We start from the raw sequence: 55,464 nt of genomic DNA, 5'->3' as shown, positions 1-55,464 counted from the left end.
ACGTCAGGACAACCACCAGCGATCCCGCCCCCCAAACCGGCGCGGGCACATATACCCCCCGGTTGGTAAAGGCGAACGCATCCAGCAACATCGACGCGTCGGCATTATCCCCGCGGAATTGATTGGGGGACGGCATCGACGCCGTCATAATCGTCGCAATGATCAGGATCCAGATCAGCACCGGCACATTGCGGAAGGCCTCGACGTAAACGGCCATCAGCTTGCGCACCAGCCAATTGGGCGAGAGCCGCAGAATACCCGCTGTCACGCCAAACAGTGTCGCCGTAGCACAGCCCAGAACCGCAACGATCAACGTATTGATCACGCCCACGACGGAGGCGCGCATATGGCTCGACTGGCTGTCATACTCGATGGGTCGCTGGTTGATGTCATACCCAGCCGGATCACTCAGAAAGCCGAACGAGATGTTCTGCCCCTGTGCGGCAAGGTTGCTCACCAAATTGGCCCCGAGATAGCCAAGCAGCAACAGCAAGAGCATGAGCGCAATGAATTGGAACGTATAAGAGCGATACCGTGTGTCATAAATCAGCATAGAAAGCTGAAACGACGCCTTGGGAGGGTCGGTCATCGTTGTCATCTGGGAGTTTCCCTGTGTTTCGACCCGGATTTTTATCGGCATTTCTGCCGTGGGCCGATTTTTAAGTGGTCTAGAGGTGAAAAGGGCGCGGGAGAGACCCGCGCCCTTCGTCAGAAGATTTTACCGGAACGGCGGAGCGTACATGATGCCGCCCTGCGTCCACTGAGCGTTCAGACCACGGGCCAGACCGATCGGGGTCTTTTCGCCGATGTTCTTCTCAAAGATCTCGCCATAGTTGCCGCTGGCGGCAATCGCCCGCTTGGCCCACTCGTTGTCGAGACCGATCATCGCACCCAGATCACCCTCGGTGCCGAGGATACGGTTGATCTCCGGGTTGTCGCCCGCTGCAGCAGACAGCTCGCCGATATTGGCCGAGGTGATGCCCATTTCTTCAGCAGCAACCAGCGCGTAGAACGTCCAGCGCACGATGTCAGCCCAGTCGTTGTCGCCATGGCGAACCAACGGGCCGAGCGGCTCTTTCGAGATGATTTCCGGCAGGATCACGTGATCCGTGGGGCTCTCAAAGGCTGCGCGAGTCGACGCCAGACCCGACGCATCGGTGGTGTAGGTGTCGCACGCGCCAGCCAGATACTGCTGCTGACCTTCGGCATTCGTCTCGATCGGCACCGGCTCATAGCTGATGTTATTGGCACGGAAGAAATCCGCGAGGTTCAGCTCAGTGGTGGTGCCGGTCTGAATGCAGACCGTCGCGCCATCCAGCTCTTTGGCAGAGCTGACACCCAGCGACTTGGGCACAAGGAAGCCCTGACCGTCGTAGTAGTTCACGCCGACGAAATCGAACTTGAGATCGGTATCGCGCGAGAAGGTCCAGGTGGTGTTGCGCGCCAGCATGTCAATCTCGCCCGAGGCAAGCGCAGTAAAGCGGGTCTTGCCGGTGGTCGGCACGAATTCAACAGCATTCGCATCGCTCAGCACAGCGGCGGCGACGGCACGGCACACAGCCACGTCAAAACCTTCCCAAACACCGTTCGCATCGGGGGCAGCAAAGCCCACGAGGCCGGTGGTCACACCACAGTTCAGCTTGCCGCGTGCCTTCACGTCATCCAACGTGGCAGCCGCAGAAGCACCAGCCGCAAGGCCGGCCACCGTCAGCGCGCCCAAAAATACGGTTTTTTTCATGTTTACCTCTTCCTGATTATCCGCCCTTCAAGAGCGGTTTGTCGGATCTTACGACCCATTTGACACTGTTGGCAGGGTTTTCACCCCTCTCAGTGAGGCCAAGTTTGTGTGGATTCATCACGAAACGTCAAGTCTTTGTTCACGAAACCCAATTGCAAACCGGTGCCAAACCAGCACTTGCCCTTGCGTCAGTCACGCAGGGATCAGATTGCCCGGTCCTTGCGCGAAAGATCATAGAACCTTTTGGCATGCAAGAAGTCAGATTGTTTCCGCGCCGCCATCTCTTCGGCCTCTTCGTCCTTACCCCATTGCTCCGCCTGCCAGGTTTCATCGACCCGAGACAGGTCCCAGAGCGCATCGGCCGGATATAAATCGTCCAGCGCGGCAAATCCGATCACAAGAGACCCGCTCATACTCACAAGATCGTGAAATGCCGTCAGGGCCCATGTATCAAGGGCCTCCACATGCGCTTTCAGGAGTGAAATCGCCTGAGCGTCCTGCGGCACATGCACCACGCCCACAACCGGAAGCAGCTTTACAGACAGGACCGATTCGGTCCAATCCAACAGCGGATCCCAGGCCTCTGCCTGTTTTTTGATCAGTTCCTCGGGACTCGCAGCGCGGTAACAGATCAGATCGCTGTCGCCATAGGCCGCCAGCATCTCGACCACCTCATCCCGTTGCGGCGCGACCTTGTCGAGCGCGGCATTGGCGGACCGGGTACAGGGCATCGTGTTGGGGTCGATCTTGCCGTCCTGCGCATCCCATTCCGCGGCAATCGCCTCTGCCAGTGCGCGCGTCGGCACGATCAGGGTGGCCTTGGCCGGGGTGCGCACCACGCGCCCATCCAATCGCACGCCAAACCCCGCGTCGTCCTCGACAACGCCCGCTTCTTTCCAGAACCGCTTGGCTTTCCATTCGCTCATCGTCTTACCCCCAGAGTCGATCCAACGCAGCGGGCAGCGCCCGGAAATCCGGCACAATCTCGCGCGCAGAGCGCAGCGCCTCGGGCCGGTGATAGCCCCAGGCCACCCCGATCCCGGCAATGCCCGCCGCCTGCGCCATATCCATGTCAAAGCTCGTATCGCCAATCATCACCGCGTTTTCCGGCGCAACCCCGGTTTCCGCCAGCGCCGCACGCAGCATCGAAGGATGCGGCTTGGACGGATGATGATCCGCCACCTGCCGCGTCACGAAATAGGACCGCAGATCATGCCCCTCCAAGAGCTTGTCCAATCCTCGCGCCGATTTGCCCGTCGCCACGCCAAGCAATGTCTCCGGCACGGCATGCAGCGCCTTCAGGGTCTCCAGCGCATGGGGATAGAGCGGCGAGGACTGTTCGACGCCGGTCTCCGCCCGCAGCCCCATGTAGGCTTCCTTGTACCAGCCCACGATGCGCCCCTGAACGTCGCCCGGCAGGGTCGGCGCCAGACGTGGAATCGCCACATCGAGCGACAGACCGACAATACCCAGAATCAAGTCCCGCTCCGGCGCAGGCTCTCCGGCGCGATCAAACGCCGCCCGCATCGCCGCCAGAATATCGCCTTGGCTATCGACCAGCGTGCCATCGACGTCAAAGATCACCAGACGCAAGGGTCGGCTCATGCCATATCCTCGAGCGGGTCCTCCGGTGCCTCGGACGGCACCCACTGAAACAGATCCCATGTCCGCTGCATATGCTCGGGCAACGGCGCGGTAATGTGCAAAATGGCCCGCGACACCGGATGCTCGATCTTGAGCGAGCGCGCGTGCAGATGCAGCTTGCGGCTCACATCACCGCCCAGTTGCGCGCCCCAGCCATCGCCAAGGTTCTCCTGCCCCGAACCGCCATATTTGCCATCGCCGACAACCGGATGCCCGATCTCGGCCATATGCGCCCTGAGCTGATGCGTTCGCCCGGTCACCGGGATTAGCGCCATCCAGGACGTGCGCGCCCCGGCCGCCTCGATTACCGCATAATCGGTGGTCGCGGGCTTGGCCCCCGGTGTGCTCTCCACTTCGCGCGGATGCACGCAGATCATCTTTTCGCCCTCGCCCTTGGCCCCATGCCCCGGCGCCTTGACCAGACCATAGCGCACCGTGCCCATGCGCGGCGTCGGCACACCCGCGACAGCCGCCCAATAGATCTTGCGCGTGTTGCGATGCCGGAACGCCGCCGTCAGCCCTTTGGCCGCCTCCCGCGTCCGCGCCAGCAACAACACCCCCGAGGTGTCCTTGTCCAACCGATGCACCAACCGTGGCTTTTCCTCCGCGCCAAAGCGCAGCGCCTCCGCCAGCCCATCGACATGCCGCGTCTGCTTGCTGCCGCCCTGAACAGGCAGGCCCGGCGGCTTGTTCAACGCAATCACATGATCGTCGCGGTAGATCACGCAGGATTGGATCATCTTGGCATCCGCCGGGCTGATCCGCGCCAGCGCCCCCGTTGGCCGCTCATCCGTATCCGGCAAGGGCGGTATTCGCACACTCTGCCCAACCTCAAGCCGCGTCGCGGGCTTCACCCGCCCGCCATCGACCCGCACTTCACCCTTGCGGCACATCTTCTCGATCTGCACTTGACCAACATGCGGAAACAGCCGCCGGATCCACCGATCCAGCCGTTGATCCCCGTCATCCGGCCCAACAACCCGTGTCTGAACACCGCTCATGCGAAAAACCCCCGCGTCAGCCAGACGCCCAAAATCAATGCCCCGATGGACAATACCACCGACAGCCCGACATAGCCCAGCGCCGCCATCGCCTGTCCCCGCTCCCAGAGCGTAAAGGCCTCGAGCGAGAACGCCGAGAACGTGGTGAACCCACCCAAAAGGCCGCTCATCACCAAGGGGCTCAGATGCCCCAGCCCACGCTGCGTCAAGACCACAACAGCCACTCCCATCAGGAACGAGCCAAGGATATTGACGCCCAGCACCGCCACCGGAAACCCAGGACCGACAAAGCGCAGCGCCGCAAGGCCCACGCCATAACGCAGACAAGAGCCGATCGCGCCCCCTACGGCCACTTGAATGAAACCTGTCATCATGCCCGCGTCTGTCGCGTGCGGCCATGCAATTGTCAAGCGCAGCGCAGTTAACCGCGCGGCAAGGCCTGCCGGTCGAACGCCGCCGCCTTGATCATCGCCACCAGCTTTTGCCCCGGCACGACCTCCAGATCGCGCAGCGCCGCCCGCGTCACCCTTGCGCGCAAATGTTGACCCCCGAGCGCGAGCAGAACCTCGGCATAGGCGGTTTCGGCCTCCACCTCGACCCGCAACACCTCGGCCTCTAGCATGTTGCGGATGCTGACCCCGGCGGGCCGCGCCAGCGCCAGCGCCACATCGCGCGCCCGCACCCGCAACCGCACGGCCTCTCCGACAGGCAAGCGGATTTCGGGCACCTCAAGCGCAAGACCACCGCCCAGATCAACCCGCGTCAGATGCATGTCGCTGTCCTGCGCCACCACATGTCCGGCCAGAACAGCACCCGCCTCGAACCGGCCCTGTACCCCAGCCAGATCGAGCCGCTCCAGCGTCTCGGCCACACCGCCCGCCGCCACCACACGCCCCGCCTCCAGCGCAACAATCCGATCCGCAAGTTGCGTGACTTCCTCAATCGCATGCGTCACATAGATCACCGGCACGCCGAACACCCCCGGCAGCCGCGCGATATAAGGCAGGATTTCCCCCTTGCGCCGCGTATCCAGCGCCGCCAGCGGTTCATCCATCAACAACAGCCGTGGTCGAGACAAGAGCGCCCGCCCCATCGCCACCCGCTGCCGCTCGCCCCCCGACAGCGTCGTCGCCCCGCGCCCGAACAACGGCCCAAGATCGAGCGCGTCAACCACATCGTCAAACCCATAACGCGCCGGCAAATCCGCCGCCCGCTTATCGGCATAGTCCAGATTGCCCCGCACCGAGAGATGCGGAAAGAGCCGCGTATCCTGAAACACATAGCCCACGCCGCGCCGATGCGGGGCCAACCCCCTCCGCCCGTTCAGCCAGACCTCATCGCCATAGGCCAGCCGCCCCCGCGCGCTGGTCTCGAACCCGGCAATCACCCGCAACAACGTGGACTTGCCACATCCCGACGGACCGAACAGCGCAGTTAGCCCCTGCCCCTCGAACCCATGCACCACCTCCAGCGCAAAGCCGGGGAAATCGACCCGGATATCGACACTGAGCGCCGTCATCGCACGCCCGCATGGATGGGAAAGCGTCGATTGAGCACATAAACCGCCAGCAGCACCACAAAGGAAAACACCAGCAAGATCGCCGCCAGCGTATGCGCGGCGGCATAATCAATCGTTTCGACATGCTCATAGATCTGGATCGAGACCACCCGCGTCTGCCCCGGAATATTGCCCCCCACCATCAGCACCACGCCGAACTCGCCCACCGTATGAGCAAAGGTCAGCACCACCGCTGTCAGATATCCGCGCAACGCCAGCGGCGACGCCACGCTGAAGAACGCATCGAGCGGCCCCGCCCGCAGGCTCGCCGCCGCCTCCAGCGGGCCGCGCCCCACCGCCTCAAAGGCCGATTGCAACGGCTGCACCATGAAAGGCAGCGAATAGAGCACCGAAGCGACCACCAATCCGACAAAGGAAAACGTCAGTGTCGTTCCCGTCACCTTCAGCCACAGACCGCCCAACGCCGCAGTCGGGCTGAACAGGACCAGCATGTAAAACCCCAAAACCGTCGGCGGCAGCACCAGAGGCAAGGCCGTCACCGCCTCGACCACCGGCTTGATCCGCGCCCGCGTCTGCGCCAGCCACCACGCCAGCGGCGTGCCCAGCAGCAGCAGCAGCAGCGTCGTCATCCCCGCCAGTTGCGCCGTAAGCCAGAGCGGCCCCAGATCAGGAGCCACCATCGCCGACCCCATATCCGTAGGCGGCGATGATCTGCGCCGCCGCATCGCTGCGCAAATAGTCCAGAAAGGCCCGCGCCGCCGCATTGTCACGCCCCGCAGCCAGCAGCACAGCATCCTGCCGGATCGGCGCATAGAACTGCTGCGGCACCTCCCAATAGCTGCCCTCCGCCGGCACTCCCGGCTGTTGCACCGCCGAAAAGGCGATAAGACCAAGCTCTGCCGCGCCACTCGCCACCATCGCATGAGTCTGCCCGATATTCTGCCCCATGACGATCTTGGGCTGCACCGCCTCCCAAAGCCCCATGCCGTCGAGCGCGTCTCGCGCGGCCTTGCCATAGGGGGCAAGCTCCGGATTGGCGATCGCCAGATGCCGCAGCCCGGACGCACGCAGCGCCTCTTGCCCGTCATCCCCGATCCGCCCCGGATCGGCACTCCACAACGCCAGCCGCCCCGACGCATAGGCAAAACTGCTGCCCTCGACCCCGAGCCCCTCGTCGATCAACCGCGCCGGAGTGCCCGCATCCGCTGATAACATCATGTCAAACGGCGCACCCGCAGCAATCTGCGCATAGAGCTTGCCGGTCGATCCCGTGGTCAGCACCACCTCATGCCCGGTTTCCAGTGTGAACTGCGCCGCCAAGCTCTCCGCCGCCCCGGCAAAATTCGCAGCAATCGCGGCCAACGCCTCCTCCGCAGAGACGCGCAGCGGCGCGAGGGCCAGAGTGGCGGCAAAAAACGCACGGCCCAGCGCACGGCCCAGCGCACGGCCTGACAATAGTCCGAACATGGCGGTCCCTTCCACTGACGATATGTTCACTGAAACATATCGCAGGCAAGCTGCGTTCTGACAAGCGTTATGTTCACTCAGATACATCCCTCAGCAGCGCCGCCAACCCCGCGACCTCCGCCGCCCCTGCCTCGTCGGCAACCGCCTCCAGCGCCCGATACCGCCGCAGGATCTCTTCGCCCATCTCGGTCAGCACCGCGCCACCGCCCCCCGGCCCGCCGCGCGTGCTCTCGACCACGGGGGCCGCGAACATCGCGTTCATCGTCTCGATCAGCATCCAGGCGCGCTTATAGCTCATTCCCATCTCGCGCCCCGCCGCCGCAATCGACCCGCAACGCCCGATCCGCTCCAACAGCTCCGCCTTGCCGGGGCCCACCATCCGCCCCTCGCCAAAGACAACACGCAGACGCAACTGAGGGGGATCGTTGGGATGGGTCATGCGGTGAGTGTCGCCTGTTCAAGTCCGGCCATATGTATCAAACGCACCAAGAGCCTAGCGGCCTTTCCCCCCTTTGTGAATCACAATGCGGACATGATCGGCAAAACCATGCACACTGCATCGCCGGACCTTCGCCGCACAGTCCACAAAGGACCGCAGAGCGGGACGGAGTTTCCTGTATCTCAGGTCGTATGGATGTCCGATTTCAATACATCTGGCTAACTTTTCCAAGCACTGCGTCGACCCGATCTGCGCGCAGCTTGTAGAATACCCAATTCTTGATCTTCTTGCTTTCGACCATGCCGGCCTCTTGCAGGATCTGCATGTGATTGGTCACGGTCGGTTGCTTCAAGCCGATTTTCTCGGTGATGAAGCCGACGCAAACCCCGTCTTTGACCAGATCACCATCGACTTGCGGCGGGAAGTGAGCCTTAGGGTCAGAGAGCCAATGCACGATGCGCAACCGGTTCTCGTGGGCCAAGGCGCGCAGTGTTTGGGCGGTTGACATGTACACATCTTCTGAATAGACAATCATCTATATAGCCTTTCCACTATTCAGGTGCCATATGCCACTTTCCAGAACACCCTTCAACTTCATCCACTGCGATGTTTTCGCCGACAGGCCCTATTCCGGCAATAGTCTGGCGGTTTTCACAGATTGTGCGGGGCTGAGCGGGCCACAAATGCTGACCATAGCCCAGGAAATGCGGCACTTTGAGTCGATCTTCCTGAGCGAGGACAACGGTCACATCTGCGCGCGGGTTTTCGACCTCTTCGAGGAGTTGCCCTTTGCGGGTCATCCGATCATCGGCGCGGCTTGTAGCTTGCACAAAGAATCGGGCACCGGGGACAGCCGAGAATGGAGCATCGGCCTGCAAGGCGGGAGGGAGGTCACTGTCTCGACGCAGCATCGGGATGGACGCTACTTCGGCACGCTGGATCAAGGCAGGCCGGAGATGATCGGCACGGTTGACACGCAGGAACGGCAGGGCATTGCCAGGGCCTTTAATCTGGACCAACTGGCGGACTTTCCGCTGGAGGTCATCTCCACCGGCCTGGAATACCTCGTCGTCCCCGTCGCCGGTGGGTTGAAGGACGCGCGGATCACTGTTCCAGATCTGGAGCGGACTCTGCATCGTCTCGGCGCGGAGTTTGCCTATCTGGTCGACGTAAACACCCTTGAAGGACGGCATTGGAACAACGACGGGATCATGGAGGATGTCGCGACCGGCAGCGCCGCAGGCGTTGTCGGGGCCTATGCATTGAAGCATGGTCTGGCGGAACCGGGCCGCAGCTTTTCCCTGAAACAGGGCCACTTCATGGGCCGGCCGAGCGAGATTATCGTAACGTCTTTCGGCACGCCAGACGATATCGCAAGGGTCACCGTCGCAGGGGAAGTCGCCCATGTCGGCCGAGGCGAAGTGATTGCGCCATGATCCCGGTTATCGGCCCGGATGCCATTCGCCCGCATTTGAGCATCACGCGGTTGATCCCTGCTGCGGAGCAGGCGTTCCGAGCGATCTCGGACGGTAGCGCGCAGGCGCTGGCCCATGTTCTGCATCCCAACGCGCTGGCCGATATTCATGTGAAATCGGCGACACTCCACGGTTGTCCAATCTTTACGGTCAAGATGGCGGGGTGGTCGCAAGTGCTGGCGGATCGGGGCGAACCGGCATCCAGCGGCATGATTGCGGTCTTTGACAGCGAAACCTGCAAGCCGCTGGCCATCCTGCAAGACGATCATCTGATCTCGGACTACCGGACCGCAGCGGCGGGGGCGCTGGTGGCCAGGCTGTTGGTGCCGCAGGAAGCCCGTTCTGCCTTGATCGTCGGGACCGGGACACAGGCTCGGTTGCAGGCTGAGGCCTTGCTTGCGGTGCGCGCCATCGAGACCCTGTACATCTGGGGGCGGGACCCGACCAAAGCCGGTGAGCTGTGCCGCGCGTTGGGCGCAGGCCTCACCGGGGTGGCCGTGCGAATCGCCGACGACCTGCCAGCGGCTGTTGCCCAGGCCGATGTGATCGTGACCGCGACCGGCGCAAAAGACCCCTTGATACAGGCCGGGTGGCTCAGGGCGGGTCAGCACCTCACCTCGGTCGGATCAGATGACATGACCAAATGCGAGATTGATCCGGCACTCCTCCAAGACGCGGAGGTTTTTGTCGATGCCAAGGTTTCGGCACTCAAATACGGGGCGCCAGCCCGTGCCATCGCGGCAAATTTGTTGCCCGAAGAAGCGCTGACGGAAATCGGATCTGTCCTGACCCGGGAAAGCGGGAACAGGCAGGCGACAACAGTGGCCTGCCTCTCGGGACTGGGCGTGCAGGATCTGACTACCGTGAATGCTTTTTGGGAAGAGCTTGCGTCAGCCGCAATCGGATAACTGCCGTTCAGTTGGCGTGCAGAATTTTGCGAAATGGTCTCGTTCCCGGCTTTCGCCGCATCCTGCGCGAAGGTCGGATCTACCAATTTAGGTCAGGTGATGACGTGAAGCTCAAAGTTATCTGACGTTCGACATCAACCCTATTGGTCGGCTTGCCGTGATGGCCATCGCACGCGCTGTGATTTCAATTCGCGGGCACTTGCTCCGGCGTGTAGGTTTTGGACCTTACAAAATCACCTTACAAACCTTACGGATCTTACAGACCCAAATCAGGCCCGTCCCCGCCGCGCCCAATTGAGCTGCGCATCGGTCTCAATCGCGCAGGGTCGAATATTTCTCAACCGCTCCAGTGCCTTATCAGCCCCCTCCCCGCTCTCGATCATCAACCGCAACGCCACCATACCCGACCGACCACAGCCGCCCCGGCAATGAACCAACACCCTTCCCCCCCCCGAAAGCGCCCCCCTGACGGCCTCACTGGCCTTATTCCATGCTTCAATTTGGTCATAGCTTGGGGTCCCGAAATCGGGAATTGGATAAGAGATCCAGCGCGTCCCAGACTCCTGAACATCTGCGGCTAGCCCCCCGGCCCCAACGGCCACCATCTCGGCCTCGGTGGTCAAGGAAATCACCAGCGCGGGCTTCCAGTCGCAGATATGCGCCAGATCGCCCGGATAGTCTCCACTCGCCCCCGGAAGGGGCGAAAGGGCCAATGTCCCCCCCCCGACACGCAGGGCGTATATGATAAAATCACTCATTATTTCAATACCTTGAGCGCCATTCAAACTGGCGGGACCATCAGGCGCTCGACGCTCTCACCTCGACAATCCACGTCATGTCCTCCCTCATCCTTCCCTCAGCTTTGGCATATCCTATCAAAAAAGCAAGGTGGACGCCCTCCCTCCCCCGCCTTACGTTGTGTAATCATCCGAATCCCGCAAAGGCTCTTTCATGTCCGACACCCCCACCCCCGGCTATCAGGTTCTCGCCCGCAAATATCGGCCCGAGACCTTTGCCGATTTGGTGGGTCAGGACGCCATGGTCCGCACCCTCAAGAACGCCTTTCAGGCCGACCGCATCGCGCAAGCCTTTATCATGACCGGCATTCGCGGCACCGGAAAAACCACAACCGCACGCATTATTGCCAAGGGCATGAACTGCATCGGGCCTGACGGAATGGGCACCCCCACGACCGAGCCCTGTGGCGTCTGTGAACATTGCCGCGCCATTATGGAGGGTCGCCACGTCGATGTGATGGAGATGGACGCCGCCTCGCGCACCGGCGTAGGCGATATCCGCGAAATCATCGAAAGCGTGAATTATCGCGCAGCATCAGCACGTTACAAGATCTATATCATCGACGAGGTGCATATGCTCTCGGTCAATGCGTTCAACGCATTGCTCAAGACGCTGGAAGAGCCGCCCGCGCATGTGAAATTCATCTTCGCCACAACCGAGATCCGCAAGGTGCCGGTGACGGTACTGTCGCGCTGCCAACGCTTCGATCTGCGCCGCATCGAGCCTGAGGTGATGATCGCCCTCCTGCGCCGCATCGCAGACAAAGAGAGCGCACAGATTTCAGACGACGCGCTCGCGCTCATCACCCGCGCGGCGGAAGGCTCAGCGCGGGATGCAACGTCGCTGCTGGATCAGGCGATTTCGCATGGCGCAGGCGAGACGACGGCGGATCAGGTCCGGGCAATGTTAGGGCTGGCGGACCGTGGCCGGGTGCTCGATCTTTTTGACATGATCCTGCGGGGCGATGCAGCAGGCGCGCTCTCGGAACTCAGCGCGCAATATGCCGAAGGCGCTGATCCCCTCGCCGTGCTGCGCGATCTGGCCGAGATAACCCATTGGATTTCTGTTGTAAAAATCACGCCTGACGCGGCCGATGATCCCACCATCGGCCCAGACGAGCGCGCGCGTGGGCTGGAAATGGCCACGGCCTTGCCGATGCGTGTGCTCACCCGCATGTGGCAAATGCTGCTCAAGGCGCTGGATGAAGTGGCACAATCACCCAATGCTATGATGGCCGCCGAAATGGCGGTGATCCGCCTCACGCATGTGGCCGACCTGCCCACGCCCGAGGATCTGGTGCGGCGTCTGCAAGACGCGCCACCAACCGGTCCGGGCGGCGGAGGCATGCGCACGCAACCGTCACCAAACCAGACCACAGCTGCGCAAAGCGTGACTTACACCCAGACCCATTCCGGCCCCTCCGGTCCCGTCGCCCATGGCAGTGCGTCCCCGATGCTGGCGCAAGACCCGGAAGAGGCACTTGCCCGCTATCCGACGTTTGAGCATATGCTGGAGCTCATTCGCACCAACCGCGACGTGAAACTCTTACTCGAAGTCGAGGGGAGTTTGCGCCTCGCCAATTACCGCCCCGGTCGGATCGAATTCACGCCTACGCCGGACGCGCCCGGCGATCTTGCTCAACGGCTGGGCAGCGCTCTGCAACGCTGGACCGGTAATCGCTGGGCGGTAACCGTTGTCAATTCCGCCACCGCCCCCACAATCCTCGAGGCGCGCAATGCCGCTGAGGATGCACTTGAGGCCGAAGCCCAACAGCACCCACTTGTGCAAGCCGTCTTTGCCGCCTTCCCCAAGGCCAAAATCGCCCGCGTCAAGACCGTGCAGGACATCGCAAACCATGCCGAAGCCGAGGCGCTCCCTGAGGTTGAGGATGAATGGGATCCGTTTGAAGAGGACTGAAAGCACCGCCTCTTGCCAGTCGCCTTTTGACAACAGATATGCTTAAAGGCGGAAAATCCATTCGATGGCTCTAGATCAATGGGCCAGAACCAAAGGAGATCACAGCATGTTCAAGGGTTTGGGCCAAATGGGCGATATGGCCAAGATGATGAAGGCCGCGCAGGAAATGCAAAAGAAGATGGCCGCGCTGCAAGACGAAATGCACACGATCATGGTGACGGGCGAATCCGGCGCAGGTCTGGTCAAGGCGACCTGCACGGCCAAGGGCGAGCTCAAGGCGCTCGACATCGACCCGTCGATCTTCAACTCCGATGACAAAGAGGTTGTCGAGGATCTGATCCTTGCCGCGATCAAGGATGCGCAAGCCAAGGCATCGGCCCGCGCCCAAGAGGAAATGGGCAAGATCACCGAAGGCATGGGCCTGCCCAAGGACATGAAACTGCCCTTCTAGGCTACACCGTCCATCTTGCTGAAAATACGCACGAAATCAGCACCAACGCATGTTCCCTGATCGGACCCCGAGATTGAGCAGCACCCGCGAAATCGACGCTCTCATTGACATGATGGCCCGCCTGCCCGGACTCGGTCCGCGCTCGGCCCGGCGGGCAGTGCTGCATATGATCCGCAAACGCGCGCTGCTGCTCGCTCCTCTCGCGCGCCTGATGCAGATCGTAGCGGATACGGCCCGCGAATGTGCCACCTGCGGAAATATCGGCACCACCGAGATCTGCGACATCTGCGCCAGTGCAAAACGTGCCAATGGCCAAATCTGCGTCGTCGAAGATGTGGCCGATCTCTGGGCGATGGAACGCGGCCAGGCTTTCAAGGGGCGGTATCACGTGCTGGGCGGCACACTCTCGGCGCTGGATCAGGTCGGACCCGAGGTATTGCGCATTCCTGACCTGGTTGCGCGTGTCGAGTCAGAGGCGATCACCGAGGTTATTCTTGCGCTCAACGCCACTGTCGATGGTCAAACCACCGCGCATTACATCGCCGATCAACTGGATGGCAAAGTTACGCTCACGTCGCTTGCGCAGGGTGTTCCCATTGGCGGCGAGTTAGACTATCTGGACGACGGCACAATCAGCGCGGCCCTCTCGGCACGCAAGCGTCTGTGACACGCGTCCTTTTTTTCCAGCTCTACGTTCAATGGATACACAGTTCTTCTCATGGCCCCGCTTACCCTCGCTCTTATCTACCTCGCGGCGCTGAATCTGCTGACCTTGGGGCTGTTCTGGTGGGACAAACTCTGCGCCATCGAGCGACGTTGGCGCGTGCCTGAAAGCACGCTCTTGACGCTCAGTCTGATCGGAGGCTCACTCGGGGCCAAGACAGGTCAGGGCATATTCCGTCACAAGACGCGAAAAGAACCATTTCGCACCTCGCTCAACGCCATTGCGGTCCTACATATCGGCTTTCTCGCGGCCCTCGTATTGCCGGAATTTCGCGCCTCTGTCATGGAGCTGTTGACGCAAACCGCCGGATATGTGCTCGGCCTCGCCTACACTTGGGTCGTTTCGGCCTGAAACTTTGCCACGCAGGTCTCGACGGCAGTGCAGGCGCATCCCAACCCGTAACACGACATGAAAAAGGCCCAAGAGTACATCCTGGGCCTTTTCGAACAGGGCGCGTCTGAGACGATTACCGGCGGCGTGAGCCGGTATCCTCATCCTCATCCTCGTCGTCATCATCATCCGAGGCTGGAAGATTAAAGAAGCTCTCAGCGTCGTATTTCTTTTCACGTTCTTCCGGGTGGTAGTCCTGCCCCAGAGTAAAGCTCTCCAACCCTTCGAGGGCTGTGGGGATACGCGGCTCGGCATCGCCACCAAGGCTCTGCTCGGTGCTCAGCAACTTGCGACGTTCATCATCGGTCAGCGCTGCACCTTCCTTGGCCTTTTTGGCGGCGGCTTTTTGCACGGCAGCATCCAGTTCGGATTGCTTGCACAGGCCAAGCGCCACCGGGTCGATGGGTTGGATATTGCCGATATTCCAATGGGTGCGCTCGCGAATCGCCTGAATGGTCGGTTTCGTTGTGCCCACAAGGCGCGAAATCTGACTATCGGCCAATTCTGGATGGAACTTGACCAGCCAAAGGATCGAGGCCGGGCGATCTTGACGCTTGCTGAGCGGCGTATAGCGCGGACCACGCCGGGTCTCTTCCCCCTGAGCAGCGGCGTTGAACTTCAGCTTGAGCTTGTGCAACGGATTGGACTGCGCGCAGTCAATCTCGTCCTGCGTCAGCTGGTTATTCGCAATTGGATCAAACCCCTTGACGCCTGTGGCCACATCGCCATCGGCAATCCCCTGCACTTCCAATTCATGCATGCCACAAAAATCGGCAATCTGCTTGAAACTGATCGTCGTATTGTCCACCAGCCAGACGGCAGTGGCCTTGGCCATGATCGGCATAGACATCTCTCAGGTCTCCTTTACCCAAAACTTCCCCGTCGCCTGAAAGGGCGGTTCCGGCGGGCCGGAACGGGTTTCCATTGTAGGGGAACTTGGCGGCCTTATACTTGCCCTGCAAATAAAATGAAAGACCAAAGAATGCGCGCCCTTTTGCCTCTGTTTCTCTACTTGTGTCTTCTCCCTGCCTCTGCCGCCGCGCAATCAAACAGCTCAGGCGTTTTCGACTATTACGTCCTCAGCCTGAGCTGGTCGCCCACTTGGTGCGCGCTCGAAGGCGACGCACGCGGCGCCGCTCAATGCGCGGACGCGGCCGATACCGGCTGGGTATTGCACGGCCTCTGGCCGCAATATCATCGGGGTTGGCCAGAACATTGCCAGAGCCCACATGCCCCACCCACCCGCACGATGACCCGCGCAATGGAGGATGTGATGGGAAATGCGGGCCTCGCTTGGTATCAGTGGAAAAAACACGGCTCTTGCTCCGGGCTGGCCCCCGCTGACTACTTCGCCCTATCGCGCGAGGCCTATAGTCGGCTCTCGCGGCCAGAGGTGTTTCGCAATCTCTCCAAACCGGTGAAACTACCCGCCAAAGTGGTCGAAGAGGCGTTTCTCAAGGCCAATCCCGGCCTTGAGCCTGACATGCTGACAATCACCTGTCGCGCAGGACGCATCCAAGAGGCGCGCCTCTGCCTCTCGCGGGATTTGACCCCGGTGCCCTGCGGCGTCGATGTGGTGCGCGATTGCGCGCTGCAGGATGCGCTCTTTGATCCGATCCGCTGATCTCTCCGCATGCCCCCTTGAACCCCACTGGTAATTCCTGAATGGTCGCGCCAAACGCGCGCAGAAATCAGGGCAGGCAAACACATGGATATCCGGGCAATCCTCATGGGGCTGGGCTTTGCGCTCATGTGGTCCTCGGCTTTCACCTCGGCGCGGATCATTGTCTCTGCCGCGCCGCCGCTCACCGCGCTTGGCCTTCGGTTCCTGATCTCGGGCCTGATCGGCATAGCCATTGCCCTGTTACTGGGGCAAACGTGGCGTCTGACACGGGCGCAATGGCGCGCCACGATCATTTTCGGAATCTGTCAGAATGCGCTCTATCTCGGCCTGAATTTTGTCGCCATGCAGACGATCGAGGCCTCGCTTGCCGCGATCATAGCCTCGACCGTGCCGCTTTTGGTCGGGCTGATCAGCTGGGCATTCCTTGGTGAGCGGCTTGGCAAGATCGGGATCTTCGGGCTTGTTGCCGGACTTGCCGGGGTGGTGATCATCATGGGCGCACGGCTTCAGGGGGGGATGGACTTTTACGGTGTCGGCCTCTGCGTGATTGCGGTTTTTGCACTGGCCTTTGCCACCCTATCCGTGCGCGGTGCGGCCTCGGGTGGGAATTTCCTGATGGTTGTCGGGCTTCAGATGATCGTCGGGGCGGTTCTGGTGGGCACGGTTGGCCTTGCGACCGAGCCTTTCGTGGTCGAGTGGAGTGCGCGGCTTATTCTGGCCTTCCTCTACACCACGCTGATCCCCGGCCTCGCCGCCACGCTGGTCTGGTTTCTCTTGGTCGAGCGGATCGGCGCCACCCGCGCCGCAACCTTTCACTTTCTCAACCCATTCTTTGGCGTCGCCATCGCCGCGATGCTGCTCAATGAGGCGCTGCGACTTGGCGATCTGATCGGCGTCTTGGTGATCATGGGCGGTATTCTGGCGGTGCAACTGTCACGGCAAAAGCGCCTGCCATAGACTGAGATCAATTTATCCAATCTTGCCGCGCGGCCCATCCCCCACTTGCCCACGATGCAAAAGCAGGTGATCGAGGATCACGCAGGCCATCATCGCCTCGCCCACCGGCACCGCGCGGATACCGACGCAAGGATCATGTCGCCCCTTGGTCACAACCTCGATGGGCTGGCCATCCACAGTGATCGACTGGCGCGGGGTCAGGATTGATGATGTCGGTTTGACTGCAAACCGCACAATGATTTCCTGACCTGTCGAAATCCCGCCAAGGATACCGCCCGCATGGTTCGAGGCGAATTCCGGGCCGTTCTCGCCCATGAAAATCTCATCGGCATTGGCACTACCCGTGAGGCGCGCGGCGGCCATGCCTTCACCAATCTCGACGCCTTTGACGGCATTGATTGACATCATCGCGGCGGCCAAATCCGTATCCAGCTTGCCATAGATCGGCGCGCCAAGCCCCGCAGGCACGCCGCGCGCGACAACTTCGATCACCGCGCCAACCGAATCGTGTTTCTTGCGCAGCGCTTGCAGATAGTCTTCCCACGCAGGCGCCGCCGCCGCATCGGGCAGCCAGAAATCATTGCCGTCAATCGCGTCCCAATCGAACCGCGCGCGGTCCAACTCCATCTCGCCCATGGCGACCATATAGCCCTTGATCTCGATCCCCGGCACCAAGGCCGCAAGCGCAGCCCGCGCCACACCGCCCGCTGCCACCCGCGCCGCTGTTTCGCGCGCCGAAGACCGCCCGCCACCGCGCGGATCACGCAGACCATATTTGAGGTGATAGGTGATATCGGCATGACCGGGGCGGAACGTCTTGGCAATCTCGCCATAATCACGCGAGCGTTGATCAGTGTTCTCGATCATCAACTGGATCGGCGTGCCCGTGCTCTGGCCCTCGTAGACGCCTGAGAGGATGCGCACCGCATCGGGCTCGTTGCGCTGCGTCATGTTCTTGTTCTGGCCCGGACGGCGCTTGTCCAGCCAGAGCTGCAACATTGCCTCATCCAGCGCCACGCCCGGCGGGCAACCATCGACCGTAGCACCCAAGGCAGGGCCGTGACTTTCGCCCCAAGTGGTGAAACGAAACAGATGACCAAATGTGTTGAGGCTCATGCGCAAGGCTCCTTTGTCGTTCATCTAGCCTCGGCTTGTCCGCGCCTCAAGCCATTTTGGCGGGCATTTGTCGCAAACAGGCGATCCATGGGATCGAATCGCGATAGTCTCTTGCTCGGGATGGGCTGGCGGAGCGGTATAAACCGAATGACAGCGGCACGTTCAAAAAACACTGGCGCAGGGCACGGACCCTGCTAACACTACCGGCAAGACTGTTCAAAAACGACAGCACACCGACAACAAATTCAACAGGGAGAAGATAATGACCAATGACACCTCGCACGACAACGTGCGCCCGGTCGTCCGCAAGATGGCCGAGGACACCCGCGCCGGCAAGATGAGCCGCCGCGAATTCGTGGCGCTTGCTTCGACCTTCGGCGCATCCTCTGCGGCAGCCTATGGCCTCCTTGGCCTTGCGGCACCCGCCCCCGCCTATGCTCAAGAGGGCAAGACAGGCGGCGTGTTGCGCGTGGCCAGCCGGGTAATGGACATCACCGACCCGCGCAAATATGCGTGGTCCGAGCCGGGCAACCTGGCCCGTCAATTCTGCGAGCCGATGGTCCGCTGGGCCTCGGATTTCACCTTTCAGCCGATGCTGCTCGAAGCGTGGGAGGTCAGCGACGACGCCAAGACCTACACGCTCAAAGTGCGCCAGAATGCGGTCTGGAACAACGGCGACGCCTTTACCGCAGATGACATCATCTACAATCTCAACCGCTGGTGCGACAAGGCGGTCGAGGGCAATTCCATGGCCTCGCGCATGGGCACTCTGATCGACCCCGAGACCAACAAGGCCATTGATGGCGCCATCGAGCGCGTCGATGATTTCACCGTTCGCCTCAACCTGCCGCGCCCTGATATCACCATCATCGCGGGCATGTCGGACTATCCCGCGCTCTGTGTGCATTCGAGCTTTGGAGAAGATGGCGATCTGGCCAAAGCCCCCATCGGCACCGGCCCGTTTGAGCTTGTTTCGATCGAGATCGGTGTTGCTGCGGAATACAAGCGCCGCGAGAATGGCAAATGGTGGGGCGGCGATGTCTATCTCGACGGCATCCGCTTTATCGACTTTGGCGAGGACAACGCCTCGATCGTTGCTGCGTTTGACGGCGACGAAATCGACATCAACGACGAATCCACGGCCGATTTCATCGAATCCTACGACGCACTTGGCCTGACCAAACAGTCCAAACCCACGGCCAACACCATCGTCGCCCGCATGCGCGCCGATACCGCGCCCTATGACAGCAAAGACTTGCGTAACGCCATTCAATTGGCCTGCGACAATGCCGTGCTCTTGGCGATCTCGATCAATGGCGAGGGTGTGCCTGCGGAAAACCACCACGTTGCCCCGTTCCACCCGGAATATGCCGAACTGCCCGCTATCGCGGCAGACCCGGCCAAGGCCATCGAAATGGCACGCGCTGCGGGCCATGGCGATACAGAGATCGACATCATCTCGATTGATGGCGATTGGCGCACCACGACCACCGATGCCATCGGCGCGCAACTGCGTCAGGCCGGCTTCAACGTCAAGCGGACCGTGATCCCCGGCTCGAGCTTCTGGAACGACTGGACCAAGTATCCGTTCTCGACCACCAACTGGGGGCCGCGCCCCTTGGGTGTGCAGGTGCTGGCACTGGCCTATAAATCAGGCGAAGCGTGGAACGAATCCGGGCACGCCAACCCAGAGTTCGATGCCCTGCTTGACGAGGCGCTCGGCATTTTTGACGCAGACAAGCGCCGCGAATATTCCGCCAAGCTGCAAGCGATGTTGCAAGACAGCGGTGCGGTGATCCAGCCGTTCTGGCGCAATCAGGCGCTGCACCACACCGACAAGGTCAAGGGCGTGCAAGCGCATCAATTCCGCGAAATGCATTACGAGCAGGTCTGGCTCGACGTCTGATCGCCCCCGCCTGACAGATCGGGCCGCCCATGACGGGCGGCCCGTTTCATTTACGCCACCTCTGCACGCAAGACCGCCATCCGCTCGGTCAAGAGCTTGCGTGACATCTCATCCTTGAGCTTACCTTGATCGTCAAACGCGTTCATCGCCCCGGCAATCAACACAGCCGTGCCGGGCAAGAGCCGCGCTTGCAACTGGGTAAGGCAAGACAGCGTCATGAACTGCGCGGTCTCGCCCCCGGTGCGCCCCGCAGAGGCGGACACCACCACGACGGGTTTATCCTTAAAGGCCGCACCCGGCACCCGGCTGATCCAGTCCAGACCATTCTTGAGCACGCCAGTGATACCTTTGTTGTATTCCGGCGCTCCGATCACCACGGCATCCGCATCCTTGATCTGCTGGACGAGGTGCTTCACCGCGTCCGGCACGCCCTCCGCTTCTTCCAGATCGCCATCATAAAGCGGCAGCGCCAGATCGCCCTCGCTCACATCCGCCGGGCCAAAGGCCTCTGCCGCCTCGGCCAAAAGCATGCGGTTATACGATCCTTTGCGCAGCGATCCTGAAATCAACAAGAGCTTCGGGTTTGCCATCTGAAATCCTCTCAAGGGTTATAAACGTTCCGCGCACAAACTGGTGCGCGACACGGCATTTGGCAACCGTGACTGCCCGCACAGCCGCTGTGCAAGCTCTCAGAGCCCAAGAAAAACCCCGGCGCGGGGATCAAACCGCAGCCGGGGAAGTACCCGCCAAAGAGTGCGAGGAGGACGTCGTTACCAGTCCACCGGACCCTTGTCCGCGAATTGATGGACCAGAAAATCAATAAAGGCCCGCACCTTGGGTTGGGTGAACCGACCCGGCGGATAGACCGCATAAATGCCCTGCAATTCCAGCGGCAAATCAGGCATGGCATCTTCAATCAGCCCATCGGCCATGGCACGCGAATAGAGAAACGAGGGTAGATAAGCGATACCAAGCCCCGAAATCGCAGCATTCAGGAGGGATTGACCATCGTTGACGCTGAGCCCCCCCGCCGTGCGCACTTGCCGCTTTTCCCCGGAGGGCGCGGTCAGTTTCCACACCGCGCCACCTGCCTGACTCGAATAATGCAAGAGCTTGTGTTCGTTGAGATCGTCAATCTTCTGCGGCCGCCCGTATTTTTCAAAGTAATTCGGGCTGGCGATCATCCGCTTGGTGGTCTCTGTCAACTTGCGGGCGCGCAGCGTGCTGTCCTCCAACTCGCCAATGCGCACCGCCATGTCAAACCCTTCGGAGATCAGCTCGACATAGCGATTGTTGAGCACCATATTTACAGTGATGTCTGGGAATTCATCCAGGAATGTTCCCAACACCGGGCTCAGATGATTGACCCCGAAATCTGTGGCTACGGAAATCCGCAACAGGCCCGACGGGTCCGACTGCATCGAACTCACCAGCGCATCCGCCTCGCCCGCGTCATTCAGAACCCGCAATGCCCGATCATAATAGGCAAGCCCAATCTCTGTCGGGCTCACCCGCCGCGTGGTGCGGTTGAGCAACCTTGCCCCCAAACGGGCCTCCAGCGACGACACGTGCTTGGACACGGCGGATTTGGAAATGCCCATCTTGCGGGCTGCGTCAGTAAATCCACCCTGATCCACCACGGTGGCAAAGGCTTCCATCTCGGTCAGGCGATCCATACTCGTACCTCTGAGTTGCGTCTTGAAGATCTTTGTGACGGGAAAATCGGGCACAACTGGGGCGCTTGCCAGACAATATCTGGATTTCGTCGTCATCGTTCGCCAGCTGGAAACATGGAAACACCAAGCTGTGATTGTTGACGAGATACGTCAACGCACCACTTATGTTACCATATCCATCGGAGGAGCTACCATGACGCGCATCATTACACTCACTGCCGCCGCCTTTCTGAGCCTCACGAGCCCCCTCTTCGCCGGGGATACCCCCGCACCCGAAGGGGCCGAGGTCTATTTCGTCAATCTCGAGGATGGCGCCACCGTCACGGCACCGGTCACCGTCATCTTTGGCCTCAAAGGCATGGGCGTGGCCCCTGCCGGCACCGAAAAAGAGGCGACCGGGCATCATCACGTGCTGGTCAACCGCCCGCCTTTGGGTGAAGGGCCGGACGGTACCGAGGAGCTGAACGTGGGTCTGCCCGCCGATGACAACCACCGCCATTTCGGCGGCGGCCAGACACAGGTGACGCTGGATCTGGCACCGGGCACCCATACGTTACAACTGGTCATGGGCGACCTGAACCATGTGCCCCACGATCCGCCGGTGGTATCCGAGGTGATCACGATCACCGTCGAATAAGCCGCGTCAGAGCGCGGCAGCCAGCCGCGTGCCCTGGTCAATCGCGCGTTTCGCATCAAGTTCGGCGGCCAGATCCGCGCCGCCGATCACATGTGCCGTGACGCCCCGCGCCTCCAGAGCGTCGGCCAGGCTGCGCTCGCTCAACTGACCCGAGCAGAGCACGACAGTATCCGCCTCGATCAGCGTCGGGCGTTCACGCGCCTCGCCAAAACTCACATGCAACCCCGCCGCGTCAATGCGCTCGTAATTGACGCCGCCGATCATCTCGACGCCTTTCATCTTGAGCGCGGCACGGTGAATCCAGCCCGTTGTTTTGCCCAAACGCTTGCCGGGGGCTTCTGCCTTGCGCTGCAAGAGCGTGACCTTGCGCGCGGGCGGCTCTGGCTGCGGCCCCTGCGGCGACAGACCTCCGCGCACCTCTGCCGGATCGCCCACGCCCCATTCGGCGCGCCAGAGCGCGATATCCTCGGTCGGGCTGATCCCCTCATGCACAAGGTATTCGGACACGTCGAATCCAATGCCGCCCGCGCCCACAACCGCCACACGGCGACCCACCTCTGCGCCCCCCCGCAACACGTCGATGTAATTCACCACATTCGACGCATCCTGCCCCGGGATACCCGGATCGCGCGGGACAACGCCGGTGGCGATGATCACGGCGTCAAACCCGTCCAAATCCTCGGGACGCACCTCGTGCCCCAGCCGCAGATCGACGCCCGATTCGGCAACCATGGTGCCGAACCAGTCCACCAACCCGCGAAACTCTTCCTTACCAGGGATGACCTTGGCCATGTTCAACTGACCACCCAGTTCCGCCGCGCGATCAAAGAGCGTCACTTGATGCCCCCGCTCCGCCGCCGTAATCGCCGCCGAAAGGCCCGCAGGCCCCGCACCAACCACCGCAATCCGCTTGGACACCGTCGCAGGCGCAATCACCAATTCCGTCTCATGGCAGGCGCGCGGATTGACCAGACAGGATGTCAGCTTGCCCGAGAATGTGTGATCGAGGCACGCCTGATTGCACGCGATGCAAGGCGCAATCGTGGCGCTGCGTCCCGCCACCGCCTTGTTGACGAATTCCGCATCCGCCAGAAACGGCCGCGCCATGCTGACCATATCGGCAGCGCCCTCCGCCAGCACCCCCTCGCCCACTTCGGGCGTGTTGATCCGGTTCGAGGTGATGACGGGAATCCCCACCTTGCCCATCAGCTTTTTCGTGACCCAGGCAAAACCCGCACGCGGCACGCTCGTCGCAATCGTGGGGATCCGTGCCTCATGCCAGCCGATGCCGGTGTTGAGGATCGAGGCACCCGCACCCTCGATTTCTTGCGCCAGTTGCACCACCTCGTCATGGGTGCTGCCACCCGGCACCAGATCAATCATGCTGAGCCGGTAGATGATGATAAAGTCAGACCCCACCGCCGACCGCGCCCGGCGCACCACCTCGATCGGCAGGCGCATACGGTTCTCATAAGAGCCACCCCAGCGATCCTCGCGCTTGTTGGTATGGGTCACAAGAAACTGGTTGAGGAAATACCCCTCAGACCCCATGATCTCGACCCCGTCATAGCCTGCCTCGCGCGCACGGGTTGCGGCGGTGACGATATCAGCGATCTGTTTCTCGATCCCGTCCTCATCCAATGCCTTGGGCGTAAAGGGTGAAATCGGCGACTTGATGGCCGAGGCGCTCACGCATTCCTTGCCATAGGCATAGCGCCCGGCATGCAGGATCTGCATCGCGATGAGACCACCTGCCTCATGCACCCGGTCCGTGACGATCTGGTGATTGGCGATATCCTCGGGCGTAAAGAGCCCCGCCGCACCGGGAAACACGCCCCCCTCGCGATTGGGCGCCATGCCACCCGTAACCATCAGACCGACACCGCCCCGCGCGCGCGCTGCATAAAACTCCGCCACCCGGTTCCAGTCGCGGGTTTCCTCCAACCCCGTGTGCATGGACCCCATGAGCACGCGGTTTTTCAGCGTCACATGTCCCAGATCGAGCGGGCTTAGAAGATGCGGATATTCGGACATGGCTGACCTCCCTTGGCTGCCTCGCACCATGGCTTGGGCCTACGATCTTGTCACCCCGAAACGCTGCGTTACGCAGTGGGCCGGTGAGAGCGCCTGCGCAGCGGCCCCACAGAAACGATCCGGCGCGCGCGTTGACCACGGCCATAACAAACCTGGACCCTTACCCGACAAAGCGCCGTGCCACCTCGCCCGCCATATAGCTCACACGCCCGCCCGCAAGCGTAGCCATCACACGCCGTGTCTCGGGCTCGATGACCACCAGATCAGCCCGCAATCCCGCCTGCAACACACCGCGATCCTCCAGCCCAAGCACCTCTGCCGGACCGCGCGAGACAAGCCGCCATGCCGTTGCCAGATCACAAACCCCGCCATCCGCGAGAAAAAACGCCGCGCGCTTGAGCGAGGGGTAGTGATAATCCGACGCCAGCGCATCCACGAGGCCCATCGCCACCAGATCGACCGCGCTGACATTGCCCTTGTGTGACCCACCACGCACCAGATTGGGGGCGCCCATGATGACGCTATCGCCACCCGCGCGCGCCTCTTCGGCGGCTTCCAGTGTCTCGGGGAATTCGGCAATCGTCATGCCGCGCGCCCGCGCCACGCGCCGCGCCTCGGCGGTCCCGTCATCATGGCTCCCCAACCGCACACTCTGCGCGCGCAACCCAGCACTCAACCGTTCCAACGCAGGCCCGACCTCGGTTATTCTGTCATGCAATCCCTGAATGAACTCCAGATGCTTTTCGGGATTGCGCCCAATCCGAAGCGCCTGCCCGGTCAACCCCTGAGGCCGCTTGCCCGCCGCCAATGCCGCATGCGGCAGGTGATCGTTGAACACAACATAGCCGATGCCATGCCGCGCTACCATCTCGAGCACCGCATCATAATCCTCAAGCAAGGACATCTCGAACCGCAATTGCGCCAGCAAATCCGTGTCAACCCTGCCCCGCACCTCTCCGAGCGCGTCGAACACACGGTCCGCAAACTCCGCACCGCGCATCCCACCTTCCCAGCTATAGAACTGCGCCAGAACGGCGGTGGTGATGCCATTGGCGGCCAGTTCCGCCTCGGTCGCGATCATGCCTTGGGCAAGATCCTTCATCGCACCGCGCCGGGGGGCCAGATGCCGCTCGAACCCGTCACCATGCACATCGACGAGGCCGGGCAGAACCATGTATCCGCTTAGATCAATCTCTCGGCCCTCAGGCGCATCGGTGACAAGCCCGTCGCTGAGGGACAAATCCCCATTCTCAAGCCCGTCAGGCCGCAGCACCTGCGCCCCGCGCAATGTCACAGTCAGCACGCTCATCCTCCACGCCGCCCAAACAGAACATCGCCCAAACTCAGGCCATGGTCGAATTGCCCATGCTCCAGAAATTCCCCGATCTGCGCGATCACGAGCGGGTTGTTCATCAGGAATGTATGCGTCACCGGCAGGGTGATGTGATCCGCCATGCCTTCGACCCTTGTCGAGGCGACCGAGACCTTGCCATCGTCCGGCCCGTCGATCAGGCTGGAAAAATAGGGGTTGAGCGAGCGGGTGCCGGCGATCACCCCCAACTCGAAATCCACCGGCGGCAGGTTTTCCGGCACGCCGCCCGGCCCGGTTTCCAGTTGCAGCCCCGCAGGACCGTTGAGCCAGCGAAAAAGCTCGAGACCGCCCAGTTCATCCACCAATTCGCTGCCATGATTGGGCGGGGCCAGCATCACGACCCGGCCCATCTGGTCGGGGCGATTTTTCTGGAGCCAGAGCCGCAAGAGAATGCCACCCATGGAATGCGTGACGAAATGCACCCGTGTGTCGCCACAGACCCGCACGGCAAAGGGCAGTGTCTCACGCGCAAGCCGCTCGATTTCTTCTTCGGTCGACGGGTAATCGGGGCTGAAAACATCATAGCCGCGCGCCTCAAGCACCTCTTGCAGGATCACAAAGGACACATCAGAGCGCGCCAGCCCATGCAAGAGCACCACGCAATCGGCCCGCGCCGCCGTGGTCCAGAAGGCCAAGACTAGGCCCGCAAGGATGGTCACTCTGCTCATGTCGCCCCCATAGGCGCAAATGCGCGCGCTGAACAGGGGCTACGCGCCGTCCCGTTTGCGCAGCCCCGCCGCGCGCATCTGGCTCAGCGTCACCCGCGGGGTCAGCGCCTCGGGTGAGATCACGAGATCAAGCACAGCACCGGTGGGCGAGGCGCAGGCGCGCACAAAGGCGTCCGCGAACTCCTCGGTCCGCTCCACCCGTTCACCGTGAAATCCATAGGCGCGCGCCAGGGCCGCGAAATCCGGGTTGACCATATCGGTGCCCGAGACGCGTTCGGGATAGGTCCGCTCTTGATGGGCACGGATGGTGCCGTAGATGCCATTGTTGAGGATCAAAATCACCGGCTGTGCGCCCGCCTGCGCGGCTGTAGCCAATTCCTGACAGGTCATCTGGAAATCACCGTCGCCCGCGAAACAGACCACGCGCCGCTCCGGATACATGACTTTGGCGGCAATCGCCGCCGGGACGCCATAGCCCATGGCCCCCGATTGCGGGGCCAGAAGGCGCATTTGAGGCCCGTATTTCAGGAACCGCCCCGACCAGATCGCGAAATTTCCCGCACCGTTGGTGATGATCGCATCCGCGGGCAGCACCTCGCGCAGATGGGCTGTCACCTTGCCCATATCGACAGGCGAAGGCAGGTCCGGCAAATCAAACCCCGCCTCATAGCCTGCGCGCGCCTCTGCCCGCCAAGCGGCCCAATCACCCGCGACCGGCCCGCCCGCGTTCAGCGCACGCACAAAGCCATTCGGCCCCGCCTGAATGCCCAGTTGCGGCTGATAGACCTTGCCCAGTTCCAGATCAGAGCCATGCACATGGATGAGGCGCTGCTTGGGTTCGGGTAGGTCAAAGACCGTGTAACCATCCGTGGAGTTTTCACCAAACCGATTGTTGATCGCCAGAATCACATCCGCCTCAGCCAAGAGGCGGCGCACATTGGGCACCATGCCCACACCCGCCTCGCCGCAAAAAACCGGCGCGTGATTGTCGAACTGATCCTGATAGCGAAAGACCGAGACGACCGGGATGTCGGACCCCGCCGCAAATTCTTCCAAATCTGCGCGACCGGCCTCTGTCCAGTTGCAGCCGCCGTAGAGGATGAGTGGTCGCTGGGCCCCGGCCAGCATGTCGCGCGCCCGCGCCATGGCCTCTGCACCCGGTTCCGGCTCTGGATACGTCCCCGGCCCAGAGAGCGGCCGCACCTCGGTCACATCGGTCAGCATATCCTCGGGCAGCGCCACAACCACGGGACCGGGGCGGCCCGTCACAGCGGTTTTCCACGCCCGCGCCACGATCTCGGGGATGCGACCCACCTGATCAATCTCGACCGCCCATTTCACCATCGTGCCAAACACGGCACGGTAATCCAGTTCCTGAAACGCCTCGCGCCCCTTCATATCGGTGCCCACCTGGCCGACAAAGAGGATCATCGGCGCGCTGTCCTGCATCGCGGTATGCACCCCGATCGAGGCATTGGTCGCCCCCGGCCCGCGCGTGACCCAAGCGATGCCGGGACGGCCCGTCAGCTTGCCATAGGCCGCCGCCATATAGGCAGCACCGCCCTCCTGTCGGCAGAGCGTGAAATCGAGCCGCCCGGCAGTGTCATGCAATGCATCCAATACGGCAAGATAGCTCTCTCCCGGCACGCCGAAACTGTGCCGCGCCCCAAGCGCCAACAGGCACTCCACCAACAATTGCCCCCCTTTGCGCGTGTTCTTTGCCATGCTGGATCCTTTCCATGTGTTGCGCGCAAGCTGGACCAAGGCCGGGTCCAAACACAACCCCTTTTCAGCCGGCCTCGTGCCGCATACCCTCTGACCGCAACGCCCCATATGTCAGGTCCGCCCATGCCCTCGCCTCGCCTCGCCGCCCGCGCCGTGATTGTGGACAAGGGGCGGCTGTTGCTGGTCAATGCCTATGCCGATGCCGCCAGCACGCTCTGGTGTGCGCCGGGCGGTGGGGTCGAAGCGGGCACCTCGCTGCCCGACAACCTGATGCGCGAGGTTCACGAAGAAACCGGCCTCACAATCCGCGTCGGCACCCCCTGCCTGATCAACGAGTTTCATGCGCCCAGCACCGGCTTTCATCAGGTCGAGGTGTTCTTTCGCTGCACGGTGGTTGCAGGCACGCTCTCGGACGACTGGCGCGATCCCGAACGCATCGTCTGCCGCAGGCGTTGGGTGACAGAGACTGACATGGAGGACTTGCGGGTCAAGCCCGACAGTCTGGCGCGCGTCGCCTTTCAACGCGGGATGGGTTACGATCCACTCGAGGAAATCGTCGGCCCCTGAGCACGCCTTGGGATCACCGAAACCGCGACGCCACCCAGCACCAGCGCGCTTGCCAGCACGAATTCCGCGCTCAGCGCCTCGCCCAGAAAGAGCATTCCACCGGCCATGGCGATGATCGGCACGGTCAGCTGCGCCACCGCCGCAACCGAGGCGGCCAGCCGGGGCAAGAGACTATACCAGAGCGCATAGCCCAGACCGGATGTCACCGCCCCCGACAGCACCGCGAGCACAACGCCCTGAGCCCCGATCACGATCCCCTCCGCGCCCTTGGGCACCAACCAGCCGACCAATAGGCCCACGGGGGCAGCCCAGATGAAATTCGCCGCTGTGGCCATCAACGCGTCGCCCGACCGTCTTCCGCTCAACGAATAGACACCCCAACCCACGCCGGCCGCCGCCATCAAGAGGCCATGGAAGACGCTCACCTGTGGTCCCGCTCCGGGCCAGAGCAGCCACGCAAGCCCGCCAAAGGCCAGCCCGGCCCCGGTCCAGCGGCGGACCGGCATCGCCTCCCGCGCGAGCAGACCGCCTGCAAACATGGTGATCTGCACCACGCCAAACAGGATCAGTGCCCCCAGACCGGCATCAAGCGCCCGGTAGGCCAAGGAAAACCCATAAAGATAGACAAGAAGCGATAGCACCCCAACCACACGCCCCGGCCCCAAAAGCTGCACCCGACCACGCAACACCAGACACAAGACACCCAACATCACCGCGCCTGAGACAAGGCGAATAACCCCAAAACTGACCGCATCTATGCTTCCCCCTGCCAAGGCCATTCGGTTCAGCACCGAATTGGCGGCAAAGGCGATCAGGGTGAGGGTGGTCAAGAGAAAGAGGCGCATGGCCCTTTGCTACCCGCTCTCGCGCGCGGGGTATAGTCAGATGATCGTGAAAGCGCCCGCCTTCATCGTTCTGCAAATACTCAAATTCCGACCTTGCCGCCGGATCATGCCGGTGCCGGGATGGGGCCGCCCTTGGGCGACCCCAGATACCGGTGGCTCAGCTTTGCGCATCCAACTGGCCGCTGCGAAACAGCAGCCCTGCCGCCACGGTGCCAATCACCGGGGCCACGATAAAGAGCCACAGTTGCGCCAGCGCCGTGCCACCCACGAATACCGCAGGCCCGATCGAGCGCGCCGGGTTGACTGAAACACCCGTCACGTTGATGCCGACGAGATGGATCACCACAAGGGCAACGCCGATGGCCAGCCCCGCCAGATGGGCCGGCGCGCCTTTGCCAGTGGCACCAAGGATCACGACCATGAAGAGAAAGCTCGCCACCACCTCGAAAATGAAGGCCGCGGTCATGGCGTATTCGCCCAGATAGCCCGGACCCCAACCATTCTGGCCCAGCCCGTTCTGTGCGACGCTGTAATCCGCCTTGCCGCTGGCGATCAGCATCAAAACGCCCGCGCCAGCCAAAGCGCCGAGGATCTGCGCCACAATATAGCCCGCCGCCTCGGACAGAGACATACGGCCCGCCGCCACCGCCCCCAAGGAGACAGCAGGGTTGATATGGCAGCCCGACACCGGACCGATGCCATAGGCCATGCCAATCAGCGCAAAGCCGAAGGCAAAGCTGATGCCCGCAAGGCCGATATCGCCCCCGGCAAGCACCGCCGCCCCACAGCCAAAGAGAACAAGAGTGAAAGTGCCGATGAACTCGGCCAGTTGCTTTTGCATTGGAAACCACCTGCTGAACTTGTTTAACAGGCGTAGAGTATCGCGGATTTCGATCTGTGGAATGGGGAATTTTCGGTGTTTGGGTTACATCTTTGATGCCGTGCCACCGTCCAAAGAAAAGGGGCCACCCGAAGGCAGCCCCGATCCGTTAGAATATTACCAAGGGTGGCTTACATCATGCCGCCCATGCCGCCCATGTCGGGCATACCGCCGCCAGAGCTTTCCTTCTGCGGCTTGTCGGCCACCATCGCTTCGGTGGTGATCAGCAGGCCAGCGATCGAGGAGGCATCCTCAAGCGCGGTGCGGACAACCTTGGCCGGGTCGATGACGCCAAACTTGAACATGTCGCCATATTCGTCGGTCTGGGCGTTGTAGCCGAACTTGGGATCTTCGCTCTCACGGATTTTGCCCGCGACGACAGATCCGTCAACACCAGCATTCTCGGCGATCTGACGCAGCGGCGCTTCCAGCGCGCGACGCACGATGGCGATCCCGGCGTTCTGGTCGCTGTTTTCACCCTCAAGACCAGCCAGTTTCTTGGCAGCCTGAACCAGAGCCACGCCACCGCCGACAACGATGCCTTCTTGCACGGCTGCGCGGGTTGCATTGAGCGCGTCATCGACGCGGTCCTTGCGCTCTTTCACTTCCGTTTCGGTCATGCCGCCAACGCGGATCACGGCAACACCACCGGCCAGTTTGGCCACGCGCTCTTGCAGCTTTTCGCGATCGTAATCAGACGTGGTGTCCTCGATCTGCTGACGGATCTGGCTGACCCGTGCTTCGATCTCGGCCTTCTCGCCTGCACCATCAACGATGGTGGTCGCATCCTTGGTGATCGAGATTTTCTTGGCAGAGCCAAGCATGTCCATGCCGACATTCTCGAGCTTCATGCCCAGATCTTCAGAGATCACCTGACCGCCGGTCAGAATGGCGATATCCTGCAGCATCGCCTTGCGACGATCGCCAAAGCCGGGGGCCTTGACAGCCGCAATCTTGAGACCGCCACGCAGCTTGTTGACCACGAGAGTCGCCAGCGCTTCGCCTTCGACGTCCTCGGCAATGATCAAGAGCGGCTTCTGGCTCTGGATCACCTGCTCGAGCAGCGGCACCATCGGCTGAAGGCTCGACAGTTTCTTCTCGTGCAGCAGGATGAGACAATCATCCAGATCGGCAATCATCTTGTCGCTGTTGGTCACGAAGTAGGGGCTGAGATAGCCACGGTCGAACTGCATGCCTTCGACCACATCGGTCTCGGTCTCGAGGCCCTTGTTCTCTTCGACGGTGATGACACCTTCGTTGCCGACCTTCTGCATCGCTTCTGCGATCTGACGACCGATTTCGGACTCGCCATTGGCAGAGATTGTGCCGACCTGCGCAACTTCGGCGCTGTCGTTCACGGGGCGCGATGCGGCCTTGATGGCCTCTACAACCTTGCTCGTTGCCTGGTCGATGCCGCGCTTGAGATCCATCGGGTTCATGCCGGCGGCAACCGCCTTCATACCTTCCTTGACGATGGCTTGCGCCAGAACCGTCGCGGTGGTGGTGCCGTCGCCGGCCTCATCATTGGTGCGGCTGGCGACTTCTTTCACCATCTGCGCGCCCATGTTCTCGAACTTGTCTTCCAGCTCGATTTCCTTGGCAACCGATACACCGTCCTTGGTGATGCGCGGAGAGCCAAAGGATTTGTCCAGAACCACATTGCGGCCCTTGGGACCCAGTGTCACCTTGACCGCGTCGGCCAGGATGTTCACGCCCTTGAGCATGCGATTGCGGGCGTCTGTATTAAAGCGTACGTCTTTTGCAGCCATTATAAGGTGCTCCCGTGTTTAAGTTCCGGTCAGATCAGCGTGAGGGGGAATACCCTTACGCGATCACGCCCAGAATGTCGCTTTCCTTCATGATCAACAGCTCTTCGCCATCAACCGTGACTTCTGTGCCCGACCATTTGCCGAACAAAATGGTGTCGCCGGCCTTGACGGCCATTGCGATAAGCTCGCCATTGTCCTTGCGGGCGCCATCGCCGCAGGAAACAACTTCGCCTTGGCTCGGTTTTTCTTTGGCGCTGTCGGGAATGATCAACCCGCCCGCGGTTTTAGCTTCGCTTTCAACGCGGCGGACAAGCACGCGGTCATGCAGCGGTTTAAATGCCATCTCTGAGGCTCCTTGGCTCAAAGTTACTCCCTAGTGATCCCTCTACGGGGATCATTAGCACTCATGGGGTTCGAGTGCTAACGCCGCATAGCTAGGGAGTGCGCCCGAGGGAGTCAACAGCTTTGATGGATAAAATCATGCCTTTGGCCACCAGCATCCTTGGGATTTTATGCCGCAGCGCAGCATCGACCGGGTGACAAAGTCTGCGCGGCCCCCTATAAGGCGCGCAAACCCGTCTTAACCACAGGAATCCCCGCATGACCACCCTCGTTTTTGGCCACAAATCCCCCGACACCGACTCCACCGGATCGCCCATCCTCTGGGCGTGGTATCTCAACGAGGTACAGGGCACCGCGGCCGAAGCCGTGCTCTTGGGAGAACCCAATACCGAGGCTGCCTTTCTCTTGCGCAAATGGGACTTGCCCAAGCCGCGCATCATTTCCGACATCGACGCCGGTCAGGCCTGCGTGATTGTCGATACCAACAACCCGGCGGAACTGCCCGCCAATGTGAACAATGCCGATATTCAGGCGATCATCGACCATCACAAACTGGTCGGCGGTCTGGAAACCAAAGGCCCGATCGACATCACCGTAAGGCCGCTGGCCTGCACCGCAACGATCATGCTCGACCTGATGGGCGATGACGCAGCCAAAATGCCCGACTGGGCCAAGGCCACCGCGCTGACCTGCATCCTCAGCGATACGCTTGAATTCCGCTCGCCGACGACCACCCCGCATGACCGCGCCGTAGCCGAAAAGCTCGCAGCCGATCTCGGGATCTCCATTCCCGACTACGCGGCCGAAATGTTCGCAGCCAAATCAGATGTCTCGGCCTTTTCCGACGCAGAGTTGCTGCGCATGGATTCCAAGGAATACGAGGTCGCAGGCACGAAATTCCGTGTCTCGGTTCTGGAAACCACGTCGCCCGCCATCGTGCTCGACCGCAAGGCAAGCCTGATGAACAGCATGAAAACCGTCGCCACCGAGGACGGCGTTGATCAGGTGCTCTTGTTTGTGGTCGACATCCTCAAAGAAGAAGCCACCTTGCTCGTCCCCAACGATCTGGTGAAAACCTTGGCGGAAAAGAGCTTTGGTGCGACCGTCACAGGTGACGCGGTGGTCCTGCCAGGCATCATGAGCCGCAAAAAACAGATCATCCCCAGCCTCACGCTCTGATCGCCTGTCCGACGCTTATCAAAGGGCCGCCTCCGGGCGGTCCTTTCAATTGTCGGACTGCACTGCCCCTACCGCTCGAACGCCATCAGAAACGCCTCGAGCTGCGTCGGATCAATCGGCTTGGACAGCACGGTAAGGTCGCTCGCTTGGCAATGCACGCGCACATCGGCGCTCAGATGCCCGGTGATGATCCGCGCCGGAATCGAGCCGTGCCGCGCAATGATCTGCGCCACGACATCGGGCCCCCGCACGCCGCCATCCAACTCGTAATCCACCAGCATCGCATCCGGGCTCAGCCCAAGATCGGCCAGTTGCGTCAAGGCTTCGGGCAGATTGGCCGCGTCCACCACATCCGCCCCCCAACTGCGCAAGAGCAAGGTCATCGCCTGCCGCAAATCAGGGTCATTCTCGATCAACAGAACAATGCGCCCTTCCAGCGATGCCCGCGCTCCGCCATGCGGATTGAGACTGCGCGCGTCCTGACCTGACCAAAAGGAATAAACCAAAGGCACGGTCACACTGAAACAAGCGCCACAACCCAGATCAGACCGCAACTCCAGCGGATGCCCCAACAGCGCACAGGCCCGGTCCACGATAGCCAGACCAAGACCCATCCCCTCGGCAGCGCTCACATGCGCATCCAGCCTGTGAAACTCCTGGAAAATCCGGTCCTGATCCGCAAGCGCAATCCCCGGCCCTGTATCGCGCACCTCAAGCCGCAGATTGCGCCCCTGACGCCGCGCGCCGACCAGAACCTTTCCCGACGGGGTATAGCGGATCGCATTGGCGATCAGGTTCTGCAGAATACGGCGCAGATAGCTTGCGTCGCTCTCGACCAGAGCGTCACACGGCACATAGCGCAGGTCCAACCCCTTGAGCGCAGCAATCGGAGCGAACTCGTCGTTGAGTTGGTCCATGATCCTGCGCAGCGGAACATGGGTCACATCCACCTCGACATGCCCGGATTCGAGCCGGGAAATATCAAGCAGCGCGTCGATGATATCCTCGACACTGGTCAGCGCCCGCTGCGCCTTGTCCATCAACACGCGGTGATCGTCGCTGGCCAATTCCTCATGCAGCGACGCAAGGTAGAGCCGCGCCGCTGACAGCGGCTGGCGCAAATCATGGCTCGCCGCCGCGACGAACCGCGATTTCGAGGCATTGGCCCGCTCGGCCTTGGCCAACGCGTCCTCCAGCTCCAGCGTGCGGTCGCGTACCCGCTGTTCCAGCCGCTCATTGGCATGCGCAAGCGCCCGCGCCGCTGCGCGCTCCGCCGTCACATCCGAAAAGCTGATCACAAAGCCCCGGTCGGGCATCTGCCGGGCAAAGACATCCAGCGTCTTGTGCTCGCCACTGCGCATGTAGAACCGCAGCGGCGCGCGCCGATCCTGCGCCGCCACCCAAGCCGCAATGTCACGCGCCGTCAAACCGCCTTCGATCTCGAAATCGCTGCCGATCCGCCGCAGAATCACATCGAATTCGATCCCCACCCGAAACCGGGACAGCGGGATCGACAACATGCTGCCCGCGTTCTGATTCCAGCCAAGCAACTGCCCGCCGCGGTCAAAGATGCAAACGCCCTGATCAATGTGTTCCAACGTCGCCCGGATCAACTGCGCCTGATCGTCCAGGAGCTTGCCACGCTCGCGCCGCTCCAGCCGGATGATATCGGTAATATCGGTTTGCAGGATCACCGTCTGCCCGTCGCGGGTGCGATGTTCGCTGACCTGAACCCAGCAATCGCCGGTCAGGTTGAGGTTGAACATCACATGCTTTTCCTGATGCAACTGCATCCGCCGCGCCGTCCAATCGCCGCGACTCTGCATGTCCGGCAGTTCCAGAAACCGGCTCTGGCTCGCGTGGCGCACGTAATCGGCAAACTCCAGACCGGGGCGCAACTCGACCACCAGATCGGGCATATACATGCCAAAGCGGCTGTTATGCAGCACCAGCCGCCCGTCACTGTCAAACAGTGCGAATCCCTCCTGAATCGTCTCGATGGCATTGGCGAGATCCGAGCGCGCCCGCTCCGCCTGTCGGATCGCCTGCGCCAGTTGGGCATTCGAGTCGTTGAGCAGGTCCAGCGCATGTTCCAGATCGCGGGTGCGTTCGCTGATCTGATCTTCCAGAATCACCGCCCGCTCGAAATGCGCATAGGCGACGCCCCCGTCATCCGTCACCTGCTCGACCCGGCGCATGAGCACTTCAATGATCTTGAGCAGCTTGCCGTTTTGCCGCTCCAGAGGATCAGACCTGTCGATCAGTGCTTCGGACATGGGCTAGCGCCCGATAGGGGGATAAATCGCCACCCCGGTCATGGTCTGATTGACATGCAACCCGTTGATCTGCTCGCCATAGGTGGAAAAGCCCACCACGCGATGCGCCGCCAGAATGCGCGAAATCTCGGGGCCGATCTGGCGCTGCTGCACCTCGGTCCGACGCAGGATGCAATCGCAGGCCAGCACCGTCAGCGGCTGTGTCTCCTGCCCGAGCGCAGCCAACTCCCGGTCCAGATGCGCCACCATATCCTGCGACTGTGCAAGCGTCAGAACCAGCCCCTCGTCAATCGCGGAAAAGAACTGCAAATCGCCATTGGCCTCAGCCCGCTGAATGGCGCGCACGTGATGCTGGCCGCCGATCCGCACCACCACCGGATTCTCGGCAAAGGTCGAGGGCGTCAGCTCATCGATTCGGCAGCCGAGGATGCGGGCATATTCCTCGGCAGCCACTTCTGCGTTGATCTGGTGAACGATTCGGCGCGCCGGGTCTGCATCCGTCACCACCATGCGGCGATCCGTAGGCTGGAAATGGTCGAGCCGAAAAACCCGCACCGGACAGTCGGTGCGCATCAGGCAAACCACAGCGGCATTCTGCAGCGTCACCCCATCGCAGGAAATCAGCGTCTGCGCGAACCGCTCGCCATCTGCTGCCGATCCACCAAAGAGCGGCATCGGACCCAACCCAGCCGCCAAGGCGGCAACCAGTTCGTCCTCCTTGAGCGACAATCCGTCAACGGCAAGAAACGCAAATTCGTTCGGGAGCGCGTCACCCGCCTGCGTGCTCAACCACGCTCGCGCCCGCACCGTCTGTGACACACAGGCGGTGCTATCCAGGTTCGACAGCGGGGTGACGATCTGCAACACTGCGTGAAAATGATCCGCGGCAAACCCCACAGCGACGATGCTGCCCTCGGCATAGCCCGCCATCCCGATCTCGCCTGCTGTCGTACAGCCCACACAGCGGCTATCGCCAAAGACACGCGCGGCCTCCGCCATCAGGCCCTCGAAATCCGCCTGCGGGCTGACAAAGAAGAGCACCAGCGCCAGACGCACATCTCCCATGGCGCGGCGCAGGGTGCCTATGGCATCCTCTGCGTCATGCGGAACCTCGGCGCGTGCGACAATAGACCCGTCGCACAGCGTGCCCGGCTCAATCAGGCTGCTGTCCATCATTCCTCCCATAGGGCTCCTCCGAACCCATGGAAAGGTTAGTCCGCTTACTCCGTCTCGCGCAAGACGTTAGAGAAGCTGGCCACCTGTGCGATCAACACCGCCTGCGTGCGGGTCTGAACCCCCAGCTTGCGCATGATGGCGGTGACATGCGTCTTGACCGTGGTCTCGGCTATCGACAATTCATAGGCGATCTGCTTGTTCAACCGACCCTCGCAGATCAGTTGCAGGATACGCGCCTGCTGCCGGGTCAGATGCGCCAACCGCTCCACCGCCTCGTCACGGTCATTGACCGGATGTTCGGGCGTCTTGGTCAAGACCACACCTTCAGGCAGGAATATCTCTCCCGCCGCTATCGCCTCGAACGCGGCACGAAACACCGGACGCTGGCTGTGCTTTGGGACAAACCCCGCCGCCCCGGCATGGATCACGGAACAGACCATCCGGCTCTCGGACATCGAGGACACGACCACGATCGGCGTCTCACCCACCACCGACTTGAGCCGCGCCAAACCGTCAAGCCCGGTCACATCCGGCAGGTTGAGATCGAGCACGATGATATCTGGCGGGCCATTCTCGGCCACCATCGCCAGCGCCTGATCGAGGCTCTCGGCGGTGTCGATCCGCGCGATTCCCGCGACGGACTTGAGGGTCATCGACAGCGCATCGCAAAACAGCGGATGATCATCCACAATCAGCGCCGTGCTGAAACGTCCCGGCCCCGCGGGTGCGGGACGGGTGCCGGGAATATGCGCCGTTTTGGGTGTCATGCCGCCATCCTACCAAAGGCCTACGCGCGGGCCTACTCACACCAAGGTCTGAGATCCTCAGCCCCGCCGCCGCATCAACCCGCGCCCCGGATCATAGCCCCAGAGCGCCAGACCAAGAAAGACCAGACTTGCCAGCGCCGTCCACAAGAGCGCCATGCCGTTGAATTGCCCATAGAGCGCAAAGCGGATCAACTCGACCGCATGGCTGAACGGGTTGACCGCGCAAATGTCGCGCAAAAGCATCGAACTTTCCGCCATCCGCCACAGCGGATAGAGCGCGGTAGACATGAAAAACGTGGGAAAGATCACGAAGTTCATCACGCCGGCGAAATTCTCCATCTGGCTGATAAAGGACGACAGCGCCACGCCCAAAGCCCCCAGCATCACACCCCCAAGAATCAGCGCGGGCAGAACATAGAGATAGCCCATCACCGGCATCTTGATCCCCATCGCCGCCGCAATGCCCAGAAACGCATAGCATTGCAGCACCGACACGGCAGTCCCGGCAAGGATCTTGGCAAACAAGAGCCACCAACGCGGCAAAGGGCTGGTCAGCAAGAGCCGCATCGACCCCATTTCCCGGTCATAGACCAGACTGAGCGACGATTGCATGCCGTTGAACAACAGGATCATCCCACACAGCCCCGGCACGATATAGGTCTCATAGGTGATATATGTCTGATAGGGCGGGATGATCGACAGGCCCAGCGCCGCCCGAAACCCGGCGGCAAAGACCACCAGCCACACGAGGGGCCGCACCAAGGCCGAAACAAACCGCGAGCGCTGCCGCGCAAAGCGCAGCGCCTCGCGTGTCACAATCGCCACCAAGGCTATCAGAAGCGGCCTCATACGGGCGCGCCCGTCAGGCTCAGAAACCGCTCGGTCAGCCCCTCCTGCCCGGCAATCTCGCGGGTAGTGCCATCGGCCAGCACGCGACCCCGGTGCAGGATCACCAACCGATCCTCGGGCCAGACCTCATCCGTCAGATGCGTGGCCCAGAGCGCGGTTAGCCCGTCACTGGCACATAGATCATGCACATGGGCGGTAATCGCCCGCCGCGCCTCGGCATCCAGCCCCACCGTCGGCTCATCCAAGAGCAGAACCGCCGGTTGATGCACCAGCGCGCGGGCAATCTCGGTGCGCCTGCGGTGCCCGCCATTCAGATCACGCGCCAATTCATCCGCGCGCTCACCCATTGCCATCCGCTCCAGCGCCGCCTCGATTCGCATCTCAGCCGCGCGCCCCGCCAGCCCATGCAGCGCCGCGAAATAGCGCAGGTTGCGCCGCACGCTCAGGTCCAGATCCAGCGTCTGTTGTTGAAACACCACCCCGATCCGCGCCAGCGCTTGCCGGGGATTGGTGGCAATATCTTGGCCCGCAACCCTGATCCGCCCGTCGCGCGTGGTGAAAAGCCGCGTCAACAGCGCGAAAAGCGTCGATTTTCCCGCCCCATTGGGGCCAAGCAGGGCACAGAACGCGCCCTGCTCCACCTCAAAGCTCACATCGTCCAAGGCGCGCTTTGCCCCGTAGGAAAATCCCAGCCCCTCGATCCTTAGCCCCGTCATGCCGCGTTCCTGCGTTGTCATCCCGAAAGCATAGACCGGGGCGCGACCTTATTGAATGATGAACTCAAGCCGCTGACTGTCGCCGCTCGTGCCGGGGATCAAGAGGTTATACCGCCCCGGTTTGATCGCGATAAAGGAAAATTCCGCCGTGCCCGCATCGTCAAACTCCAGACTGTCGATCGCCATCGGGCGGATTTCGATATCGTTGATCACGATCTCATCCATCCAGATCGCCCGAAAGAATTCCGGCCCCGTCAGCGCCAATTCCGCACTGCCATCCGCGGTGATCTCCATCTCGTAATATGCACCCGATTGCAGCGTGATCGGCCCCTCGCCCAATGGCTTGCCAGAGGCCAGCGTAACCTCAATCTCATCCCCCCGGTTGCATTTCGCCAAGAGCCCGGCAAAGCCCAGATCATCGCAGAGTGGTGCGGCATGAGCGGGGGCTGCCAGCATCGCAACGGCAACGGCGGTCAGTATATGTTTCATCATTTTCCCTCTTCCCTGTTGGATCAATCAGATACGACCACGACGCCCCAGGGCTGTTGCCCCACCTGCACCGATTTCACGACCTCTTCGGCCCCGACATCAATGATCGAAATATCGTTGGAATTGCCGTTGGTGGTGTAGAGGTATTTCTCCTCTGCATCAAAGGCCAGTTGCCAGACGCGCTGTCCCACCAACAGGTATTTCTCGACCTCAAAACTCTCGCCATTCACCAGAGCCACCCGGTTCGACGGCCCCAGCGCCACGAAGACTTTCTTGCCATCCGAGGTGACGCGCACCCCCACCGGCTGCAACAGTTCCGGCGCGATGCCCGGCACCTCGAACGTCACCTTGTGGACGATCTCGCCGCCATCCGGGTTGATCACGCTGACGGTGCCGCCGATCTCGGCGCTCACAAACAGATACTTGCCATCCGCCGTATATTGCGCAAACCGCGGGCGCTGATCGACCAGCGTATTCTGCACGATTTCATAACTCGTGGTGTCGATGAAATGCGCCATATTGGTGGTCTCCGAGGTGTTGACCACATATTTGCCATCCGGCGAGATCCCCATGCCCTCCGGCTCCACGCCCACCGGTACTTCGGCCAGAATTGTATGCGTGTTCACATCCGTCACCGTGACCAGATTGTCATCCTCATTGGCGATAAAGAGCGGATTACCCGACGGGTGCAGCACGAACAATTCCGGGTCAGGCCCCGAGGGCAGCGTGTGCAATTCCTGATAGGTCGCCGTGTCGAACACCCGCACCACATTATCATCCGAAGCGCAGACATAGAGATGCTTGCCATCCGGGCTTGCGGTGATGCCACGCGGCCGGTTGCCGGCGGCGAACTCTGTGATCACCTCCCATGTCTCGCTATCGACAACGGTGATCGTATTGCCACGTTCATTGCTGACAAACACCTTGCCTGCCAGCGCCGGGCTGGTCATCAAGGCCACAAAGGCGGTCGCAAGGGCTAAGCGGGTCATCGGGTAATCTCCTATTGGTCAAAGGCAGTGCAGGCGCTCTCGGGCTGATCCAGTCCCAGCGTATCCAAAAGCGAGCGTTGATGCAGGAACCCGTCCTGTGGCGACACGCTCAGCGTGATCCGCCCATCAGCCAGCAGGATCGGCTGACGCATCTGGCCATTCCACGTCCGAAACGTCAGCTTTTGCCCCTTGAACGCCGCCAGCTCAAAATTCTCGCTCAGCGCATAGGCACGGATCGCGGCAGGATCGGCGCTCTTGGTGCGCGTCACCGCCTCGCCCAGCACCCGCAGCGCGAGCCAGACGGTGTAATCCTCGGGGCGCATATAGCGGCGGGTCAATTCCTCGAAGCGATGCTGAAATTGCGTTGCGCCCCACGCCTCCAATGCCGGATGCCAGGCCAAGGGCCGCAACCCCGCCGATCCAACGATAGGCGAGGGTCGCCATGTGTGAAACGGCAGATAGGTGGCGAAAACATCGGTTTCATCGGCGGCAATGACGACATCATGCTCTTTCATATCTTGGGTAAAAACCGGCAATTGCCGCTGCACCTGCACATGCCCGGTATCGGTGCGCCGCGCGCCGCCAGTGTCGGTGAATTCCCTCTCATCGACAATCCTTGCCCCGAATTTCGCGGCAGAGGCGCGGTAGGCGTCAGCCAGCGCTATATCCTCGGGGTGCGAGCCATGAATGAGCGCCCAGCGCGGCCATTTCTTCCAGATTAAAAACTGCGCCAAAGCATCGCTCAGCATTTGCCGCGACGGTGCGATATGCAGGATATTGGCCCGACATTCGGCACTGCGCAGCACCGTATCGGATGCCAAGGTGTTCAGGATAAGCGTATCGGGGGCCGCCGCCTGCGACATCGCCAACAATTCCTCGGCCCGCGCCTGCACCGCAAAGAACCGCAGCCCCTCGCCCTGCAACCGCTCAAACTCGGCCAAGGCAGTCTCGGGCGTGGCGGCGACCTCTTGCGTCACATAGGTCTGTCCCATGAACCGGCCCGTGGTCTGATTGTCCTCGGTCGCCAATTGCCCACCGGCAAAGCCCAGATCCTCGGGCCGCAGATCGAGCCGCGACACCGGCAAAAGCGCGGGGTAATCCACCCGCAGCACAACCGCCTTGACCTCTTGTGCAAGCGAAGGCTGTGCGAGGGCCACAAGGCCCGCAAGAACGAGCAAGGCTAAACGAAACATGCGCGGTCTCCGTCAAGGTCTCGGCGGTGGCGGGATCGCCCCATGCGGGTATCCTAACAAAACCGATAGGTTTGTAAGACATTTTTACCCGACCACGCGCCGCCTCGCGGAAACTCGCACATGCAATGAATAATTATGTAACTATTTCAAATATTTGATATGCATCATACTTTGGTCGCACAGGCCGACAAGCGGTCATGAAAAGGCCCGGCGCCATCGGCAGCCGGGCCTTTTTCCCCCCTGATCCGCGACAGTCACGCCGAGGCGAACAATCCCGAATACTCAGCGCGCAGGATGTTCTTTTGCACCTTGCCCATGGTATTGCGCGGCAACTCTTCCAGCACGATCAACTTGCGCGGATGCTTGAACCGCGCAAGGCTTTTGACCGCTGCCCCGGCAATCCCATCAAGGTCCAGCACAGCCCCCTTTTGCGGCACGAGGAACCCTACCACCGTCTCGCCAAAATCGGGATGCGGCACGCCCACCACAGCACTTTCCAAAACGCCGGGCTGTTCATCCAGCAACAACTCGATCTCCTTGGGGTAGATGTTATACCCCCCCGAAATGATCAGATCCTTGTTGCGCCCGACGATCTGCACATAGCCCTGATCGTCGATCATCCCCAGATCGCCGGTGATGAAAAACCCGTTGGCGCGCAGTTCCTCGGCGGTTTTCTCGGGCATGTTCCAATAGCCTGCAAACACATTCGGCCCCCGCACCTCAATGATGCCAATGTCGCCCTGTGGCACCTCTGCACCCGTCTGCGGATCGGTGATCTTCAACTCCACGCCGGGCAGAGGAAAACCAACCGTGCCCGCCCGCCGCGCGCCCTCATAAGGGTTTGAGGTGTTCATATTGGTTTCGGTCATGCCATAGCGTTCCAGAATCCGGTGCCCCGTGCGCTCTTCAAACGCCACATGGGTTTCCGCCAACAGAGGCGCCGACCCAGAGGTAAAGAGCCGCATATGCGCCACCAGATCGCGGGTAAACCGCGGATCGTCCAAAAGACGGGTGTAGAACGTCGGCACCCCCATCATAGACGTCGCACGGGGCAGCAATTCAATGACGCGATCCTGTTCGAACTTCGGCAGGAATATCATCGACCCGCCCGCCAAGAGAATGATGTTGGTCGCCACAAAGAGGCCATGCGTGTGAAAGATCGGCAGCGCGTGCAACAGCACATCGTCCCGCGTGAACCGCCAAGACTCCACCAACACCTCGGCATTGGACAGCAGATTGCGCTGCGTCAACATCGCCCCCTTGGAGCGCCCCGTCGTGCCAGACGTATAGAGAAACGCCGCCAGATCATCCTCACCGCGCGCAGCGGTCTCGAACCTCTCGGGCAGGTCTTTGGCCGCATCAACCAGCGTGCCCGTGCCATCGGCATTGAGGGTCATCAGAATGGCCCCGGACTGATCTGCCACGGTCTGCAACGCGCCCATCTTGGCCCCGTCACACAACAGAACCTTAGCCCCGCTATCGCCCACGAAATAGCCCAACTCATCGCCGGTATAGCCGGTGTTCAGCGGCAAAAACACAATGCCCGCCTGCACACAGGCCGCATAAACCGCGAGCGCTTCCGGCGATTTCTCGACCTGCGCCGCCAGACGGTCGCCGGGTGCCAGTCCGGCACCGCGCAACGCATGCGCAATGCGCGCCGTCAGACGCAAAAACGCATCATAGCTGACCACCGCACCCTCCGCCAAATGCAGGAACGGCGCGGTTTGCCCGGCATGACGACCGAACAGATTATCGTAGAGGGGATTGGCCATGGCTCTTGTCCTTCACTCTGTCTTTTTCGCAGCGGCGGCGGCCAGTGCTGTCACCTCGGCAGAGGCGGCAATCACGCCCGCCCCGGCAAATCGCTCGTGGTTCTGCGAAATCTGTGCCCGGTCGTAAAGGTAATTCACCATCACCCCGCCCGATTGCGTTTTCCCATTGGGCGACAGGTCCGCACCGGCGTGAATGGCATGCACCGAGGCCCCGTTGCCGAGATGGAACCGCGCCACCGGATCATAGGGACCACCATCGCCCCGCTTGGCCTTGAGCAAATAGTGCGCCGTGACCGCCCGAAGCGCTTCTGCCTTCTTGGGCAGCGCCCCGCCACTCTCCTTGAGCCAGCGCGTCAGCCCCGGAATGGGCGACAGCGTGACAAAGGTCTTGAGCCCTGGCAATTCCTGCGACAGATCCGCCACGACCTGCTTGATCAGCGAATTGCCAAAGGAAATCCCCGCCAGCCCCGCCTGACAATTGGAAATCGAATAGAAAACCGCCGTATCCGCCTCATGGGCGCCAATCACCTCACGCTCTTCGGACAGAACGTCATGGATCGCCCCCGGAATCCCCCGACTCAGCGCCACTTCGACGAAAATCAGCGGCTCGTCGGGCATCGCCGGGTGAAAGAACCCGAAACAGCGCCGATCCTTCGGGGCCAGCCGCAGTCGCAGGTCGTCCCAGCTGTCAATCGCATGCACCGCCTCATAAGCGATGATCTTTTCCAGCACATCGGCGGGCGAGGACCAGTTGATCGGACGCAACACCAGAAACCCGCGATTGAACCAAGACGCGAACAGATGCTTGAGATCAAGGTCAAGCACAGCCAGCGCCGGGTTGTCCCGCGCCAGACGCAAGAGGTCTGCGCGCATCGCCACCAGTTGCGCCGTCGCCCCCGGCACCTGATTCAGCCGCCGCGCCAGCTCCTGCCGTGGCGGCTCTGCCGTGCCCATGAAGACACGATAGCTGTCCCGATCCGGCCCAGCCTCGAACGCGTCCAGCGCCGTGCGCACACTCTCGGGATCGACGCCCATCCCCTCGGTCAGAAACCGAAAGAACCCCAGTTTTTCGGCCTCCGCCATCCCGGCATAGCGATCCAGGATCAGCCGCGCCAGCACCATCCCCGACACTTCACTGGAACTGCCCATCAGATCCCGACACAGATCCTCGATGCTCCGGTTCTTCTGGTCCGGCTCCGATGCCCCGCGATAGCGCCGCTCAAAGACTGTCGCCAGCAAATCCGCCAGAACGCTCATCGTGCCACCCCCATCACCGCATCAGGCAACCAAGTCGCCAGCCCCGGAAAGAGACACAAAAGCACGATCGCCAGCACCATGCAGCCCACATAGGGCAAAGAGCCGTAGAGGATGGTCTTGAGCTTGATATCCGGCGCGATGGAATTGATCACATAGAGGTTCAGACCCACAGGCGGCGAAATCAGACCGATTTCCATGTTGATTGTCAGAACAACGGCAAACCAGATCGGATCGAATCCTGCCGTGGTGATGATCGGCAACAGAATGGGTGCCGCCATCAGGATCACAGCCACCGGCGGCAAAAAGAACCCCGCAATCAGCAGGAACACATTGACCGCGCCCATCAACACCCAGCGGTTCACCTCCAAGGTGCCGATCCATTCGGCAATGGACTGGGTAATAAAGAGCGATGAGAGCATATAGGAGAACACCCCGGCCGCCGCGATGATGAAGAGGATCATCACACTCTCCCGCGTGCTGTCGCGCAGCACCACCCAAAGCGCGCGCGGCGACCAGAGACTATAGATGATCATCGCGATCAAGAGACACAAAAGCGCCCCCACCGCCGCCGTCTCGGACGGCGTGGCAATGCCGCCATACATGGCATAGAGCACGCCAAGGATGATAAAAAGAAAGGGCAACACCCGCGGCAGAATCTCGAACCGCTCGCGCCAGGTATAGCTGCGCCCGGTCAGGAGGTTCATATCCCCCGACCGCCATGTCGAATAGAGCGACCAAATCATAAAGAGCATGACCAGCATAAGGCCCGGAATGACCCCGGCCAGAAACAGCCGCCCAATCGAGGTTTCCGTGGCGATGCCGTAAACGATCATCGTGACCGAGGGCGGGATGAGAATGCCCAAGGTGCCGCCCGCCGCAATCGACCCGGCGGCCACCGCATCGGGATAGCCCCGCTTGCGCATCTCCGGGATACCCATCTTGCCGATGGCGGCACAGGTGGCGGGGCTTGATCCCGACATCGCCGAAAAGAGCGCACAAGCCCCAAGGTTCGAGATCACCAGACCGCCGGGAACCCGCGTCAGCCAGCGCTCCAGCGCCTCGTATAAATCCGCGCCCGCCCGCGTCGACGCGATAGAGGCACCCATGATGATGAACATCGGGATCGACAAGAGCGCGAAGTTGTTGAGCTTGCCAAAGAAGATTTCCGGCAGCAACTCCAGCGACCGCATGCCGTCGAACACGATCAGGAACCCGCCTGAAACAATCAACAGACCCAGCGCCACCGATACACCGGAAAACAGCACCACGATGGTCGCTATCGCGACAATCAGACCAAGTACGAGCGGATCCATCAGACGTCCTCCAGCCCAAAGGGCGCGTCGATATTGAGCAACAGCGCGACCAGATCGGCGATCAACTGCAGCAGAAACAGGCCAAGCCCGACGGGCAACGCGAGATAGGGAATCCACAGATCAATCGCCCAGACCGTGTCCGAGGTCCATCCGCGCGCCCAGGCGACGTGCCAGAATTCATAGCCATACCAGAGCATGACCGCGACAATCACGATCGAGAGCGTGAGCGTCACCACCGCCAACCCCTTGCGTGCGCGCCGTGGCACCGCAAGCGGGATCAGGTCCACATTCACATGCCCGCGCAACCGCTGCACATAGGACAGTCCCAGCAGTGTGGCCGCGATCATCAGATAGATCACCGCTTCGGTCTGCCAGATGGTCGTTCCGTTCATCACGAACCGGACCCATATCATCTGACAGGTGATGAACACGGAGGCGACGATCATCGTGGCCGAGAGCCACCCCGCCAGTGTAGAGAGCGCCGCAACCGCGCGCAGAAAAGGATTTTGTCCGGTGCGCGCAATGGCACCCGATGCATGGCCAGCCATGGTCTACCTCATGTCAGAGTGGGGGCGAGAAATCGGCTGCCGCGCCACAAACCGGCGCGACAGCCAAAGCGGATCACTCGACGGCGAACGCCATATCAAGCAGCGCCTGCCCGTCCGGCACGCTTGCAACGAACTCTTTATAGGAGGTCTCCGTCGCCAACGTACGCCAGGCCTGGAAATCCTCTTCGGTCATCGCAGCAATCTCGACGCCCGCATCCCGGAACACCTCGACCGACGCGGCATCCTCTTTCTTGGCTTCTTCGAGATAGAAGGCTTCGGCCTTTTCCGCCGCCGCCGTCAAGGCCGCCTGCTGCTCTGCGCTCAGACCCTCAAAGATGGATTTGTTCATCAAGAGCGGCTGATACATGAACCACAGCGCCACGTCGCCCGCGGGCGTGTAGCATTTCACCTGCTCATAGATGCGGTAAGACACGAAAGACGAGGACGAAGTGTTGACCGCATCCAGAACGCCGGTCTGCATCGCATTGTAGATTTCGGAAGACGCCATCGACGCAATCGACGCGCCCGCACCCGCCAGCATCTGCTCGAATGCCTTGCCTGCGGCACGGGTCTGCATGCCCGCGACATCCTCAGGCTTGGTGATGCACTTGTCGGTGCTGGCAAAACCGCCAGCCAGATAGCCATGCACCAGAACCATCACGTCATCTTCGGCCATCTTTGCCTCGATTGCCTCCATAAAGGGGCTGTCGGACATGCGCGCGGCGTGGTCATGGTTCTTGACCAGACCCGGCATCAGCGTGAGGTTATAAGACGGCTGCTGGCCACCTGCATAGCTGAGCGGCAGCACGGTCATGTCAAGCTGGCCACGGCTCAGCGGCGTATATTGCTCGCGCGCCTTGAACAGCGACTCGGACCCAAAGATCTTGATGTCGAGATCGACACCGGCGGCCGCCACCTCATCAGCCACAATCTGCGCCACCTTGTGACGCACGTCGTTGTTGGACCACTGATGCGACAGGCGCAGTTCGGCAGCATTGGCAACGCCGCTCAGCAGCATGATCCCGGCCGCCGCAGCCGCCGTGAAAGTCATTTTCTTCATATCTTCCTCCCATTGTGCCCGCGCAGGGTAGCCCGGACCGTATCGGTCAGTGTTTGGTGTTTTGAATTCAGAGTCAAGATTTTTGTATACAAGAGTTTCCCACTTGCGCACAAACCTCGCTCTCGCTAGGATTTTTTTATGGAGATACGCCGCGCCGATATCATTGCAGATGCACTGGAAGAACTGGTCTTCACCGGCGATTTCAGCGATGGCGACCGGCTGGATGAAATCCGCCTCGCGCGGCAATTCAACGTGTCGCGCACGCCCATCCGCGAGGCGCTCGGTCGGCTTGTCGCCTCTGGACTTGCCGAACAGATCCCCCGGCGTGGCGTCTTCATCCGCCAACCCGGACTGGTCGAACTGATGGAAATGTTCGAAACCATGGCCGAGATCGAGGGCGTCTGCGGTCGCCTCGCAGCCCATCGGATTTCAGAGACGGCGCTGGCCGATCTCGACGCCGCCAATGCCCGCTGCACACAGGCCATCGCGGCGGATGATGCCGACGGCTATTACCGCGAGAATGAACAGTTCCACCACATGATCTATCGCCACGCGGGCAATTCCTTTCTTGAACAAGAGGCGCTGCGCTTGCATCGCCGCCTGAAACCGTTTCGCCGCATGCAGTTGCGCCTGCGTGGGCGCATGGCGCAATCCATGGCCGAACACGAGTCGGTCGTCGCCGCCCTGCGCGCCGGCGACGCCGCGCGTGCCGCAGAGGTTCTGCGCGGCCATGTCGCCATTCAGGGCGAGAAATTCCACCTCCTGATGGCCAGCATCCGCCGCGCAGCGGAATAACATCGCCCCCGCTGGACAGCGCCCGCGCGCGCCATTAGGTAGGCGGGATGGCCAAGGACAAGGAAAACCCGAACTACAAGGTGATCGCCGAGAACCGGCGTGCGCGCTATGATTTTGCCATCGAGGACGACCTCGAATGCGGCATCATCCTTGAAGGCTCCGAGGTGAAATCCCTGCGCGTGAACAGCGCCAATATCGCCGAGAGCTACGCCATGGTCGAGAATGGCGAACTCTGGCTGGTCAACTCCTACATCGCCCCTTACGAGCAGGCCAAGACCTTTGGCCACGATGAAAAGCGGCGTCGCAAGCTGCTCGTCTCGAAAAAGGAAATGTCCCGCCTCTGGAGCGATACCCAACGCAAGGGCATGACGCTGGTCCCCTTGGTGCTCTATTTCAACCATCGCGGCATCGCCAAGCTCAAGATCGGCATCGCCAAGGGCAAAAAGAACCATGACAAGCGTGAAACCGAGGCCAAGCGCGACTGGGCCCGGCAAAAACAGCGCCTGCTCAAGGATCACGGCTAGGGCAAGGGGCGGCGGATGGAATTGCTGATCGCCCCTCTGTCCGGTGCCATGGCGGCCATGCTCGCCGCTGGTATTTGGCTTTCGCCCCGTCTGGGCTGGCTCCTGCATGCGGGCCTGGGCGCATGTGGGGGGGCCGTTGGCGGATACGTCCTTGCCATGACATCCTCAGCGGTTGGCGACACCGCCTATCTGATCCGGCTTGTCGCCACGACGGGCCTCTGCGGTGCGGCAGCCCTCTGGACCCTTGGCGCCGCCGCGCGCCTCCTACGCCGTTAGCCTCACAGGCGCGACACGGTCTTGCCCTTTTGCCCCTCAGACTGTAGGCAGAAAGCGTTTGAACCGGGGGGCAAATGGCCATGGACGATCCGAAAACGCTTGTTTCCACCGACTGGCTCGCGGCCCATTTCAAGGACCCCGACCTGCGCATTCTCGATGGCACCATGTTCATGGCCTCTGAGGGGCGCAGCGGCCGCGCCGAATACGAGGCCGCGCATATCCCCGGCGCGCGATTCTTCGACATCGACGACATCAGCGATGCCCGCTCCGAACTGCCGCACATGGCCCCGCCGGTCGAGAAATTCATGTCCAAACTCCGCGCCATGGGCGTCGGCGACGGCCATCAGGTGGTGGTCTATGACGCCAAGGGGCTGTTTTCGGCGGCCCGCGTCTGGTGGCTGTTTCGCCTGATGGGTCAGGACAATATCGCCGTGCTGGATGGCGGTTTCCAAAAATGGCAGGCCGAGGGCCGCGCCGTCGAGGATATGCCGCCCATCATCCGCGACCGTCACATGACCGTTCGCCGCCAGAACCAGATGGTCAAGGACGTGACCCAAGTCGCCGCCGCCGCCAAATTGGGCGATTACGAAATCCTTGATGCCCGCGCCGCCGCCCGTTTTCGCGGAGAGGCGGCAGAGCCCCGCGCCGGTCTGCGCGCAGGCCACATCCCCGGCTCCAAAAATGTCCCCTACACCGATCTCGTGAACGCCGACATGACAATGAAAGACCCCGACGCCCTGCGCGCCGTCTTTGCCGCCGCCGGGGTGGATATGACCAAGCCGGTTATCACCTCCTGCGGCTCTGGCGTGACCGCCGCCATCATCAATCTGGCGCTGGAGCGGATCGGCAAGACCGACCATGCGCTTTATGACGGGTCATGGACCGAATGGGGCGCGTTCCCCACCCTGCCCGTCGCCACTGGAGAAGCCTGATGTTTGACGCCTTGAAAGAAAAACCCGCCGACAAGATCCTGGCCCTTGGTCAGGCATTCCGCGAGGATCCGCGCGAGACCAAGATTGATCTCGGCGTCGGCGTCTACAAAACCCCCGAAGGCGTCACGCCCATCATGCGCGCGGTTAAAACCGCCGAGAAACAGTTGTGGGAGGTGGAAACCACCAAGGCCTATACCGGTCTTGCGGGCGATCCAGCCTTTGCCGATGTGATGATTTCGCTCATCCTGGGCGATGCCGTGATCCGCGATCAGGTCTCGGCCATTGCCACGCCGGGCGGCACTGGCGCGGTGCGTCAGGCGTTTGATCTCATCAAGATGGCCACCCCCGGCGCACGCGTCTTTGTCTCTGATCCGACATGGCCCAACCACCTGAGCATCCTCGCGCATATGGGCATCGAGGTGGTGATGTATCGCTATTTCGACCCCGAAACCGTGGGCGTCGATTTCACCGGCATGATGGCCGATCTCGATGGATTGCGCGCGGGCGATGTGGTGCTTTTGCACGGCTGCTGCCACAATCCCACCGGTGCCAATCTCAACATGACCGAATGGCGCGCGGTGGTGGACCTGCTCAATGCGCGTGGCGCGCTGCCGATGATCGACATCGCCTATCAGGGCTTTGGCGACGGGCTCGAGGCGGACGCCGCCGCCGTGCGGTTCGTAGCGGAAAACTGCCCCGAGACGCTGATCGCGGCCAGCTGCTCCAAGAATTTCGGTATCTACCGCGAACGCACCGGCATCCTGATGGCCGTGGCGCAGGACAAAAGCCTGCAAAAGGTCACCCAGGGCAATCTCGCCTATCTCAACCGCCAGAACTATTCCTTCCCGCCTGATCACGGCGCACGACTGGTGACCATGGTGCTCACCGATCCCGACCTGCGCGCCGACTGGCAGTCAGAGCTTGAGGAGGTGCGCCTTGGCATGCTCAAGCTGCGCGAGTCTCTGGCAACAGAATTGCAGCGCATTTCCGGCTCCGACCGCTTCGGCTTTATCGCCCAGCATCGCGGCATGTTCTCGCGCTTGGGTGCCACCCCCGAACAGGTCGAACGCCTGCGCGCCGAGCATGCGATCTACATGATCGGCGACAGCCGCATCAACATCGCGGGGCTCAACGCAAAAACCGTGCCCCTGCTGGCAAAGGCGATGATCGACGTGGGTGTCTGAGACCCCACGCTCTCCATCCAAAGTCGCATATCGCGCGCGCCTGCGCGCGCGTAACATCCCCGCATGATACGGGCGCTTTTCCTCTGGCTTCTGGCCGGGTTCCTGTCGGCCTCCGCCGCCACGGCGCAGGGGCTTGTTCCGTTGCGGGGTGGCGCGGACATCGCCTTTCTCGGGATCACCTTCATCGACACCTCGACCGAAGGGGCCTACAATCCGGTGCGCGCCGATGAAACCGCCCGGCTTGCGCTGGTGCAGGACTATGTCCAGTCCCGCTTTGCCGAGAGCGGCTTTGCCCTGCTCGACCTCAGCCCCATCGCCAAGGATCTCGACCGCATTTCCAACCCCGCCGATTGCTACGGCTGCGAAACCCGTCTCGCGGCGCGACTCGATGCCGATTACGTGCTTGTGGGCGAGGTGCAAAAGGTCTCGAACCTGATCCTGTCGATGAACCTCGTGCTGCGCGCTGTGCCCAGCGGCGAGGTGGTGCGCGCCCGTGCGGTCGATATCCGCTCCAACACCGACGACTCATGGCTGCGCGGCATGCGCTATATCTTCAAGACCCATATTTTTGCGGAGGGATGACATGAAACATCTGGCCCCGGCCCTTGCGGCTCTGCTGCTCTCTGGCCCCGCACTGGCGCAGTCCGCTTGGCCCGACATTCAAGCCGCCCTCTACGGCGACGCGCCCATGGTCGCGCAAAGCGCGCAGGTCAGGCTCGATGCACCGTTCCGCGCCACCGACGACGCGCGCACCGTGTTGGGCGGGCATGTCATCGCCCCGGCGGGTCAAAAGATCACCACCGTGACGCTGGTGATCGACGAAAACCCCGCCCCCGTGGCTGCCGAATTCCATCTTGCCGCGCCACAGGCCGAATTCGCCTTCAGCCTCACCGCCCGCCTCAACGGTCAAACCCCGCTGCATCTCGTGGCCCTCACCGACACCGGCGAGCGGCACATGGCCGAGGCGTTCCTCAAAACCTCCGGCCAGGGGGCCTGCGCCGCCCCTCCGGGCACTGACCCGGTCGCCGCTTTGGCAACCTTGGGCGAGATGGAATTGGCCTTCTTGCCTGACATCGCAGCCCCCAGCAAAAGCGTGAACACCCGCCTTGCGACACTCGCAGGCAAGGTCCGCGCGCTTGACGTCGATATCAGCCATCCCAGCCATTCGGGTCTGGCGATGGATCAGATCACCCTGCTCTACACACCGCTGCGCGTGGTGGATGAACTCGCCATCAGTATCGACAACAGGCCCTATCTCACCATGACCGGCAGCATCTCCCTCTCGGAAAACCCCCGCCTGCGGGTCTCGATCCCGACGGGCACCACAACAGCAGAGGTCAGCCTAAACGACACCGACGGCACAAGGACCAGCGCCCGCACCAGCCTTGCGGCGTATTGAGGGGGAACGTCAGAGTTAGGGTATGGCCTTGAACGGTCATTGGCCGGCGGGCACTGTGCCGCGCGATTGCCAGACCGCGGTTTGGCGATGCAACGGCGGTAACTGCCACTTTATGCCAGCAAAAACCGTAAAATGCCCAAGCGATGCGCAGCGCTTCAAAATCGCCAGACCGGGGGGGCGGTCTGGCGATCGCGCGGCACCTGCGGTGCTATTCGCGCGGGTGACAAACGAAGGCACGCTCAATCCCATCCGCAATCTACCCCCTACGTCCCCGGCTCCCCCGCCCTCGCCTCGACCTTTTCCAACGGATAGTCCTCAAAGTCCCAGCCATCGGTGCCATCGGGGAACCAGTAAACCTCCGTATATCCCATCTCCAGCGCCCGCTTGGCCGCGTTCCACGACATCCAGCAGTCCTCCAGACAGAAGAACAGCACCGGATGGCCGGGATCGCCGCCCGTCACCTCCGCCAACCCGTCCCTCAAATAGGCCTCGGTTTCCGGCGCAATCCGCTCATAGCCGGTGTTGGGCAACCAGACAGCGCCGGGAATCGACAGCCGCGGCTTCTCGCGCCAGATGGTGCCCGCAGGCAGGTTCGCAGGTTTGGGTGCGCGCGGCAGCACATCGACAAAAGCCACCTCGCCCCCCTGCCAAAGCACATGCGCCGCCATGGCATCAACCACAACCGCACCCGCCAATGTCTCGGGCACGGGCGCGCGGTAAGGCTCTCCACGATAGCCCTCCGGCTCTGCCACCCCCTGCGCCGCCACCGGTCCGGCCATAAGCATCAGCGCGGCCAGACCGGCCCGGATCATTGCGAGAGCACCTTGGCCTCTGTACCCATGTCATTGAGCAGCGGCACACCCGCCTCGACCAAAATCGCGTCAATCCCCGCCTGATTGCGCCGGATCAGCGAATTCAATTGCCGCTTCCACTGATCCTCGCCCAGACGCACGCCCATGGTGATCCGGTAGAACATCTTGGGCGCGCCCGCCTCCTGCATCAGCGGCACGACTTTCAATCCGGGATGCTCGCGCTTGACCAGCGGCCCACCGATCGGCCCCCAGAGCACGGCGGCGTCAATCTCTCCGGCCTCCAGATCGCGCAACATGTCACTCGCAGGCGACTGCACCCGCCGATCCACAAAGAGCGGATAGGCCCGCGCCTTGGCCATCAGCCCGTTGCGCGCCATATGCGTGCCCGGTGGGCTGCCCGCGATGATCCCCACCACCTTGCCCTTCAGGCGTGGATCGGCCAGCGTCACGACATCAGCCAACTCACTCTCGCGCGGCAGGATGATCGTATAGGCCGAGACCATGTAATGATTGGTATTCTGCACCAATTCATGGCCCTGCGCGAACCCGATGATCACGTCACAGCGCTTTTCGCCAAGGGTCCGCCGCACAAACCCGGTCGCCATCGGAAACCAGCTATAGTCCACCGGCTTGTCCAACTCTGCGGCCAGCAACTCGGCGATCTTGTTCTCAAACCCGGTCCCGGCCTCGGTCGACATCGGATCATTGGCCGGATCGGCACAGACCCGAAACGCCGTCTGCGAGACTAGCTCCGCCATCTGCGCCCCAGCCACTCCGGGCAAGAGCGCGACAGCCAGGCCAAGCGCCTTAGCCCATGCAGGCATCTTCATCGGCTTGAATGGCATCGGATTTCGCCTCCTTCTTGGCCGGACGTCCCCGCTCGATCACGCCCAATCCGCGCGCCTTGAGATAGACATAGATGTCATCCAGATAGCACATCACATTCGGGTTGGTGCCAAAGGACGGCATCACCGAATTTTCAGAGGCATTCACCTTTTGCCGCCCTTCGGCAACGACACCATAGAAATCATAGTAATCCATCGTCACAGCCGACTTTTTGAGCGCCGGCGCATAGGTCGATCCCTCACCATCCGGCCCATGACAGACATGACATTCCGCATGATAGCGCCGGAACCCAGAGAATGTCCGCCAATCCACCGTGCCATCTTCGGCCACGTTGAATGTGGGAATATCATCGGCGGTGAAATAGCGGCCACCGTCCTCAGAGGCGGCAGCAAACTTGGGATCATCGGGCGACGGGGCCTCTTCGCCAAGCACCGGTAGCGCGATGAGCGCCAGACATGCGGTCAGACCAGCGGGCAAGAGGCGTCGGATCGTCAACATTCGGAACTCCTTTTAGGTATTCAGG

The 55,464-nt window shown here is 61.6% G+C and carries 59 protein-coding genes (1 of these 59 only partly in view); 19 read left to right on the top strand and 40 right to left on the bottom strand.

Translation table 11 applies throughout. The features are described 5' to 3' along the window. From ROS217_RS08820 to ROS217_RS08770, 11 genes are all read right to left on the bottom strand, one after another. Positions 1-598, bottom strand: partial view of an amino acid ABC transporter permease gene (locus ROS217_RS08820; RefSeq protein ID WP_040650468.1) — the beginning only. It extends 617 nt beyond the left edge of the window; the window shows 598 of its 1,215 coding nt (coding positions 1-598); it begins with the start codon at positions 596-598; its stop codon lies beyond the left edge, outside the window. A 120-nt stretch (positions 599-718) separates the two neighbouring features. Then, positions 719-1,738 carry an amino acid ABC transporter substrate-binding protein gene (locus tag ROS217_RS08815; RefSeq protein WP_009817370.1) on the bottom strand — a complete coding sequence of 340 codons (1,020 nt, stop codon included), beginning with the start codon at positions 1,736-1,738 and terminating at the stop codon, positions 719-721. Between the two features lie 203 nt (positions 1,739-1,941). Beyond that, positions 1,942-2,664 carry an ATP12 family chaperone protein gene (locus tag ROS217_RS08810; RefSeq protein ID WP_009817369.1) on the bottom strand — a complete coding sequence of 241 codons (723 nt, stop codon included), beginning with the start codon at positions 2,662-2,664 and terminating at the stop codon, positions 1,942-1,944. 4 nt (positions 2,665-2,668) lie between these two features. Next, on the bottom strand, positions 2,669-3,343 hold the full coding sequence (locus ROS217_RS08805) for an HAD-IA family hydrolase (protein WP_009817368.1): 675 nt from the start codon (positions 3,341-3,343) through the stop codon (positions 2,669-2,671). Then, positions 3,340-4,383 (bottom strand): RluA family pseudouridine synthase, encoded by a 1,044-nt coding sequence (locus ROS217_RS08800; RefSeq protein WP_009817367.1) that lies wholly within the window; start codon positions 4,381-4,383, stop codon positions 3,340-3,342. Before ROS217_RS08800 ends, ROS217_RS08805 begins: the two co-directional genes overlap by 4 nt. Further along, positions 4,380-4,757: a fluoride efflux transporter CrcB gene (crcB, locus tag ROS217_RS08795; protein WP_009817366.1), complete on the bottom strand. Its 378-nt coding sequence runs from the start codon at positions 4,755-4,757 to the stop codon at positions 4,380-4,382. Before crcB ends, ROS217_RS08800 begins: the two co-directional genes overlap by 4 nt. A 47-nt stretch (positions 4,758-4,804) precedes the next feature. After that, positions 4,805-5,902 carry a molybdenum ABC transporter ATP-binding protein gene (gene modC / locus ROS217_RS08790; protein WP_009817365.1) on the bottom strand — a complete coding sequence of 366 codons (1,098 nt, stop codon included), beginning with the start codon at positions 5,900-5,902 and terminating at the stop codon, positions 4,805-4,807. Next, complete coding sequence (gene modB / locus ROS217_RS08785; RefSeq protein WP_040651270.1) at positions 5,899-6,582, bottom strand: molybdate ABC transporter permease subunit; 684 nt, start codon at positions 6,580-6,582, stop codon at positions 5,899-5,901. Before modB ends, modC begins: the two co-directional genes overlap by 4 nt. After that, on the bottom strand, positions 6,569-7,369 hold the full coding sequence (gene modA / locus ROS217_RS08780; protein ID WP_009817363.1) for a molybdate ABC transporter substrate-binding protein: 801 nt from the start codon (positions 7,367-7,369) through the stop codon (positions 6,569-6,571). Before modA ends, modB begins: the two co-directional genes overlap by 14 nt. A 73-nt stretch (positions 7,370-7,442) precedes the next feature. Continuing rightward, positions 7,443-7,808, bottom strand: coding sequence for a winged helix-turn-helix domain-containing protein (locus ROS217_RS08775; protein WP_009817362.1), 366 nt, complete (start codon positions 7,806-7,808; stop codon positions 7,443-7,445). Positions 7,809-8,013: 205 nt separating this feature from the next. Continuing rightward, a complete protein-coding gene (locus ROS217_RS08770; protein WP_009817361.1) occupies positions 8,014-8,343 on the bottom strand; it encodes an ArsR/SmtB family transcription factor in 330 nt (109 codons plus the stop codon). Positions 8,344-8,374: 31 nt separating this feature from the next. Between ROS217_RS08770 and ROS217_RS08765 the strand changes: the two genes are divergently transcribed. Beyond that, positions 8,375-9,244, top strand: a complete 870-nt coding sequence (locus tag ROS217_RS08765) for a PhzF family phenazine biosynthesis protein (RefSeq protein WP_040650467.1) — start codon at positions 8,375-8,377, stop codon at positions 9,242-9,244. Further along, positions 9,241-10,191, top strand: coding sequence for an ornithine cyclodeaminase family protein (locus ROS217_RS08760; RefSeq protein WP_009817359.1), 951 nt, complete (start codon positions 9,241-9,243; stop codon positions 10,189-10,191). The genes ROS217_RS08765 and ROS217_RS08760 overlap by 4 nt, the downstream gene beginning before the upstream one ends. A 269-nt stretch (positions 10,192-10,460) precedes the next feature. Here the strand turns inward: ROS217_RS08760 and ROS217_RS08755 are convergent, their stop codons facing one another. Next, on the bottom strand, positions 10,461-10,949 hold the full coding sequence (locus tag ROS217_RS08755; RefSeq protein WP_009817358.1) for a dual specificity protein phosphatase family protein: 489 nt from the start codon (positions 10,947-10,949) through the stop codon (positions 10,461-10,463). A gap of 193 nt (positions 10,950-11,142) precedes the next feature. Between ROS217_RS08755 and ROS217_RS08750 the strand changes: the two genes are divergently transcribed. The 4 genes from ROS217_RS08750 to ROS217_RS08735 all read left to right on the top strand — a co-directional run bounded on the left by ROS217_RS08750 (position 11,143) and on the right by ROS217_RS08735 (position 14,432). After that, complete coding sequence (locus ROS217_RS08750) at positions 11,143-12,906, top strand: DNA polymerase III subunit gamma/tau (RefSeq protein WP_009817357.1); 1,764 nt, start codon at positions 11,143-11,145, stop codon at positions 12,904-12,906. A 106-nt stretch (positions 12,907-13,012) separates the two neighbouring features. After that, positions 13,013-13,357, top strand: coding sequence for a YbaB/EbfC family nucleoid-associated protein (locus ROS217_RS08745; RefSeq protein ID WP_040651261.1), 345 nt, complete (start codon positions 13,013-13,015; stop codon positions 13,355-13,357). Between the two features lie 73 nt (positions 13,358-13,430). Continuing rightward, entirely contained in the window at positions 13,431-14,024 is a 594-nt protein-coding gene (gene recR, locus ROS217_RS08740) for a recombination mediator RecR (RefSeq protein WP_040651259.1), read from the top strand. Between the two features lie 51 nt (positions 14,025-14,075). Then, entirely contained in the window at positions 14,076-14,432 is a 357-nt protein-coding gene (locus tag ROS217_RS08735) for a DUF1294 domain-containing protein (RefSeq protein WP_009817354.1), read from the top strand. A gap of 115 nt (positions 14,433-14,547) precedes the next feature. Here ROS217_RS08735 and ROS217_RS08730 read toward each other — a convergent pair whose 3' ends face one another. After that, positions 14,548-15,321: a DUF1013 domain-containing protein gene (locus tag ROS217_RS08730; protein ID WP_040650465.1), complete on the bottom strand. Its 774-nt coding sequence runs from the start codon at positions 15,319-15,321 to the stop codon at positions 14,548-14,550. A 117-nt stretch (positions 15,322-15,438) separates the two neighbouring features. On the opposite strand from ROS217_RS08730, the gene ROS217_RS08725 reads away from it, so the two are divergent. Both ROS217_RS08725 and ROS217_RS08720 read left to right on the top strand, forming a co-directional pair. Continuing rightward, complete coding sequence (locus tag ROS217_RS08725; protein WP_009817352.1) at positions 15,439-16,095, top strand: ribonuclease T2 family protein; 657 nt, start codon at positions 15,439-15,441, stop codon at positions 16,093-16,095. Positions 16,096-16,179: 84 nt separating this feature from the next. Continuing rightward, a complete protein-coding gene (locus ROS217_RS08720; RefSeq protein ID WP_009817351.1) occupies positions 16,180-17,052 on the top strand; it encodes a DMT family transporter in 873 nt (290 codons plus the stop codon). Between the two features lie 12 nt (positions 17,053-17,064). On the opposite strand, the gene aroC is transcribed toward ROS217_RS08720, so the two are convergent. Then, complete coding sequence (gene aroC, locus ROS217_RS08715) at positions 17,065-18,168, bottom strand: chorismate synthase (RefSeq protein WP_040651257.1); 1,104 nt, start codon at positions 18,166-18,168, stop codon at positions 17,065-17,067. A gap of 262 nt (positions 18,169-18,430) precedes the next feature. On the opposite strand from aroC, the gene ROS217_RS08710 reads away from it, so the two are divergent. Further along, complete coding sequence (locus ROS217_RS08710) at positions 18,431-20,074, top strand: ABC transporter substrate-binding protein (protein ID WP_009817349.1); 1,644 nt, start codon at positions 18,431-18,433, stop codon at positions 20,072-20,074. A gap of 50 nt (positions 20,075-20,124) precedes the next feature. Here the strand turns inward: ROS217_RS08710 and ROS217_RS08705 are convergent, their stop codons facing one another. Together ROS217_RS08705 and ROS217_RS08700 are read right to left on the bottom strand one after the other, a co-directional pair. After that, positions 20,125-20,664: an NADPH-dependent FMN reductase gene (locus tag ROS217_RS08705; RefSeq protein ID WP_009817348.1), complete on the bottom strand. Its 540-nt coding sequence runs from the start codon at positions 20,662-20,664 to the stop codon at positions 20,125-20,127. Positions 20,665-20,844: 180 nt separating this feature from the next. Then, the gene (locus ROS217_RS08700; protein ID WP_009817347.1) at positions 20,845-21,750 is read right to left on the bottom strand and encodes a LysR family transcriptional regulator; all 906 of its coding nucleotides are present in this window, start codon (positions 21,748-21,750) and stop codon (positions 20,845-20,847) included. A gap of 193 nt (positions 21,751-21,943) precedes the next feature. Here ROS217_RS08700 and ROS217_RS08695 point away from each other — a divergent pair, with 193 nt between their 5' ends. Beyond that, positions 21,944-22,387 carry a DUF4399 domain-containing protein gene (locus ROS217_RS08695; RefSeq protein WP_040650464.1) on the top strand — a complete coding sequence of 148 codons (444 nt, stop codon included), beginning with the start codon at positions 21,944-21,946 and terminating at the stop codon, positions 22,385-22,387. 6 nt (positions 22,388-22,393) lie between these two features. On the opposite strand, the gene ROS217_RS08690 is transcribed toward ROS217_RS08695, so the two are convergent. The 4 genes from ROS217_RS08690 to ROS217_RS08675 form a co-directional block, all read right to left on the bottom strand. Further along, positions 22,394-24,421, bottom strand: coding sequence for an NADPH-dependent 2,4-dienoyl-CoA reductase (locus ROS217_RS08690; RefSeq protein ID WP_009817345.1), 2,028 nt, complete (start codon positions 24,419-24,421; stop codon positions 22,394-22,396). Between the two features lie 160 nt (positions 24,422-24,581). Then, on the bottom strand, positions 24,582-25,730 hold the full coding sequence (locus ROS217_RS08685; protein ID WP_009817344.1) for an alpha-D-ribose 1-methylphosphonate 5-triphosphate diphosphatase: 1,149 nt from the start codon (positions 25,728-25,730) through the stop codon (positions 24,582-24,584). Continuing rightward, positions 25,727-26,461 carry an esterase/lipase family protein gene (locus tag ROS217_RS08680; protein ID WP_009817343.1) on the bottom strand — a complete coding sequence of 245 codons (735 nt, stop codon included), beginning with the start codon at positions 26,459-26,461 and terminating at the stop codon, positions 25,727-25,729. Before ROS217_RS08680 ends, ROS217_RS08685 begins: the two co-directional genes overlap by 4 nt. 39 nt (positions 26,462-26,500) lie before the next feature. Then, positions 26,501-28,186, bottom strand: coding sequence for a thiamine pyrophosphate-dependent enzyme (locus ROS217_RS08675; protein ID WP_009817342.1), 1,686 nt, complete (start codon positions 28,184-28,186; stop codon positions 26,501-26,503). Between the two features lie 123 nt (positions 28,187-28,309). Between ROS217_RS08675 and ROS217_RS08670 the strand changes: the two genes are divergently transcribed. Next, positions 28,310-28,753, top strand: a complete 444-nt coding sequence (locus ROS217_RS08670; RefSeq protein WP_040650462.1) for an NUDIX domain-containing protein — start codon at positions 28,310-28,312, stop codon at positions 28,751-28,753. Here ROS217_RS08670 and ROS217_RS08665 read toward each other — a convergent pair. From ROS217_RS08665 to ROS217_RS08650, 4 genes are all read right to left on the bottom strand, one after another. Further along, positions 28,720-29,598 carry a DMT family transporter gene (locus ROS217_RS08665; protein WP_009817339.1) on the bottom strand — a complete coding sequence of 293 codons (879 nt, stop codon included), beginning with the start codon at positions 29,596-29,598 and terminating at the stop codon, positions 28,720-28,722. The two genes, ROS217_RS08670 and ROS217_RS08665, sit on opposite strands and share 34 nt — an antisense overlap. Positions 29,599-29,755: 157 nt before the next feature. Continuing rightward, positions 29,756-30,439 (bottom strand): aquaporin, encoded by a 684-nt coding sequence (locus tag ROS217_RS08660; RefSeq protein ID WP_009817338.1) that lies wholly within the window; start codon positions 30,437-30,439, stop codon positions 29,756-29,758. Positions 30,440-30,609: 170 nt separating this feature from the next. Then, the gene (groL, locus tag ROS217_RS08655; protein WP_040650461.1) at positions 30,610-32,247 is read right to left on the bottom strand and encodes a chaperonin GroEL; all 1,638 of its coding nucleotides are present in this window, start codon (positions 32,245-32,247) and stop codon (positions 30,610-30,612) included. A gap of 55 nt (positions 32,248-32,302) precedes the next feature. Further along, positions 32,303-32,590 carry a co-chaperone GroES gene (locus ROS217_RS08650; RefSeq protein ID WP_009817336.1) on the bottom strand — a complete coding sequence of 96 codons (288 nt, stop codon included), beginning with the start codon at positions 32,588-32,590 and terminating at the stop codon, positions 32,303-32,305. Between the two features lie 257 nt (positions 32,591-32,847). Here ROS217_RS08650 and ROS217_RS08645 point away from each other — a divergent pair, with 257 nt between their 5' ends. Further along, positions 32,848-33,768, top strand: coding sequence for a manganese-dependent inorganic pyrophosphatase (locus ROS217_RS08645; protein ID WP_009817335.1), 921 nt, complete (start codon positions 32,848-32,850; stop codon positions 33,766-33,768). A gap of 68 nt (positions 33,769-33,836) precedes the next feature. Here the strand turns inward: ROS217_RS08645 and ROS217_RS08640 are convergent, their stop codons facing one another. From ROS217_RS08640 to dctP, 13 genes are all read right to left on the bottom strand, one after another. Next, a complete protein-coding gene (locus ROS217_RS08640) occupies positions 33,837-36,044 on the bottom strand; it encodes a hybrid sensor histidine kinase/response regulator (RefSeq protein ID WP_009817334.1) in 2,208 nt (735 codons plus the stop codon). A gap of 3 nt (positions 36,045-36,047) precedes the next feature. Beyond that, on the bottom strand, positions 36,048-37,220 hold the full coding sequence (locus ROS217_RS08635; RefSeq protein ID WP_009817333.1) for an FIST N-terminal domain-containing protein: 1,173 nt from the start codon (positions 37,218-37,220) through the stop codon (positions 36,048-36,050). A 44-nt stretch (positions 37,221-37,264) separates the two neighbouring features. Beyond that, positions 37,265-37,987, bottom strand: coding sequence for a response regulator (locus ROS217_RS08630; protein WP_009817332.1), 723 nt, complete (start codon positions 37,985-37,987; stop codon positions 37,265-37,267). Between the two features lie 57 nt (positions 37,988-38,044). Further along, complete coding sequence (locus tag ROS217_RS08625) at positions 38,045-38,836, bottom strand: ABC transporter permease (protein ID WP_009817331.1); 792 nt, start codon at positions 38,834-38,836, stop codon at positions 38,045-38,047. Further along, positions 38,833-39,552 (bottom strand): ABC transporter ATP-binding protein, encoded by a 720-nt coding sequence (locus ROS217_RS08620; RefSeq protein ID WP_040651253.1) that lies wholly within the window; start codon positions 39,550-39,552, stop codon positions 38,833-38,835. Before ROS217_RS08620 ends, ROS217_RS08625 begins: the two co-directional genes overlap by 4 nt. A 48-nt stretch (positions 39,553-39,600) precedes the next feature. Beyond that, the gene (locus tag ROS217_RS08615) at positions 39,601-40,041 is read right to left on the bottom strand and encodes a hypothetical protein (protein ID WP_040651251.1); all 441 of its coding nucleotides are present in this window, start codon (positions 40,039-40,041) and stop codon (positions 39,601-39,603) included. 23 nt (positions 40,042-40,064) lie between these two features. Further along, positions 40,065-41,030, bottom strand: a complete 966-nt coding sequence (locus tag ROS217_RS08610; RefSeq protein WP_009817328.1) for a YVTN family beta-propeller repeat protein — start codon at positions 41,028-41,030, stop codon at positions 40,065-40,067. 11 nt (positions 41,031-41,041) lie between these two features. Beyond that, positions 41,042-42,223, bottom strand: coding sequence for an ABC transporter substrate-binding protein (locus tag ROS217_RS08605; RefSeq protein WP_009817327.1), 1,182 nt, complete (start codon positions 42,221-42,223; stop codon positions 41,042-41,044). 254 nt (positions 42,224-42,477) lie between these two features. Further along, complete coding sequence (locus ROS217_RS08600; protein WP_009817326.1) at positions 42,478-43,995, bottom strand: malonate--CoA ligase; 1,518 nt, start codon at positions 43,993-43,995, stop codon at positions 42,478-42,480. A gap of 12 nt (positions 43,996-44,007) precedes the next feature. Then, complete coding sequence (locus ROS217_RS08595; protein WP_009817325.1) at positions 44,008-45,252, bottom strand: malonyl-CoA decarboxylase; 1,245 nt, start codon at positions 45,250-45,252, stop codon at positions 44,008-44,010. Continuing rightward, on the bottom strand, positions 45,249-46,565 hold the full coding sequence (locus ROS217_RS08590) for a TRAP transporter large permease (RefSeq protein ID WP_009817324.1): 1,317 nt from the start codon (positions 46,563-46,565) through the stop codon (positions 45,249-45,251). Before ROS217_RS08590 ends, ROS217_RS08595 begins: the two co-directional genes overlap by 4 nt. After that, on the bottom strand, positions 46,565-47,113 hold the full coding sequence (locus tag ROS217_RS08585) for a TRAP transporter small permease (protein ID WP_009817323.1): 549 nt from the start codon (positions 47,111-47,113) through the stop codon (positions 46,565-46,567). Before ROS217_RS08585 ends, ROS217_RS08590 begins: the two co-directional genes overlap by 1 nt. 73 nt (positions 47,114-47,186) lie before the next feature. After that, positions 47,187-48,173 carry a TRAP transporter substrate-binding protein DctP gene (gene dctP, locus ROS217_RS08580; protein ID WP_009817322.1) on the bottom strand — a complete coding sequence of 329 codons (987 nt, stop codon included), beginning with the start codon at positions 48,171-48,173 and terminating at the stop codon, positions 47,187-47,189. Between the two features lie 138 nt (positions 48,174-48,311). Between dctP and ROS217_RS08575 the strand changes: the two genes are divergently transcribed. From ROS217_RS08575 to ROS217_RS08545, 7 genes are all read left to right on the top strand, one after another. Further along, positions 48,312-48,968, top strand: a complete 657-nt coding sequence (locus ROS217_RS08575) for a GntR family transcriptional regulator (protein WP_009817321.1) — start codon at positions 48,312-48,314, stop codon at positions 48,966-48,968. 47 nt (positions 48,969-49,015) lie between these two features. After that, positions 49,016-49,492 (top strand): SsrA-binding protein SmpB, encoded by a 477-nt coding sequence (gene smpB / locus ROS217_RS08570; RefSeq protein WP_009817320.1) that lies wholly within the window; start codon positions 49,016-49,018, stop codon positions 49,490-49,492. 15 nt (positions 49,493-49,507) lie between these two features. Next, positions 49,508-49,768: a hypothetical protein gene (locus ROS217_RS08565; RefSeq protein ID WP_009817319.1), complete on the top strand. Its 261-nt coding sequence runs from the start codon at positions 49,508-49,510 to the stop codon at positions 49,766-49,768. Between the two features lie 80 nt (positions 49,769-49,848). After that, complete coding sequence (sseA, locus tag ROS217_RS08560) at positions 49,849-50,700, top strand: 3-mercaptopyruvate sulfurtransferase (RefSeq protein ID WP_040651249.1); 852 nt, start codon at positions 49,849-49,851, stop codon at positions 50,698-50,700. Continuing rightward, entirely contained in the window at positions 50,700-51,884 is a 1,185-nt protein-coding gene (locus ROS217_RS08555; RefSeq protein WP_009817317.1) for an amino acid aminotransferase, read from the top strand. Before sseA ends, ROS217_RS08555 begins: the two co-directional genes overlap by 1 nt. A 63-nt stretch (positions 51,885-51,947) precedes the next feature. Next, entirely contained in the window at positions 51,948-52,466 is a 519-nt protein-coding gene (locus tag ROS217_RS08550) for a DUF3280 domain-containing protein (RefSeq protein WP_009817316.1), read from the top strand. 1 nt (position 52,467) lies between these two features. Then, positions 52,468-53,283 (top strand): quinoprotein dehydrogenase-associated SoxYZ-like carrier, encoded by an 816-nt coding sequence (locus ROS217_RS08545; protein ID WP_009817315.1) that lies wholly within the window; start codon positions 52,468-52,470, stop codon positions 53,281-53,283. A 263-nt stretch (positions 53,284-53,546) separates the two neighbouring features. Here the strand turns inward: ROS217_RS08545 and ROS217_RS08540 are convergent, their stop codons facing one another. From ROS217_RS08540 to ROS217_RS08530, 3 genes are read right to left on the bottom strand one after another with little or no spacing between them, the layout of a single operon-like run. Next, positions 53,547-54,095 (bottom strand): PQQ-dependent catabolism-associated CXXCW motif protein, encoded by a 549-nt coding sequence (locus tag ROS217_RS08540; RefSeq protein ID WP_009817314.1) that lies wholly within the window; start codon positions 54,093-54,095, stop codon positions 53,547-53,549. Beyond that, positions 54,092-54,919: a substrate-binding domain-containing protein gene (locus tag ROS217_RS08535; RefSeq protein ID WP_040651247.1), complete on the bottom strand. Its 828-nt coding sequence runs from the start codon at positions 54,917-54,919 to the stop codon at positions 54,092-54,094. Before ROS217_RS08535 ends, ROS217_RS08540 begins: the two co-directional genes overlap by 4 nt. Then, positions 54,903-55,439: a c-type cytochrome, methanol metabolism-related gene (locus ROS217_RS08530; protein WP_009817312.1), complete on the bottom strand. Its 537-nt coding sequence runs from the start codon at positions 55,437-55,439 to the stop codon at positions 54,903-54,905. The genes ROS217_RS08535 and ROS217_RS08530 overlap by 17 nt, the downstream gene beginning before the upstream one ends. Between the last annotated feature and the right edge of the window lie 25 nt (positions 55,440-55,464).

Origin of the sequence: Roseovarius sp. 217, from assembly GCF_000152845.1 — a bacterium.
Lineage (GTDB): Bacteria > Pseudomonadota > Alphaproteobacteria > Rhodobacterales > Rhodobacteraceae > Roseovarius.
The sequence above is the reverse complement of the archived record's forward strand: the minus strand, read 5'-3'. Positions and strand labels throughout refer to the sequence as shown.

Excerpts from the sequence above, each read along its gene's own strand:
- ROS217_RS08815 (WP_009817370.1), bottom strand. The coding sequence starts at position 1,738 with ATGAAAAAAACCGTATTTTTGGGCGCGCTGACGGTGGCCGGCCTTGCG.
- ROS217_RS08810 (WP_009817369.1), bottom strand. The coding sequence starts at position 2,664 with ATGAGCGAATGGAAAGCCAAGCGGTTCTGGAAAGAAGCGGGCGTTGTC.
- ROS217_RS08805 (WP_009817368.1), bottom strand. The coding sequence starts at position 3,343 with ATGAGCCGACCCTTGCGTCTGGTGATCTTTGACGTCGATGGCACGCTG.
- ROS217_RS08800 (WP_009817367.1), bottom strand. The coding sequence starts at position 4,383 with ATGAGCGGTGTTCAGACACGGGTTGTTGGGCCGGATGACGGGGATCAA.
- crcB (WP_009817366.1), bottom strand. The coding sequence starts at position 4,757 with ATGATGACAGGTTTCATTCAAGTGGCCGTAGGGGGCGCGATCGGCTCT.
- modC (WP_009817365.1), bottom strand. The coding sequence starts at position 5,902 with ATGACGGCGCTCAGTGTCGATATCCGGGTCGATTTCCCCGGCTTTGCG.
- modB (WP_040651270.1), bottom strand. The coding sequence starts at position 6,582 with ATGGTGGCTCCTGATCTGGGGCCGCTCTGGCTTACGGCGCAACTGGCG.
- modA (WP_009817363.1), bottom strand. The coding sequence starts at position 7,369 with ATGTTCGGACTATTGTCAGGCCGTGCGCTGGGCCGTGCGCTGGGCCGT.
- ROS217_RS08775 (WP_009817362.1), bottom strand. The coding sequence starts at position 7,808 with ATGACCCATCCCAACGATCCCCCTCAGTTGCGTCTGCGTGTTGTCTTT.
- ROS217_RS08770 (WP_009817361.1), bottom strand. The coding sequence starts at position 8,343 with ATGATTGTCTATTCAGAAGATGTGTACATGTCAACCGCCCAAACACTG.
- ROS217_RS08765 (WP_040650467.1), top strand. The coding sequence starts at position 8,375 with ATGCCACTTTCCAGAACACCCTTCAACTTCATCCACTGCGATGTTTTC.
- ROS217_RS08760 (WP_009817359.1), top strand. The coding sequence starts at position 9,241 with ATGATCCCGGTTATCGGCCCGGATGCCATTCGCCCGCATTTGAGCATC.
- ROS217_RS08755 (WP_009817358.1), bottom strand. The coding sequence starts at position 10,949 with ATGAGTGATTTTATCATATACGCCCTGCGTGTCGGGGGGGGGACATTG.
- ROS217_RS08750 (WP_009817357.1), top strand. The coding sequence starts at position 11,143 with ATGTCCGACACCCCCACCCCCGGCTATCAGGTTCTCGCCCGCAAATAT.
- ROS217_RS08745 (WP_040651261.1), top strand. The coding sequence starts at position 13,013 with ATGTTCAAGGGTTTGGGCCAAATGGGCGATATGGCCAAGATGATGAAG.
- ROS217_RS08735 (WP_009817354.1), top strand. The coding sequence starts at position 14,076 with ATGGCCCCGCTTACCCTCGCTCTTATCTACCTCGCGGCGCTGAATCTG.
- ROS217_RS08730 (WP_040650465.1), bottom strand. The coding sequence starts at position 15,321 with ATGTCTATGCCGATCATGGCCAAGGCCACTGCCGTCTGGCTGGTGGAC.
- ROS217_RS08725 (WP_009817352.1), top strand. The coding sequence starts at position 15,439 with ATGAAAGACCAAAGAATGCGCGCCCTTTTGCCTCTGTTTCTCTACTTG.
- ROS217_RS08720 (WP_009817351.1), top strand. The coding sequence starts at position 16,180 with ATGGATATCCGGGCAATCCTCATGGGGCTGGGCTTTGCGCTCATGTGG.
- aroC (WP_040651257.1), bottom strand. The coding sequence starts at position 18,168 with ATGAGCCTCAACACATTTGGTCATCTGTTTCGTTTCACCACTTGGGGC.
- ROS217_RS08710 (WP_009817349.1), top strand. The coding sequence starts at position 18,431 with ATGACCAATGACACCTCGCACGACAACGTGCGCCCGGTCGTCCGCAAG.
- ROS217_RS08705 (WP_009817348.1), bottom strand. The coding sequence starts at position 20,664 with ATGGCAAACCCGAAGCTCTTGTTGATTTCAGGATCGCTGCGCAAAGGA.
- ROS217_RS08700 (WP_009817347.1), bottom strand. The coding sequence starts at position 21,750 with ATGGATCGCCTGACCGAGATGGAAGCCTTTGCCACCGTGGTGGATCAG.
- ROS217_RS08695 (WP_040650464.1), top strand. The coding sequence starts at position 21,944 with ATGACGCGCATCATTACACTCACTGCCGCCGCCTTTCTGAGCCTCACG.
- ROS217_RS08690 (WP_009817345.1), bottom strand. The coding sequence starts at position 24,421 with ATGTCCGAATATCCGCATCTTCTAAGCCCGCTCGATCTGGGACATGTG.
- ROS217_RS08685 (WP_009817344.1), bottom strand. The coding sequence starts at position 25,730 with ATGAGCGTGCTGACTGTGACATTGCGCGGGGCGCAGGTGCTGCGGCCT.
- ROS217_RS08680 (WP_009817343.1), bottom strand. The coding sequence starts at position 26,461 with ATGAGCAGAGTGACCATCCTTGCGGGCCTAGTCTTGGCCTTCTGGACC.
- ROS217_RS08675 (WP_009817342.1), bottom strand. The coding sequence starts at position 28,186 with ATGGCAAAGAACACGCGCAAAGGGGGGCAATTGTTGGTGGAGTGCCTG.
- ROS217_RS08670 (WP_040650462.1), top strand. The coding sequence starts at position 28,310 with ATGCCCTCGCCTCGCCTCGCCGCCCGCGCCGTGATTGTGGACAAGGGG.
- ROS217_RS08665 (WP_009817339.1), bottom strand. The coding sequence starts at position 29,598 with ATGCGCCTCTTTCTCTTGACCACCCTCACCCTGATCGCCTTTGCCGCC.
- ROS217_RS08660 (WP_009817338.1), bottom strand. The coding sequence starts at position 30,439 with ATGCAAAAGCAACTGGCCGAGTTCATCGGCACTTTCACTCTTGTTCTC.
- groL (WP_040650461.1), bottom strand. The coding sequence starts at position 32,247 with ATGGCTGCAAAAGACGTACGCTTTAATACAGACGCCCGCAATCGCATG.
- ROS217_RS08650 (WP_009817336.1), bottom strand. The coding sequence starts at position 32,590 with ATGGCATTTAAACCGCTGCATGACCGCGTGCTTGTCCGCCGCGTTGAA.
- ROS217_RS08645 (WP_009817335.1), top strand. The coding sequence starts at position 32,848 with ATGACCACCCTCGTTTTTGGCCACAAATCCCCCGACACCGACTCCACC.
- ROS217_RS08640 (WP_009817334.1), bottom strand. The coding sequence starts at position 36,044 with ATGTCCGAAGCACTGATCGACAGGTCTGATCCTCTGGAGCGGCAAAAC.
- ROS217_RS08635 (WP_009817333.1), bottom strand. The coding sequence starts at position 37,220 with ATGATGGACAGCAGCCTGATTGAGCCGGGCACGCTGTGCGACGGGTCT.
- ROS217_RS08630 (WP_009817332.1), bottom strand. The coding sequence starts at position 37,987 with ATGACACCCAAAACGGCGCATATTCCCGGCACCCGTCCCGCACCCGCG.
- ROS217_RS08625 (WP_009817331.1), bottom strand. The coding sequence starts at position 38,836 with ATGAGGCCGCTTCTGATAGCCTTGGTGGCGATTGTGACACGCGAGGCG.
- ROS217_RS08620 (WP_040651253.1), bottom strand. The coding sequence starts at position 39,552 with ATGACGGGGCTAAGGATCGAGGGGCTGGGATTTTCCTACGGGGCAAAG.
- ROS217_RS08615 (WP_040651251.1), bottom strand. The coding sequence starts at position 40,041 with ATGAAACATATACTGACCGCCGTTGCCGTTGCGATGCTGGCAGCCCCC.
- ROS217_RS08610 (WP_009817328.1), bottom strand. The coding sequence starts at position 41,030 with ATGACCCGCTTAGCCCTTGCGACCGCCTTTGTGGCCTTGATGACCAGC.
- ROS217_RS08605 (WP_009817327.1), bottom strand. The coding sequence starts at position 42,223 with ATGTTTCGTTTAGCCTTGCTCGTTCTTGCGGGCCTTGTGGCCCTCGCA.
- ROS217_RS08600 (WP_009817326.1), bottom strand. The coding sequence starts at position 43,995 with ATGGCCAATCCCCTCTACGATAATCTGTTCGGTCGTCATGCCGGGCAA.
- ROS217_RS08595 (WP_009817325.1), bottom strand. The coding sequence starts at position 45,252 with ATGAGCGTTCTGGCGGATTTGCTGGCGACAGTCTTTGAGCGGCGCTAT.
- ROS217_RS08590 (WP_009817324.1), bottom strand. The coding sequence starts at position 46,565 with ATGGATCCGCTCGTACTTGGTCTGATTGTCGCGATAGCGACCATCGTG.
- ROS217_RS08585 (WP_009817323.1), bottom strand. The coding sequence starts at position 47,113 with ATGGCTGGCCATGCATCGGGTGCCATTGCGCGCACCGGACAAAATCCT.
- dctP (WP_009817322.1), bottom strand. The coding sequence starts at position 48,173 with ATGAAGAAAATGACTTTCACGGCGGCTGCGGCGGCCGGGATCATGCTG.
- ROS217_RS08575 (WP_009817321.1), top strand. The coding sequence starts at position 48,312 with ATGGAGATACGCCGCGCCGATATCATTGCAGATGCACTGGAAGAACTG.
- smpB (WP_009817320.1), top strand. The coding sequence starts at position 49,016 with ATGGCCAAGGACAAGGAAAACCCGAACTACAAGGTGATCGCCGAGAAC.
- ROS217_RS08565 (WP_009817319.1), top strand. The coding sequence starts at position 49,508 with ATGGAATTGCTGATCGCCCCTCTGTCCGGTGCCATGGCGGCCATGCTC.
- sseA (WP_040651249.1), top strand. The coding sequence starts at position 49,849 with ATGGACGATCCGAAAACGCTTGTTTCCACCGACTGGCTCGCGGCCCAT.
- ROS217_RS08555 (WP_009817317.1), top strand. The coding sequence starts at position 50,700 with ATGTTTGACGCCTTGAAAGAAAAACCCGCCGACAAGATCCTGGCCCTT.
- ROS217_RS08550 (WP_009817316.1), top strand. The coding sequence starts at position 51,948 with ATGATACGGGCGCTTTTCCTCTGGCTTCTGGCCGGGTTCCTGTCGGCC.
- ROS217_RS08545 (WP_009817315.1), top strand. The coding sequence starts at position 52,468 with ATGAAACATCTGGCCCCGGCCCTTGCGGCTCTGCTGCTCTCTGGCCCC.
- ROS217_RS08540 (WP_009817314.1), bottom strand. The coding sequence starts at position 54,095 with ATGATCCGGGCCGGTCTGGCCGCGCTGATGCTTATGGCCGGACCGGTG.
- ROS217_RS08535 (WP_040651247.1), bottom strand. The coding sequence starts at position 54,919 with ATGCCTGCATGGGCTAAGGCGCTTGGCCTGGCTGTCGCGCTCTTGCCC.
- ROS217_RS08530 (WP_009817312.1), bottom strand. The coding sequence starts at position 55,439 with ATGTTGACGATCCGACGCCTCTTGCCCGCTGGTCTGACCGCATGTCTG.